Annotated in this window: 44 protein-coding genes and 3 pseudogenes (2 of these 47 running past the window's edge); 25 read left to right on the plus strand and 22 right to left on the minus strand. The window is 57.9% G+C overall.

Annotation, left to right across the window (positions count from 1 at the left end):
* The 3 genes from RHM55_RS23495 to bkdR all read right to left on the minus strand — a co-directional run.
* On the minus strand, positions 1 to 574 hold the 5' portion of the coding sequence (locus RHM55_RS23495) for a HupU protein (RefSeq protein WP_322178552.1). Its footprint begins 434 nt before the window's first position; only the first 574 of its 1,008 coding nucleotides appear in the window; it begins with the start codon at positions 572 to 574; the stop codon falls past the left edge of the window.
* A complete protein-coding gene (locus tag RHM55_RS23500) occupies positions 574 to 2,037 on the minus strand; it encodes a sigma-54 dependent transcriptional regulator (RefSeq protein WP_322178553.1) in 1,464 nt (487 codons plus the stop codon). Before RHM55_RS23500 ends, RHM55_RS23495 begins: the two co-directional genes overlap by 1 nt.
* A 139-nt stretch (positions 2,038 to 2,176) precedes the next feature.
* A complete protein-coding gene (gene bkdR / locus RHM55_RS23505; RefSeq protein WP_322178554.1) occupies positions 2,177 to 2,665 on the minus strand; it encodes a Bkd operon transcriptional regulator BkdR in 489 nt (162 codons plus the stop codon).
* Positions 2,666 to 2,874: 209 nt separating this feature from the next.
* On the opposite strand from bkdR, the gene RHM55_RS23510 reads away from it, so the two are divergent.
* The 4 genes from RHM55_RS23510 to lpdA are packed head-to-tail and all read left to right on the plus strand — an operon-like array spanning position 2,875 to position 7,851.
* A complete protein-coding gene (locus RHM55_RS23510; protein ID WP_322178555.1) occupies positions 2,875 to 4,107 on the plus strand; it encodes a 3-methyl-2-oxobutanoate dehydrogenase (2-methylpropanoyl-transferring) subunit alpha in 1,233 nt (410 codons plus the stop codon).
* Position 4,108: 1 nt separating this feature from the next.
* On the plus strand, positions 4,109 to 5,167 hold the full coding sequence (locus RHM55_RS23515) for an alpha-ketoacid dehydrogenase subunit beta (protein WP_322178556.1): 1,059 nt from the start codon (positions 4,109 to 4,111) through the stop codon (positions 5,165 to 5,167).
* Positions 5,168 to 6,457 carry a dihydrolipoamide acetyltransferase family protein gene (locus RHM55_RS23520; protein WP_322178557.1) on the plus strand — a complete coding sequence of 430 codons (1,290 nt, stop codon included), beginning with the start codon at positions 5,168 to 5,170 and terminating at the stop codon, positions 6,455 to 6,457.
* 2 nt (positions 6,458 to 6,459) lie between these two features.
* Positions 6,460 to 7,851 carry a dihydrolipoyl dehydrogenase gene (lpdA, locus tag RHM55_RS23525; protein WP_322178558.1) on the plus strand — a complete coding sequence of 464 codons (1,392 nt, stop codon included), beginning with the start codon at positions 6,460 to 6,462 and terminating at the stop codon, positions 7,849 to 7,851.
* 97 nt (positions 7,852 to 7,948) lie between these two features.
* Here the strand turns inward: lpdA and RHM55_RS23530 are convergent, their stop codons facing one another.
* Entirely contained in the window at positions 7,949 to 9,166 is a 1,218-nt protein-coding gene (locus RHM55_RS23530) for an MFS transporter (RefSeq protein ID WP_322178559.1), read from the minus strand.
* 324 nt (positions 9,167 to 9,490) lie between these two features.
* Positions 9,491 to 10,393, minus strand: coding sequence for a formate/nitrite transporter family protein (locus RHM55_RS23535; protein ID WP_322178560.1), 903 nt, complete (start codon positions 10,391 to 10,393; stop codon positions 9,491 to 9,493).
* Positions 10,394 to 10,545: 152 nt separating this feature from the next.
* Between RHM55_RS23535 and RHM55_RS23540 the strand changes: the two genes are divergently transcribed.
* Positions 10,546 to 11,028 (plus strand): GNAT family N-acetyltransferase, encoded by a 483-nt coding sequence (locus tag RHM55_RS23540; RefSeq protein ID WP_322178561.1) that lies wholly within the window; start codon positions 10,546 to 10,548, stop codon positions 11,026 to 11,028.
* Between the two features lie 31 nt (positions 11,029 to 11,059).
* Here RHM55_RS23540 and RHM55_RS23545 read toward each other — a convergent pair whose 3' ends face one another.
* Both RHM55_RS23545 and RHM55_RS23550 read right to left on the minus strand, forming a co-directional pair.
* Entirely contained in the window at positions 11,060 to 12,025 is a 966-nt protein-coding gene (locus RHM55_RS23545; RefSeq protein WP_322178562.1) for a D-2-hydroxyacid dehydrogenase family protein, read from the minus strand.
* Positions 12,026 to 12,112: 87 nt separating this feature from the next.
* Positions 12,113 to 12,766: a DUF1345 domain-containing protein gene (locus RHM55_RS23550; protein ID WP_322178563.1), complete on the minus strand. Its 654-nt coding sequence runs from the start codon at positions 12,764 to 12,766 to the stop codon at positions 12,113 to 12,115.
* A gap of 228 nt (positions 12,767 to 12,994) precedes the next feature.
* On the opposite strand from RHM55_RS23550, the gene RHM55_RS23555 reads away from it, so the two are divergent.
* On the plus strand, positions 12,995 to 14,098 hold the full coding sequence (locus tag RHM55_RS23555) for a sugar diacid recognition domain-containing protein (protein ID WP_322178564.1): 1,104 nt from the start codon (positions 12,995 to 12,997) through the stop codon (positions 14,096 to 14,098).
* A 117-nt stretch (positions 14,099 to 14,215) separates the two neighbouring features.
* Positions 14,216 to 15,355 carry a glycerate kinase gene (locus RHM55_RS23560; RefSeq protein ID WP_322178565.1) on the plus strand — a complete coding sequence of 380 codons (1,140 nt, stop codon included), beginning with the start codon at positions 14,216 to 14,218 and terminating at the stop codon, positions 15,353 to 15,355.
* 55 nt (positions 15,356 to 15,410) lie between these two features.
* On the opposite strand, the gene RHM55_RS23565 is transcribed toward RHM55_RS23560, so the two are convergent.
* Complete coding sequence (locus RHM55_RS23565; protein ID WP_322178566.1) at positions 15,411 to 16,940, minus strand: MFS transporter; 1,530 nt, start codon at positions 16,938 to 16,940, stop codon at positions 15,411 to 15,413.
* A 119-nt stretch (positions 16,941 to 17,059) separates the two neighbouring features.
* Here RHM55_RS23565 and RHM55_RS23570 point away from each other — a divergent pair, with 119 nt between their 5' ends.
* The 3 genes from RHM55_RS23570 (at position 17,060) to RHM55_RS23580 (ending at position 18,813) form a co-directional block, all read left to right on the plus strand.
* The gene (locus tag RHM55_RS23570; RefSeq protein WP_322178567.1) at positions 17,060 to 17,944 is read left to right on the plus strand and encodes a LysR family transcriptional regulator; all 885 of its coding nucleotides are present in this window, start codon (positions 17,060 to 17,062) and stop codon (positions 17,942 to 17,944) included.
* 197 nt (positions 17,945 to 18,141) lie between these two features.
* Positions 18,142 to 18,309 (plus strand): Fic family protein, encoded by a 168-nt coding sequence (locus tag RHM55_RS23575; protein WP_407074590.1) that lies wholly within the window; start codon positions 18,142 to 18,144, stop codon positions 18,307 to 18,309.
* A gap of 126 nt (positions 18,310 to 18,435) precedes the next feature.
* Positions 18,436 to 18,813 carry a VOC family protein gene (locus tag RHM55_RS23580; RefSeq protein ID WP_322178569.1) on the plus strand — a complete coding sequence of 126 codons (378 nt, stop codon included), beginning with the start codon at positions 18,436 to 18,438 and terminating at the stop codon, positions 18,811 to 18,813.
* 55 nt (positions 18,814 to 18,868) lie between these two features.
* Here the strand turns inward: RHM55_RS23580 and RHM55_RS23585 are convergent, their stop codons facing one another.
* The 5 genes and pseudogenes from RHM55_RS23585 to RHM55_RS23605 all read right to left on the minus strand — a co-directional run bounded on the left by RHM55_RS23585 (position 18,869) and on the right by RHM55_RS23605 (position 24,039).
* On the minus strand, positions 18,869 to 20,332 hold the full coding sequence (locus RHM55_RS23585; protein ID WP_322178570.1) for a mannose-1-phosphate guanylyltransferase/mannose-6-phosphate isomerase: 1,464 nt from the start codon (positions 20,330 to 20,332) through the stop codon (positions 18,869 to 18,871).
* Positions 20,332 to 20,668 (minus strand): annotated as a pseudogene (locus RHM55_RS23590) (sugar transferase); the annotation flags it as partial. The gene RHM55_RS23585 and the pseudogene RHM55_RS23590, both read right to left, overlap by 1 nt.
* An 842-nt stretch (positions 20,669 to 21,510) precedes the next feature.
* Entirely contained in the window at positions 21,511 to 22,167 is a 657-nt protein-coding gene (locus RHM55_RS23595) for a response regulator transcription factor (RefSeq protein ID WP_322178571.1), read from the minus strand.
* On the minus strand, positions 22,164 to 23,054 hold the full coding sequence (locus tag RHM55_RS23600; RefSeq protein WP_322183088.1) for a sensor histidine kinase: 891 nt from the start codon (positions 23,052 to 23,054) through the stop codon (positions 22,164 to 22,166). Before RHM55_RS23600 ends, RHM55_RS23595 begins: the two co-directional genes overlap by 4 nt.
* Before the next feature lie 481 nt (positions 23,055 to 23,535).
* Entirely contained in the window at positions 23,536 to 24,039 is a 504-nt protein-coding gene (locus RHM55_RS23605; RefSeq protein WP_322178572.1) for a hypothetical protein, read from the minus strand.
* A 574-nt stretch (positions 24,040 to 24,613) separates the two neighbouring features.
* On the opposite strand from RHM55_RS23605, the gene RHM55_RS23610 reads away from it, so the two are divergent.
* Both RHM55_RS23610 and RHM55_RS23615 read left to right on the plus strand, forming a co-directional pair.
* A complete protein-coding gene (locus RHM55_RS23610) occupies positions 24,614 to 25,543 on the plus strand; it encodes a chemotaxis protein CheV (RefSeq protein ID WP_322178573.1) in 930 nt (309 codons plus the stop codon).
* Positions 25,544 to 25,630: 87 nt separating this feature from the next.
* The gene (locus RHM55_RS23615; protein ID WP_322178574.1) at positions 25,631 to 26,440 is read left to right on the plus strand and encodes an MOSC domain-containing protein; all 810 of its coding nucleotides are present in this window, start codon (positions 25,631 to 25,633) and stop codon (positions 26,438 to 26,440) included.
* 103 nt (positions 26,441 to 26,543) lie between these two features.
* On the opposite strand, the gene RHM55_RS23620 is transcribed toward RHM55_RS23615, so the two are convergent.
* Positions 26,544 to 28,472, minus strand: a complete 1,929-nt coding sequence (locus tag RHM55_RS23620; RefSeq protein ID WP_322178575.1) for a transglycosylase SLT domain-containing protein — start codon at positions 28,470 to 28,472, stop codon at positions 26,544 to 26,546.
* A gap of 228 nt (positions 28,473 to 28,700) precedes the next feature.
* On the opposite strand from RHM55_RS23620, the gene RHM55_RS23625 reads away from it, so the two are divergent.
* On the plus strand, positions 28,701 to 30,611 hold the full coding sequence (locus tag RHM55_RS23625) for an ATP-binding cassette domain-containing protein (RefSeq protein WP_322178576.1): 1,911 nt from the start codon (positions 28,701 to 28,703) through the stop codon (positions 30,609 to 30,611).
* A gap of 97 nt (positions 30,612 to 30,708) precedes the next feature.
* On the opposite strand, the gene RHM55_RS23630 is transcribed toward RHM55_RS23625, so the two are convergent.
* Positions 30,709 to 31,149 (minus strand): universal stress protein, encoded by a 441-nt coding sequence (locus RHM55_RS23630; protein ID WP_219063188.1) that lies wholly within the window; start codon positions 31,147 to 31,149, stop codon positions 30,709 to 30,711.
* Positions 31,150 to 31,250: 101 nt separating this feature from the next.
* On the opposite strand from RHM55_RS23630, the gene RHM55_RS23635 reads away from it, so the two are divergent.
* The 7 genes from RHM55_RS23635 to RHM55_RS23665 all read left to right on the plus strand — a co-directional run bounded on the left by RHM55_RS23635 (position 31,251) and on the right by RHM55_RS23665 (position 39,699).
* A complete protein-coding gene (locus RHM55_RS23635) occupies positions 31,251 to 31,688 on the plus strand; it encodes a hypothetical protein (RefSeq protein ID WP_322178577.1) in 438 nt (145 codons plus the stop codon).
* Positions 31,689 to 32,320: 632 nt separating this feature from the next.
* Positions 32,321 to 34,468: a fatty acid oxidation complex subunit alpha FadB gene (fadB, locus tag RHM55_RS23640; protein WP_322178578.1), complete on the plus strand. Its 2,148-nt coding sequence runs from the start codon at positions 32,321 to 32,323 to the stop codon at positions 34,466 to 34,468.
* Positions 34,469 to 34,492: 24 nt separating this feature from the next.
* Positions 34,493 to 35,668 carry an acetyl-CoA C-acyltransferase FadA gene (fadA, locus tag RHM55_RS23645; protein WP_219063185.1) on the plus strand — a complete coding sequence of 392 codons (1,176 nt, stop codon included), beginning with the start codon at positions 34,493 to 34,495 and terminating at the stop codon, positions 35,666 to 35,668.
* Positions 35,669 to 35,771: 103 nt separating this feature from the next.
* Complete coding sequence (locus tag RHM55_RS23650) at positions 35,772 to 36,008, plus strand: DUF1653 domain-containing protein (protein WP_219063249.1); 237 nt, start codon at positions 35,772 to 35,774, stop codon at positions 36,006 to 36,008.
* A gap of 113 nt (positions 36,009 to 36,121) precedes the next feature.
* Positions 36,122 to 38,734, plus strand: coding sequence for a type I DNA topoisomerase (topA, locus tag RHM55_RS23655; protein ID WP_219063184.1), 2,613 nt, complete (start codon positions 36,122 to 36,124; stop codon positions 38,732 to 38,734).
* A gap of 140 nt (positions 38,735 to 38,874) precedes the next feature.
* On the plus strand, positions 38,875 to 39,396 hold the full coding sequence (locus tag RHM55_RS23660; RefSeq protein ID WP_322178579.1) for a DUF6586 family protein: 522 nt from the start codon (positions 38,875 to 38,877) through the stop codon (positions 39,394 to 39,396).
* A gap of 69 nt (positions 39,397 to 39,465) precedes the next feature.
* Positions 39,466 to 39,699, plus strand: coding sequence for a hypothetical protein (locus RHM55_RS23665; protein ID WP_322178580.1), 234 nt, complete (start codon positions 39,466 to 39,468; stop codon positions 39,697 to 39,699).
* A 14-nt stretch (positions 39,700 to 39,713) separates the two neighbouring features.
* On the opposite strand, the gene sulA is transcribed toward RHM55_RS23665, so the two are convergent.
* Positions 39,714 to 40,187 carry an SOS-induced cell division inhibitor SulA gene (gene sulA / locus RHM55_RS23670; RefSeq protein ID WP_322178581.1) on the minus strand — a complete coding sequence of 158 codons (474 nt, stop codon included), beginning with the start codon at positions 40,185 to 40,187 and terminating at the stop codon, positions 39,714 to 39,716.
* 10 nt (positions 40,188 to 40,197) lie between these two features.
* On the minus strand, positions 40,198 to 40,806 hold the full coding sequence (lexA, locus tag RHM55_RS23675; RefSeq protein ID WP_219063180.1) for a transcriptional repressor LexA: 609 nt from the start codon (positions 40,804 to 40,806) through the stop codon (positions 40,198 to 40,200).
* 264 nt (positions 40,807 to 41,070) lie between these two features.
* Here lexA and RHM55_RS23680 point away from each other — a divergent pair, with 264 nt between their 5' ends.
* The 3 genes from RHM55_RS23680 to RHM55_RS23690 all read left to right on the plus strand — a co-directional run bounded on the left by RHM55_RS23680 (position 41,071) and on the right by RHM55_RS23690 (position 43,741).
* The gene (locus RHM55_RS23680; protein WP_219063179.1) at positions 41,071 to 41,778 is read left to right on the plus strand and encodes a TetR/AcrR family transcriptional regulator; all 708 of its coding nucleotides are present in this window, start codon (positions 41,071 to 41,073) and stop codon (positions 41,776 to 41,778) included.
* A 212-nt stretch (positions 41,779 to 41,990) separates the two neighbouring features.
* Positions 41,991 to 42,989: a beta-N-acetylhexosaminidase gene (gene nagZ, locus RHM55_RS23685; RefSeq protein WP_322183090.1), complete on the plus strand. Its 999-nt coding sequence runs from the start codon at positions 41,991 to 41,993 to the stop codon at positions 42,987 to 42,989.
* 11 nt (positions 42,990 to 43,000) lie between these two features.
* Positions 43,001 to 43,741: an S-methyl-5'-thioinosine phosphorylase gene (locus tag RHM55_RS23690; RefSeq protein ID WP_322178582.1), complete on the plus strand. Its 741-nt coding sequence runs from the start codon at positions 43,001 to 43,003 to the stop codon at positions 43,739 to 43,741.
* Positions 43,742 to 43,853: 112 nt separating this feature from the next.
* Here RHM55_RS23690 and RHM55_RS23695 read toward each other — a convergent pair.
* The 4 genes and pseudogenes from RHM55_RS23695 to mfd form a co-directional block, all read right to left on the minus strand.
* A pseudogene (locus tag RHM55_RS23695) lies at positions 43,854 to 46,007 on the minus strand (DEAD/DEAH box helicase); the annotation flags it as partial.
* An 18-nt stretch (positions 46,008 to 46,025) separates the two neighbouring features.
* Positions 46,026 to 46,547, minus strand: a pseudogene (locus tag RHM55_RS26090) (SWIM zinc finger family protein); the annotation flags it as partial.
* A gap of 67 nt (positions 46,548 to 46,614) precedes the next feature.
* Complete coding sequence (locus RHM55_RS23700) at positions 46,615 to 47,139, minus strand: CsiV family protein (protein WP_322178584.1); 525 nt, start codon at positions 47,137 to 47,139, stop codon at positions 46,615 to 46,617.
* A gap of 10 nt (positions 47,140 to 47,149) precedes the next feature.
* Positions 47,150 to 50,602, minus strand: a complete 3,453-nt coding sequence (gene mfd, locus RHM55_RS23705; protein WP_322178585.1) for a transcription-repair coupling factor — start codon at positions 50,600 to 50,602, stop codon at positions 47,150 to 47,152.
* 169 nt (positions 50,603 to 50,771) lie between these two features.
* Here mfd and RHM55_RS23710 point away from each other — a divergent pair, with 169 nt between their 5' ends.
* Together RHM55_RS23710 and RHM55_RS23715 are read left to right on the plus strand one after the other, a co-directional pair.
* A complete protein-coding gene (locus tag RHM55_RS23710; protein ID WP_322178586.1) occupies positions 50,772 to 52,235 on the plus strand; it encodes a glyceraldehyde-3-phosphate dehydrogenase in 1,464 nt (487 codons plus the stop codon).
* Between the two features lie 309 nt (positions 52,236 to 52,544).
* Positions 52,545 to 57,161, plus strand: a complete 4,617-nt coding sequence (locus RHM55_RS23715; RefSeq protein ID WP_322178587.1) for a dermonecrotic toxin domain-containing protein — start codon at positions 52,545 to 52,547, stop codon at positions 57,159 to 57,161.
* A 21-nt stretch (positions 57,162 to 57,182) separates the two neighbouring features.
* On the opposite strand, the gene RHM55_RS23720 is transcribed toward RHM55_RS23715, so the two are convergent.
* Positions 57,183 to 57,671, minus strand: partial view of a chalcone isomerase family protein gene (locus tag RHM55_RS23720; RefSeq protein ID WP_322178588.1) — the 3' portion only. The gene runs 72 nt beyond the window's last position; the window shows 489 of its 561 coding nt (coding positions 73-561); its start codon lies off the right edge, out of view; its stop codon occupies positions 57,183 to 57,185.

Consider the following 57,671-nt stretch of genomic DNA (forward strand, 5'->3'; position numbering starts at 1 on the left):
CCAGGTCGGGCTCGGCGAACAGGCCGGCGGCCAGTGACATGAGGGTGTCGGTGACCCAGCCAGGGTGAGTCGGGCATCCGGCAACGTTGATCACCGGCAGGCCGCGACGTGAACGGTAATCGGCACCCAGCAAGCCGCCCAGGCGATGGCCGTCGTATTGCAAGCCGCAGGCGTCCGTCGGGTTATTACCGGCAGCGGTGATGCCGCCATACGCGGCGCAGGTACCGATGCCCAAGGTGTATTCGGCTACTTCGGCCAGGTCCCGAACCCAGTCGATCATTGCCCGACCCGTGCCGGCCAGCATGTGAAAGCGCCCGGTGCCGTTGGGGCCGCGAAGCATGGAGCCTTCGATACACAGCGCGTCGAGACGGGTACGTCCCTGCAAGCAGTCGTTGAGGATACTGACCATTTCGTCGCCGGTTTCCAGCGACAGCGACGGGTGCCAGAGCAGTTCGATTCCGGCACTGCGCCACATGCCTGCGAAGTCCTGAGTGTCGGCGCACAGCAGCGACATCGTGCAGCCCCCACAGCCACCCGATTGCAGCCAAAGCACGTTGAACGCGTTGTCTTTCATCAGGACTCCTCCAAACCGAAGCGGCGCAGTTTCTGCCGCAAGCCTACGCGGGACAGGCCCAACTCACGGGCCGCGTGGGTCTTGTTCCAGCGATGACGCAACAGCGACTCTTTTAACAGGGTTGCCTCGATGGCGTCGAGTTGCTCTTGCAATGTCCCGCTTGGGCTTGAGGTCGGTGTACTGGTGGACAGGGCAAGTCTGGCCTGGCCTTGCAATACGCGCCAGGAGAAGGCCCGCGCGTTGATTTGCGCGCCATCGGACAAGGCGGCGGCGCGGTAAATCTCGTTGCGCAGTTCGCGGATATTACCGGGCCAGGAATAGCCGATCAGGCTGGCCAAGGCATCGTTGGCGAAGTTCAATTCGGGCAGATCGAGTTCCTGGCGGGCGTCATCCAGCAACTTGTTGGCAATCGGTAATACGTCAGCGCTGCGTTCGCGCAGTGGCGGCAGCGCCAGGCTGACGCCCGCCAGCCGGTAATAAAGATCGCTACGGAAACGTCCGGCGCGCACGTCCTCTTCAAGGTCGCGGTGGGTCGCGGCAATGACCCGAACGTCGACTCGCACTGTGCTGGACGCGCCGACCGGACGCAGCTCGCCTTCTTGCAGAACCCGCAATAACTTGACCTGAAACGCCGGTGAGGTATCACCGATCTCGTCGAGCAGCAGGGTGCCGCCGTTTGCCCTCTGGAACAGGCCGATGTGATCCTGGTGGGCGCCGGTGAAGGCGCCACGCTTGTGACCGAAAAGCTCGGACTCAAGCAGGGTGTCGGGCAGCGCCGCGCAGTTCTCCATGACAAACGCGTTGGCCGCTCGCGGGCTGGCATAGTGAATGCCGCGAGCCAGCAGTTCCTTGCCGGTGCCCGACTCACCCAGCAGCAGCACTGGAAGGTCGTAGCGGGCAACGCGCGCGGCCATTTCACAGAGCGCATCCAGCGGTCCGCCAACGGCGCGCACAATGCGTGAAAAGTCGAAGGTTTCACGGACCCTGGAAAGGGTCTCCTGGTTGCGCCGTCGCAACACTGGCGTGCCGGCGCGCAGCTCCAGATCCAGTCGTTGCATATGATTTTGTAGGGCCTGGCTTTCCACCGCGTTGCGTACGGTGCTCAGCAAGTGCTCCGGTAACCAGGGTTTGAGCAGATACTGATAGATCCCGGCGAGGTTGATGCCGTTGATGATGTCTTCCGAATCGGTGTAGCCGGAAAGAACAATACGCACGACTTCCGGCCAGCGCTCGCGAGCTTCCTGGAGGAACTCGATGCCACTCATGCCGGGCATGCGCTGGTCGCAGATAATCACCGAGACCGGGTGCTCTTCGAGCAGCTTGCGGGCCTCGATCGCCGAGTCGGCCAGGAGCACTTCAAACTCTTGATTCAGCACCCGACACAGCGACTCCCGCGAGCGCAACTCGTCATCGACAACAAGAATTGTCGGCAAGTCGGGTTGGGTATCGGACGTCGAGGTCATGGGCAAAAAAAGAAGAGAAGAGAAGATTTCACGACGATGCCAGACGGCTGCGAATGAGGGGCGATAGTAACACGGCCGTGGCTGACGGGCGGTTCGTTTGCAGCGGGTCAGACGCTGACAAGCGTCCGTACCAGGCTCACTAACGCTCCAGACTCAGCCCATTGGCTGGCAATGGCAACGCCGTTTTGTAGCGCACCTGCTTGAGCGCGAAGTTGGAGCGAATGTTGGCCACTCCTGGCACTTTGGTCAGGAAATCCAGCAAAAAACGCTCCAGTGCCTGAATGGTCGGCACCAGCACCCGGATCAAATAATCTGGGTCGCCCGCCATCAAATAGCACTCCATCACTTCGGGACGATTGGCGATGGCCTCTTCGAACTCGTGCAAGGCTTCCTCAACCTGCTTTTCCAGGCTGACATGGATAAACACGTTGACGTGCAGTCCTAATAGTTCCGGGTCCAGCAGGGTGACTTGTTGCCGGATGAGCCCCAGGTCTTCCATCGCCTTGACCCGATTGAAGCAGGGGGTAGGGGAGAGATTGACGGAGCGTGCGAGGTCGGCATTGGTGATTCTGGCATTCTCTTGAAGACTGTTGAGAATCCCTATGTCAGTACGATCAAGCTTTCTCATGAGACAAATACGCCTGTTTATTCTATTTATTCAGAATAAATATCTTTAAATGGCTCCGCACGCAACGAAGTTGAGAAAAATATTCTCCACGCTCAGGCCTATGATTTGTGTAGGACAAGATTTTCCAAAGGGGATATCGGCGTCCAATGATTGAACAAGCTCCAGCGCCCAACAAAAACACATGACAAAAGCGAGCGTAGAGAAAGCCCATGAACGAATACGAACCCCTGCGCCTGCACGTTCCTGAACCTTCTGGCCGTCCAGGCTGTAAAACCGATTTTTCGTACCTGCATCTGAACGATGCCGGTCTCGTCCGCAAGCCCCCGATTGATGTCGAACCGTCCGATACCGCTGACCTCGCCAAAGGCCTGATTCGGGTGCTCGACGATCAAGGTCAGGCACTCGGCCCATGGGCTGAAGGCGTTTCTGTCGAAATCCTGCGTAAAGGCATGCGTGCCATGCTCAAGACGCGGATTTTCGACAACCGCATGGTCGTTGCCCAGCGCCAGAAGAAAATGTCGTTCTACATGCAGAGTCTTGGCGAAGAGGCCATTGGCAGCGCCCAGGCTTTGGCATTGAACGTAACCGACATGTGTTTTCCAACCTATCGTCAGCAAAGCATCCTGATGGCCCGCGAAGTGCCGTTGGTGGATCTGATTTGCCAACTGCTGTCCAACGAACGCGACCCCCTCAAAGGACGGCAGCTGCCGATCATGTACTCAGTACGTGACTTCGGATTTTTCTCCATCTCCGGCAATCTGGCCACCCAATTCGTCCAGGCGGTTGGCTGGGGCATGGCGTCGGCGATCAAGGGCGATACTAAAATCGCGTCGGCCTGGATCGGCGATGGCGCCACCGCCGAATCGGATTTCCACACCGCCCTCACGTTCGCCCACGTCTACCGTGCGCCAGTAATCCTCAACGTGGTCAACAATCAATGGGCCATCTCTACCTTCCAGGCCATTGCCGGCGGCGAAGCAACGACTTTTGCCGGTCGCGGTGTGGGCTGCGGTATTGCCTCGTTGCGGGTGGATGGCAACGATTTCGTGGCGGTCTACGCGGCCTCGGCCTGGGCGGCTGAACGCGCACGACGCAACCTGGGCCCGACTCTGATCGAGTGGGTGACCTACCGTGCCGGCCCGCACTCGACGTCGGATGATCCGTCCAAATACCGTCCGGCCGATGACTGGAGTCACTTCCCGTTGGGCGACCCGATCATGCGCCTCAAGCAACACCTGATCCGCATCGGCCAATGGTCCGAAGAGGAGCACGCGGCCACCAGCGCCGAGCTCGAAGCCGAAATCATCGCTGCGCAGAAAGAAGCCGAACGCTACGGCACCTTGGCGGGCGGGCAAATGCCCAGCGCCGCGACCATCTTCGAAGACGTCTATAAAGAGATGCCGGAGCACCTACGCCTGCAGCGCCAGCAACTGGGGATCTGACATGAACGATCACAACAATAATATTCAGTTGGAAACCGCCATGACCACAACCACCATGACCATGATCCAGGCCTTGCGCTCGGCCATGGACATCATGCTTGAGCGTGACAATAACGTGGTTGTGTTCGGCCAGGACGTGGGCTATTTCGGCGGCGTTTTTCGCTGCACCGAAGGCCTGCAAGGCAAATATGGCACCTCGCGAGTGTTCGATGCGCCGATCTCCGAAAGCGGGATCGTCGGCGTCGCGGTGGGCATGGGGGCTTACGGATTGCGGCCAGTGGTCGAGATTCAGTTCGCCGATTACGTTTACCCGGCGTCGGATCAGATCATTTCTGAAGCCGCACGTTTGCGCTATCGCTCGGCCGGCGAGTTCACCGCCCCATTGACCCTGCGCATGCCCTGCGGTGGCGGCATTTATGGCGGTCAGACTCACAGCCAAAGCATTGAGGCGATGTTCACCCAAGTCTGCGGTTTGCGCACGGTCATGCCGTCCAACCCCTATGACGCCAAGGGCCTGTTGATCGCCTCCATCGAGAATGATGATCCGGTGATTTTTCTTGAACCCAAACGCCTGTATAACGGCCCGTTCGATGGTCACCACGACCGCCCGGTAACGCCGTGGTCGAAACACCCGGCGAGTGCCGTGCCTGACGGTTATTACAAAGTGCCGCTGGACGTGGCGGCGATTGCCCGCCCCGGCAACGACGTCACCGTGCTGACCTATGGCACCACTGTGTATGTGTCTCAAGTGGCGGCCGAGGAAACCGGCATTGACGCTGAAGTCATCGATCTGCGCAGCCTCTGGCCGCTGGACCTGGAAACCATTGTCAATTCGGTGAAGAAAACCGGTCGCTGTGTGGTGGTTCACGAAGCCACGCGCACCTGCGGCTTTGGCGCTGAACTGGTGGCGTTGGTGCAAGAACACTGCTTCCACTATCTGGAAGCACCTATCGAGCGCGTCACCGGATGGGATACCCCTTATCCTCATGCTCAAGAGTGGGCGTATTTCCCCGGTCCATCCCGAGTGGGTGCGGCTTTGAAACGGGTCATGGAGGTCTGAATGGGCACGCACGTTATTAAAATGCCGGACATTGGTGAAGGCATTGCAGAAGTTGAATTGTCTCAGTGGCACGTCAAGGTCGGCGATATGGTCGTTGAAGACCAGGTGCTGGCCGATGTCATGACCGACAAGGCGATGGTCGATATCCCGTCCCCGGTACATGGCAAGGTGATCGCCCTCGGCGGGCAGCCCGGTGAAGTCATGGCCGTAGGCAGTGAGCTGATTCGGATCGAAGTCGAAGGCGCCGGTAACCTCAAGGAGACCGCCTCGGGTGCCGTGGCCGAATCCGCCCGTGAGCCCGTGCTTGTCGCCCCGCCCAAGGTCGATGTCAGCGTCGTGGCTGAAGCCAAACCTCAAGCCGCGCCTGTCCCCGGTGTAAAACGCTCGCTGGAAGCCCGGTCTACTCGGCAGGCCAATGATCGTCCGTTAGCCTCGCCAGCCGTGCGCAAGCGTGCCCTGGATGCCGGTATTGAATTGCGTTTTGTGCAGGGCAGTGGTCCGGCCGGCATTATTCGGCATGAAGATCTGGACGCGTATATCGAGCAGAGCCAGCAGGCCAGTGCAGCCCCCGCAGCCGCTTACGCCGAGCGCAATGACGAACAGCAGATCCCGGTGATCGGCCTGCGGCGAAAAATCGCCCAACGTATGCAAGACGCCACCCGCCGTGCGGCGCACTTCAGTTATGTCGAAGAAGTGGACGTCACCGCGCTCGAAGAACTGCGTGTCCACCTCAACGAAAAATGGGGCGCCAGTCGCGGCAAACTGACGTTGTTGCCATTTCTTGTACGCGCCATGGTGGTGGCCCTGCGCGACTTCCCGCAGATCAACGCTCGCTACGACGATGAAGCGCAAATCATCACTCGTCACGGCGCGGTGCATGTCGGTGTTGCGACCCAAAGCGATAACGGTCTGATGGTGCCGGTAATCCGTCACGCCGAAGCCCGCAGTCTGTGGGCCAACGCTGAGGAGATCTCCCGGCTCGCCAGCGCTGCACGTACAGGCAAAGCCAGTCGCGACGAGATGTCCGGCTCCACGATTACCTTGACCAGCCTCGGCGCATTGGGCGGCATTGTCAGTACGCCGGTACTTAATCTGCCGGAAGTGGCCATCGTCGGGGTCAATCGCATCGTCGAGCGGCCAATGGTGATTAAAGGCCAGATCGTGATTCGAAAAATGATGAACCTCTCCAGCTCCTTCGACCATCGCGTGGTCGATGGCATGGACGCGGCGCAATTCATCCAGGCCATTCGCGGCTTGCTCGAACAACCCGCCACCCTGTTTGTGGAGTAATCATGCAGCAGACTCTGAGCACCACCTTGCTGATCATCGGCGGCGGCCCCGGCGGTTATGTCGCGGCGATCCGTGCCGGGCAGTTGGGCATACCGACTATTTTGATCGAAGGCCAGACACTGGGTGGCACCTGCCTGAACGTCGGCTGCATACCGTCCAAGGCGCTGATCCACGTCGCGGAACAGTTCCATCAGACCACGCGCTTCAGTCAAGGCTCGGCGCTGGGTATCAGTGTCCAGCCGCCCACCCTGGACATTGGCCAAAGCGTGAACTGGAAGAACGGCATCGTTGACCGCTTGACCTCGGGCGTCGCGGCGTTGCTGAAGAAAAACAAGGTTCAGGTCATTCACGGCTGGGCGCGGATCATTGACGGCAAGACCGTCGAGGTTGAAGGCGCTGGCATGCGTATTCAGTGCGAGCACCTGCTGCTGGCCACCGGATCGACCTCGGTCAATCTGCCGATGCTGCCCCTCGGTGGGCCGATCATTTCGTCCACTGAAGCGCTGACACCCAGCGCCATCCCCAAGCGTTTGATCGTGGTCGGTGCCGGTTATATTGGCCTGGAGTTGGGCATTGCCTACAGCAAGCTGGGCGCGGACGTCAGCGTGGTCGAGGCTCGCGACCGGATCTTGCCGGCTTACGATCAGGAACTGACCCAGCCGATTGCCGAGACCCTGAAAACCCTGGGTGTGAAGCTGTACCTGCAACACAGCGTCGAAGGTTTCGACCCCGTCACGCAGACCTTGCAGGTGCGTAATCCAGAGGGCGAGACCCTCGAGCTGGAAGCTGATCAGGTGTTGGTCGCTGTCGGTCGTCGTCCGCACACCCAAGGCTGGAACCTTGAAGCCCTGGCGTTGGACATGAACGGCGCGGCGATCAAGATCGACGAGCGTTGCCAGACCAGCATGCGTAATGTCTGGGCCATTGGCGACTTGGCGGGGGAGCCGATGCTCGCTCACCGCGCCATGGCTCAAGGCGAAATGGTCGCGGAGCTGGTCGCGGGCAAACACCGAGAGTTCAATCCGCTGGCGATTGCCGCCGTGTGCTTTACCGACCCGGAGCTGGTGGTGGTCGGCAAGACGCCTCAGGAGGCCAAGGCCGAAGGACTGGACGTGCTGGTCGCCAACTTCCCGTTCGCTGCCAACGGCCGGGCGATGACCCTGGAATCGAAAAGCGGTTTCGTGCGGGTGGTCGCGCGAAGTGACAATCACCTGATTCTCGGCTGGCAAGCCGTCGGGGTCGGCGTGTCGGAACTGTCTACGGCCTTTGCCCAATCCCTGGAAATGGGCGCTCGCCTGGAAGACATCGCAGGCACCATCCACGCCCACCCGACACTCGGCGAAGCGGTTCAGGAAGCGGCGCTACGTGCGCTGGGGCATGCGTTGCATCTCTGACGATCTGAACCTGTGGGGCACCCCGGCACGCGCAGTGTAGTGCGCGAAGGCATTCGAGCCGGGCGGCCCTCATGTTCCGGACGGGTCAATGCGCTGATCAGTCAGCGATGACAGCGTCGTGCCGTTCGCCTGCAGCGTCTTTCAGAAAACTGAGCAACGCAACCACCGGGAACGCGCTGCCGGCAACGACGATCCATAGCCAGCCGCCGCGGTCGTACAGCACGCTGGCAATCGCCGAACCGAAGGCCCCTCCGATGAAAATACTGGTCATGTACAGCGCATTCAGGCGGCTGCGGCTGGCGGCATCCAGGGCGTAGACCGCACGCTGCCCCAACACCATGTTCATCTGCACGCAGAAGTCCAGGACCACACCGGTCACGGCCAGTCCGATCACGCTGTAAATCGGGTGAATCAGCGCCGGCAAGAAACTCAACGCAGCCAGAACCAATGCCCCGAGGCTGGCAATGCGGGTGTGTCCGGCATCGGCCAGACGCCCACTGATGGGCGCTGCGATCGCGCCGATGGCACCGACCAGCGCGAACAAGGCGATCTGTGTCTGCGACAGGCCATGGTTGCGTGCCAGCTCCAGCGGTACGGCGGTCCAGAACAAGCTGAACGCAGCAAACATCAGCCCTTGGTAGAACGCCCGCTGACGTAAAACTGGTTGCGTACGCAGCAAGGTCCACAGTGAAAACAGCAGTTGCCCGTACGAGGCGCTATGGTCAGGTTGGCGTTTGGGCATGGTGGTGGCGAGCACCACACTGATGATCATCATTAGTACCGATGCCGAGACAAACACCGCGCGCCAGCCGAAGTGGTCGGCGATTACGCTGGACAGTGGCCGCGCCAGCAGAATCCCCAGCAGTAACCCGCCCATGATCCCGCCAACGACCCGCCCCCGAGATTCCTCAGGTGCTAGATGCGCCGCCAGCGGAATCAGGATTTGCACCGACACTGAACTGAACCCCACCAACAACGACGCGAGCAAAAACACATTCGGTTGTTGACTGAACGCTGCGCCCAACAAGCTGATGATGGCCAACAGGGAGGTCATGATCATCAACCGTCGGTTCTCCAGCAGGTCGCCCAACGGCACCAGGAAGAACAGCCCAAGCGCGTAGCCGATCTGAGTCAGCGACACGATCACGCTGGCCATGGTGCTGGACAGGCCGATGTCGGGCGCAATCAGCTCGATGATTGGTTGGGCGTAATAGATATTGCCGACAATAGCGCCACAGCAAAACGCGAACAGCATTACCATGCCTCGCGTCATAGTGGGGGCCTCGGCGTGGCGGGTTTGGGTCGTGGTACTCATAAGAAAAGCGTTCTCGGGCGGACAAGTGAACCAAACACGCCTGCAACATGCGCGCGAAAGGCTGTCTGGTAATAGATTGCGCGCAGGCTAATTGTTCTGCCGCGAGGTGAGAAGGGGGGTGAGGGTGATAGCGACTATTCCTGAAAATAATGATGGGGTGCTTACCCTTTATTTCCGCCTTCCAACTCAATGTCCAACCGCTTCAACCTTGAAGCCAGGGTTGTAGGTTTAAGCCCCAACAGCTCCGCCGCGCCGCCTTTGCCGAACAGTTTTCCGTTGGCGGCGTTGAGGCGCGACGCTCCGTTTCCAGATAGGCGCGCGCTCTTATCCGCGCTTTATCTCTTCATTCTTGTGTTTGTCAGGCTGACCCAGGTCCTTGCTTCCTCGTTGCTTGGGTGGACCGCTTTCGCTGCGGATTTGGGCATGGCTGATCAGGGCGAAAATAAAACTGCCGCCGATAATGTTGCCAGCCAGGGTCGGCCCGGCAAAGGTCAGCCAGAAGTCTTTCCACGGCAGTTGGCCGGCGAACACCAGGTATGAAACCTCGGCCGAACCGACGACGATGTGGGTGAAATCGCCCAGCGCCATCAGGTAGGTGATGAGGAGGATGATCCAGATTTTTGCGCTCTCCATGGACGGGATCATCCAGACCATGGTGGCGATCATCCAGCCGGAAATGATGCCCTTGGAGAACATCTGGCTGACGTTGTTTTCCATGACCTTACGGCCAATATCGAGAAACGCTGCATCGGTTTTTGCATCGAAAATCGGCAAGTGCAGCATGACGTAGGCCACCAACAGGGTGCCGGTCAGGTTGCCGATCAATACCACGCCCCACAAACGCAAGAGCCGGCCGAAGTTGCCCAGCGTTGGTTTGGTCATCACCGGCAGCACGGCGGTCAGGGTGTTTTCGGTGAACAACTGCTGACGTGCCAGAATTACCGCAAGAAACCCCGCCGAATAACCCAGGCTGGCGATTACTTTGCTGGTATCGCCTTCGGGCAGTCGAGCATCGAGCAGGCCCATGGCCATCAGCGATAAGCCCATGGTCAGACCAGCAGCGAGGGCCGACCACCAAAGAGCGGCGATGCTGCGCTCAAGCTCCTGATCACCCTGGAGGCGAATGGTTTCGTGCAGCACGGCGGCACGTGGGGGCTGGTTTTTGTCGACCTCTCTTTCTTCTTCAGCGGACAGACCAGGGGTCTTGCCATCTTTTTCACTGTCCATAAGCGCCTCGGGTCGAATTTAGTAATGTCGCTAAGTCGTGCATCGAATGCTGCACGGCACTGATGGTTGAGACACAATTCGCTGCTGAGCGTTCGCCCTCCGGGGTGAGAGCATTTCGTTAAGTAAAACCGTTCAAATTCAGGAGCGTGACCGTGAGCATCCATATCCGCGAAGCGACCAGGGCCGATGCCAGGGTTATTCTGGGTTTTATCACCGAACTGGCGATCTACGAAAAGGCCGAGCATGAAGTGTTGGCCAGTGTGGCGGACATCGAGCGCAGCCTGTTTGACGAGCCGTCGCCAGCACGGGCGCTGATCTGCCTGCAGAATGATGAACCGATTGGTTTCGCCGTGTACTTCTTGAGCTATTCCACTTGGCAGGGGCGCAAGGGTTTGTACCTGGAAGACCTGTTCATCTCGGCCAGCCATCGCGGCGGCGGGGCGGGCAAGAAAATGCTCCGGCATCTGGCGAAGCTGGCATACGACAGCGGTTGTGGTCGTTTCGAATGGAGCGTGCTGGACTGGAACACACCGGCTATCGATTTTTATAAAGCCATCGGCGCCGCGCCGCAGGATGAGTGGGTGCGCTACCGGCTGGACGGCGAAACCCTGAAGAGCTTTGCGTTAGGCGAGTAGGTGCTGCGCACGCTTGCCCCGCCGGTCATGATCAGCCAAGCACCCGAATCGGTGTGCCACCGTGCCATGCCTGGATGTCTTCGATCATTTGGCTGAAGAATGTCCGGTAGTTGTTCTCGGTGACATAACCGATGTGTGGTGTCGCCAGCACGTTGTCCATGTGCCGGAATGGATGGTCAGCGGGCAGGGGTTCAGGTTCGTAGACATCCAGAGCCGCTCCGGCGATTCGGCGTTGTTGCAGTGCATTGATCAATGCCGCTTCGTCGATGATCGGGCCGCGTGCGGTGTTGATCAGGTACGCGGAGGGCTTCATCCAGCTCAGTGCCTGTGCATCGACCATCCCGCGACTGCGGTCGCTGAGCACCAGGTGCACCGACAATACATCCGCCTGTTCAAACAGCGCTTGCTTGCTGACGTACGTCACGCCCGATTCCGCGGCACGCTCGGGCGTGAGGTTTTCGCTCCAGGCGATCACCCGCATGCCAAAGGCCTGGCCATAGCGTGCAATCCAATTACCAATGCTGCCCAGACCGAGAATCCCCAAGGTCTTGCCGTATAAATCGCCGCCCAGGCCGATCTGCCAGCCGCCGTCGCGCAATGAGTTGGCTTCGCCCACCAGATTGCGGGTAATTCCCATGATCAAGGCCCAGGTCATTTCCGGGGCGGCATGCTTGTAGCTGTCAGTGCCGCACACCTGAATGCCTAGTCGTGCAGCCGCCGGAAGGTCGATTGCGGCATTGCGCATGCCACCGGTGACCAACAATTTCAGGCGCGGCAACTGGCTCAATAAGGCTTCGTTGAACAGGGTGCGCTCACGCATGACACACACCACGTCAAACGACTCCAGGCGCGCCACCATGCTGGCGGTATCTGCCGGGAACTCGTGCAGAAAACTGACTTCGCCGATCAGGTCGAGAACGGTCCAGTCCACCACGTTACTCGCCACCGACTGCCAGTCATCGAGCACGGCGATCTGTAAGAGGGAATGTTCAGCCATTGTGGTTTTCCTCGCCAAAAACACAGTGAAATTATTCGTGAGACTAACAGTGCCGCCAGGTAGATTGCGATTGAAGCAGGGTCCCGCTCAACCAAACAGCCCCGCAGCGATGTTGATCGAGAACCCCAGGATCGCGGTGTTGAACACAAAACCAATCAGTGATTGGGCCAGTACGGTTTTGCGCAGGTCTCGGCTTGCGACCCCTACGTCTGCTGTCTGTACCGCGACACTGATGGTGAATGAGAAGTAAAGAAAGTCCCAATAGTTCGGGTTCTTCTCGCCATCGGCGAAGCGCAGAGGGGGTTTACTGGTAGTGGCGGTGTAGAACAGGCGAGCGTAATGCAGGCTGAATATTACACCGGTGAGCAGCCAGGAACCGACAATGGTCAGGCCGGTAAAACCGTAATGCAGCAACCTGATGTGGACGCTCAGGTCTTTACTGCCAGCCAGTTCCAGGGTAATCGCTGCAAGGCTGGCAATCGCCGCCACGCATACTGTCGCCAACACCAGTCCGGCATTTTCGTCCTCGATCATAGCGAAGCGTTTGACGTCCTCGGCTTGTGCGCGAAACGTCAGCCAGATCATCAGGATCAGGTAGGTCCACACCCCAACGTTCCAGCCAATCAATATTTGGGTGGTGGGCGCGAGATCGGGAACAACGTAGCTGGAAAGAAAACCACCGACACAACCGAGCAGTGCCGCAGCGGTCAGGCGAGGGTGGGTGTGGGCGAGATGGGGCATTTGAGGGCATCGTGGTCAGAGTCTTGGCGAACCTTAGCACGGCCTCTGCGCCAGAAGAAAAAACGGCGCGGAAGTGATTCCGCGCCGCGCGCCACGTTGGGAATAGCCTTACCGCACTTGCAACTTATAGGCTCTGCAACTTACCGAACCAGGCAGACTCCTCACCATCTAATTTAAAAGTGTTTCTATAAACACCTTCACCGCAACCCACCTTCTCCGGAGTCCACCATGTTTGCTCTTGATCACGACCTTGCGCAGGACATCGTCGACCGTGCCATGGCGATCCTGCCGTGCAACGTCAATGTGATGGACTGTCTGGGCATCATTATTGGTAGTGGCGAGGCTGATCGGTTGTATACCCGGCATGAAGGTGCTCAGTTGGTGTTGGCCAACAGCCGGGTGGTGGAGATTGATTCGCAGACGGCCAAGCATCTGAATGGTGTGCGTCCGGGGGTCAATCTGCCGCTGATGCTTGACCAGAAATTGATGGGCGTACTGGGGATTACCGGTGAGCCGGACGAGGTCCGGGTCTATGGCGAGCTGGTGAAGATGACCGCCGAGATGCTCATGGAGCACCGGCGCCAGCAGGCGGATCAACAGTGGAGGCATCAGCGCAGCGAGGACCTGCTTTCGCGGTTGTTGCTGGTCGACTGCCCCGACAGCCAGGTCGACGAAGCCGAGCATTTGGGGCTGCAACCGCAATTGCCGCGTCAGTCGGTATTGATCGAGCTGCCTGCGCAAACGCCTGCGGCCAGCCAGATTGCCACTTGGTTGAACGCCCGTTATGCCCATAGTTGGTGTGTGGTGCGCGAGCCGACGTTGTTGCACTGGTGCCGCGCCGCAGGCAAGGAACGCGACGATACGCTGCTGCTGGAGCAGTTCGACGAGCAGGGCTGGCCCGTGGTGCGGATGGTCACGGTCGAGCAATCGGCCGATCTGGCGACGTTGCAACAGGCCTGTGCTGCGGGGCGTGATTTGCTCGATTACGCCCGCCATGTCCATCCGCAGCGGCGGCTGTTGCGTCTGGCCGTTCATCGTCCGGCCGTGCTGTTCTGGCGTTATCGCAACGATTGGCTCGCCCAAGGCGTGGCCGCCCCGATCATCCGGCTGCAAGAAAGCAACAGCGGGCAGTTGCTGGAAACCCTGCGCAGCTGGTTCGACTACAGCGGCGAAAGTCAGGCCTGTGCAGACGCGCTGGGCATTCACCGCAACAGCCTGCGTTATCGACTGGAAAAGGTCGCGGAGCTCAGCGGTTGCGACCCCTACAAAACTGACGACTTGTTGCGCCTGTATCTGGGCGTACAAATGACGCCTCGAATCACTGCGGACTAAAATCCAGTATGTTGTTTTGGTCCAATGACCAATAACTGCCTACGTTTCTTGGGCGAAGGTCAGGCGGAAAACGTCGGTTAGGGTGAGAACATCTACTCATTACGGATAGGAGCCCCCATGAAAATCGTCATCGCACCCGACTCTTTCAAGGACAGCCTGAGTGCCCAGGCTGTCGCCAATGCTATTGCCGGGGGCCTGGCCGAAGTCTGGCCTGACGCCGAGTTGGTTCAATGCCCGATGGCCGATGGCGGTGAGGGCACCATCGAAGCGGTTCTGGCCGCCTGTGATGGGCAGTGGATGAGCACCACTGTCAGCGGACCGTTGGGCGTTGCGGTCGAGGCTCAGTGGGGCTGGCTGGAACAGACCCGGACCGCAATCATTGAAATGGCCATGGCCAGCGGCTTGCAGTTACTGACCCTTGAGCAAAGGGACGCTTGCCTGAGTAGCACGCATGGCACGGGCGAGTTGATTCGTGCGGCGCTGGACGCTGGCGCGCAACGTATCATCCTGGCGATTGGCGGCAGCGCGACCAATGATGCGGGCAGTGGCATGCTGTCGGCGTTGGGTGCGCGTTTTCTCGACGGTAATGATCAGCCTCTGATTCCAAGTGGTCAGGCTTTGGCGCAGGTACAACGGATCGAACTGGGCGGTCTTGATGCACGTTTGCGTGACGTGCGCTTTGAGGTTGCGGCGGATGTCGACAACCCATTGTGCGGTCTGCAGGGTGCCTCTCATATTTTTGGCCCACAAAAGGGGGCATCCCCGCAGCAAGTTCTGGAGCTGGACGCCGCGTTGGGGCATTTCGCCGACCATTCGGCTCAGGTTCTGGGTCATGACGTGCGCGACCAACCCGGTTGCGGGGCGGCAGGGGGCATGGGCTTCGCTGCCAAGGCTTACCTGAACGCGACTTTTCGCCCTGGCGTAGAGGTGGTGGCCGACCTTGTGGGCCTGGCCTATGCACTGGACGGTGCCGATTTGGTGATCACCGGCGAAGGCTGTTTTGATGCTCAGACGCTGCGTGGCAAAACGCCGTTCGGTGTCGCCCGCATTGCCCGGCGCAAGGGGGTGCCGGTGATCGTGTTGGCCGGGACGTTGGGTGAGGGCTATGCCGATCTGTACGCGCATGGCATCAGTGCGGCGTTTGCGTTGACCAGTGGCCCAATGACGCTCGGTTATGCCTGTCGCAACGCCGCGAGCTTGTTGCATGATCGAGCTCGTGATCTGGCGCGGGTCTGGCGGCTGGCTGTGTCGCGCTGATGCGTGTTCCTTCCCCGACCGAGTTCGCTGCGCGACAGAGTGGTGTCATGAGGGTTTATGCAGCACTCAACTGAACCGCGGGTATCGGGTTGCGCATAAGGGTGCCCACCAGCAGGGCGCCAAGCAGCGCCATCAATCCGGCCACCCACAGGACCGTGCTGAAGCCTGAAACAAATGCCTGTTGCGCCAGCGGCTGGACGATCAGCCGCGCATTCTCCGTCAGCGGCTGCATCGCCGCGACCATGTCACCGGCTACCACGCGGGACACGATGTGATCAGTCTGAGCCAGCCAACCGGGAGCATTGAGTTGCAGGCTACGGGTCAAGGCCTGTTGTGAGTGGCTGGCCAACAAGGCGCCGAACACACCGATGGCGAGCATGATCGCGCTGAAACGCATCGTGGTGCTCATTCCTGACGCCATGCCTGCGCGGTCACGCGGTACGCACGCCATGATGTTCTTCTGGGTATCGCCATTGAGTAGTCCTGCGCCAGCCCCGGTGACGGCGATGGCGCAGGCAAAGCTCAGGTAGCCGCCCATCGACACCGCCCAGGCGCTTAGCAGGTTGCCGCAACCGACCAGAGTCAGCCCGAGGGCCATCATGCTGGCTGGCGATAACAGGCGAGATAACCGCGTGCCGATCTTCGGGAAGGTGAGCATGGTCAGCGCGAACGGCAACATGCCCAGCCCGGAGGCGATGGCAGTGAACCCTAGGCCATTCTGCAAGTAGAACGGTAATAGCGTCATCATCACTTGGGCACAACCTGCGTAAGCGAACATGCCCAGGAGCGCACCAACGAACCGCGGGTGTTTGAACAATTGCAGATCGACCATAGGCCGAAGCTGTAGCCGCTCAACCACCACGAACAGGACCATCAACAGTACGCCGGCCAGCAAGCGCAGTGTGGTCAATGAAGTGTCCCAGCCAATGCGATTGGCCTCGATCAGGCCCCAGATAAGACACAGCAGACTGCCGCTAAACGCCAGACTGCCCCAAGGGTCGAGCCGCGCTGATTGTTCGTTGCGCGACTCGTCGATGTTGCGCCATACCATGCTCACCAGCAGCAAGCCCAGCGGCAGGTTCAGGTAGAAAATCCAGCGCCAGCCCACGAATGAGGCAATCAGACCACCCACGGTGGGCGCGGCGGTCATGGCTACGCCCATGCAGGCCCCCCAGAACGCCCAGGCTTTGGCCCGTTCGGTCTCGTCATGGAACGCATGGCCGATAGTCGCCAGTGCCGAGGTCAATAACAGCGCGGCCCCTACACCTTTGATCGCTCGAGCAATGTCGAGGAAGAGGATGTTTGGCGCCGCGCCACAGCCCAGTGAGGCCAGAATGAACAGCGCCAGGCCGCAGAGTAGGGTCTTCTTCCTGCCAAAACGATCAGCAATGCTGCCTGCGGGCAATAGCAGTGCGGCGAAGGCCAGCATGTAGGCGCTGACCACCCATTCGATGTCGGCGAAATTGGCCCCCAGGTCACGGGCAATACTGGGCAAGGTCACGGCGACAATATTGGTGTCAAGAACGATAAGCGAGCAGACCGCCGAGGCGGCCAACAGAGTCATGCGCGGGCTGGGCGTTTTCATGTCATTCCTCGCAGATACACGATTGCTTTATGGGTAACGTGCTAGCAAGCTTATTGCAATGCCTTAGGCGCTTTGTTACTTGGGCTTGAGCACTTCATTACCTTTGAGCTAATGCAGTCATGGAAATACGCCACTTTCGTTACTTTCTGGCCGTCGCCAAGCACAGGAATTTCAGCCGTGCCGCAGCACAACTGGGCATTGCTCCGCCGACGCTTACCCGACAGATTCAGGACATGGAAAGCGCCTTGGGCACGCGCTTGTTCCTGCGCCTGCAACGCGAGGTCAGCCTGACGGATGCGGGCAGGGCCTTGCAGGCAGAGGCGGAGCCGACCGTGCGTCAGTTCGAAGCCGCGCAGCTCAATGCGCAACGTGCGGGGCGCGGTGAGACGGGTCACATCGAGCTGGGTTATGTGGCTTCGTCGGTGTTTTCCGGGGTGCTGCAAAAACAGGTCAGCAGCTTTCGCCTGCGTTATCCGGACATTGGCTTCACCATCAGCGAGAACCTGATGTCGGCCTTGCCAGAAATGATCGAGGAGGGGCGGCTGGATGTCGGTTATGTTCGCTCGCCCATGCATTTACCCGAAGCCCTGAGCACCGTCAGTCTGTTGGTAGAAGGCTTTGCGCTGGCGCTGCCAAGCAGCTCATGGCTGTGTCGTCTGAAAGAAATCAATGCGGCGCATTTGCAGAATGAAATCTTCATTCTCCCCGAACAGATCTCTGGCACCTTGCAGGTCGCCGCGCAAGGCGGCTATGCGCCAACGCTTGGGCCTCAACCGGGTGGGTTAGTTGCTGTTGTGGCGCTGGTGTCTCTCGGCCAGGGTGTGGCCGTGGTGCCGGAGTCAATGGTGGACCACATCAAGTTGCCCAATGTGGTGTACCGGCGTATTCAAGACTGCCAACCTTCGTCATTCTTGTCGCTGGTTTATCGCCGTTTTGAAAAGGCTCCGGCGGTGGCGCGCTTCATCGAACACGTAAAGGATTTCAGCGAGAAACCCACTCTGTAACATGAAGATTGATCATGGACTTTAGTAAATGAAGAAATACCAGCCACCGTTGACACTGACTTCACGGATGCTCGCCCTCGTCGCAGATATCAGCGAAGAGGTCGGTCGCTTGTCGTCGTTGCGGGAAACGACAAACCGACCCGGTAAAAAAACTACTCAAGGTTCTCGCAAGCCATCCTTCGTTCAAGTCCGGCGAGCTGATGGATCAATTGGGCCTCGCGCATCGGCAATCATTTCGTCGCACGTACCTCAACCCGGCATTGGCGGCAGGGCTGGTAGAAATGACCGATCCCGACTCGCCCCGCAGCCCTGTGCAGATGTATCGGTTGACTGAGCGTGGCCATTCAATGCTTAAACATCCCTAAAGTCGTCAGTCGACTTCGTCAGCCTCTGCAAGGCATTCGGGATATTGTGCTCGGGCACTCGATTCCCGCCCGCGTCACTGGCATGCACCAGCAAGTGCCTTCGACCCTATTCAAGGAGCTCACCCCATGATCGATCATCTTGACCATTTGGTCCTGACCGCCAGCGATGCCGATGCCACCCGGGATTTCTACACCCGCGTGCTCGGCATGCAACTGGAGACCTTTGGTGCCGGACGTATGGCGTTCACGTTTGGCAACCAGAAAATCAACCTGCACATTCGCGGGCACGAATTCGAGCCCAAGGCGCATCTGCCAGTTCCGGGCGCGCTGGACTTGTGCTTTATTGCGTCGATCCCGCTGGAACAGGTGATTGAGCGCCTGGCTGAGGCCCGCTGGCCAATTGTCGAAGGCCCGATCATGCGCACGGGCGCCACCGGGCCGATTCGCTCGGTATACGTGCGTGACCCGGACCTGAACTTGATCGAGATTTCCGAACAGACCTGAGCGGGTACAGCCGTCGCTACAGGCCTGCTGTTCTCTCGAGGGTGATGTCGACTTTCTAGGTATTGAGCGTTTCCACGGGCACGCGACCATAAACGTCGGTGAAACGAACAATGTCGTCTTCACCCAGGTATTCGCCGCTCTGTACTTCGATCATGACCAAATCGACCACGCCGGGGTTGATCAGACGATGAGTGCGGCCAGGTTTGATAAACGTCGACTCATTGGTATCGAGTAGAAACTCACTGTCGCCGTTGGTCACCCGCGCCATGCCGCTGACCACAATCCAGTGTTCGCTGCGGTGATGGTGCATTTGCAGTGACAACGATGCCTGAGGGCGGACCATGATGCGTTTGATCTTGAAGCGCTTGCCTTCTTCGAGCACGGTGTAGGTCCCCCACGGGCGGGTGACGGTACGGTGCAGGCGATAAGCATCATGTCCCTGGCGCTTGAGCTCCTTGGCAATGATTCTGACGTCCTGGCTACGATTGGCGTCGGCAATCAGCAGCGCGTCGGGGGTATCGATGATGATCAGGTTATCCAGGCCGACGCCGCCCACCAGGCGTCGTGGCGAGTCGATGTAGCAATTGGTCACCTCATGCAAGACGGTCTGGCCGTTGCATTGGTTGCCATCGGTGTCGGCCGGGCTCAGTTCGCGCATGGCCTGCCATGAGCCGATGTCGCTCCAGCCCAGCTGGCATGGCACCACCGCGACTTTTTGCGAGGGTTCCATCACGGCGTAGTCGATGGAAATGTCCGGGGCCAGCGCAAACAGTTCACTGTCCAGTTCCAGCTGCAATTCGTGATTGCCTTCCTTACTCGGGCTTCGCTCCAGGCAAGCTTTGACCGAGGCCAATACCTGCGGCGCGTGCTCTTGCAGCTCGCGCAAGATCGTGTCGGCGCGCATGCAGAACATGCCGCCGTTCCACAGGTGCAATCCACCGTCGAGGTAACCCTGAGCAGTATCAGCGTCTGGTTTTTCGACAAAACGGGCCACTTGATAGGCTGTGGCTGTCGAATTCAAGGACTGACCTTTTTCGATATAACCAAACCCGGTTTCAGCCTTGGTCGGCACGATGCCGAATGTCACCATCCAGCCTTGGTCGGCCAGTTCTCGAGCGGTGCTCACGGCTTGAGCGAACGCCTCCACATCCTTGATCAAATGATCGGCTGGAAGAATCAATAGGTGAGCATCGTCGCCATACAAACGAGCGACATGCAGCGCCGCAGCCGCGATGGCCGGGGCAGTATTGCGCCCGAACGGTTCGAGGATAAAGTCCAGGCTTACGTGGTTCTTATTGAGTTGGCGGTAGTCGTCCACCGTCCGGAAATACACGTCACGGTTGGTCACGGTCAAGATTCGGTCGACGTCGGCCAACCCGACGGCCCGAACGAAGGTTTTTTGCAGCAGGCTTTCTCCATCGGGAAGACGCATGAAGGGCTTGGGCATGGCTTCGCGGGAAACCGGCCACAGTCGGGTGCCAGCGCCGCCAGCGATAATGCAAGGGATGAGAGTGCTCATCAATAGGCCTCACGAGTGAACAGCACTGCAGGAGCAGTGCGGAAAAGGATGTACAAATCGAACCAGACCGACCAGTTTTCTATGTGTTCAAGGTCGAATTCGACGCGCTTTTCGATTTTTTCCAACGTGTCCGTTTCACCACGATAGCCGTTGATTTGCGCTAGGCCAGTAATGCCTGGTTTGACCCGATGGCGAGCCGTGTATTCTTTGACCGCTTCTTCAAAAAGAATGTCCGCAGCTTTGGTTGCCGTGGCGTAAGGCGCGTGCGGCACGACCGGACATACTGTCGGCGAAGACGTTGAGCAGTTGTGGCGGCTCGTCAAGGCTGGTCTTGCGTTAGGCATGCGTCCGATACGGTCGTTGATAAGCTCGGAAAAGCCGGAACGGATGTCCTGATTCTGCGCCAGGTACTCGGCCAGGCGCTGACCGTTTTCAGTTGCACCGGGAATGATCGCGTTCTGCAGGAAAAAGCCTTTTTGCATGAGACGCTGGAACATCAGCACCGTTAAATAGCTCTGCAGTGCAATGGGGCGGTCAGTTTGCCAGAGCGCCAGAATCAATAATCCCGGGAAAATGCAGGTCATACCGTGCACGAGGCGAATATCGAACAAAAAATATTCGACCAAGCTGGAGCGCGTAAGCAGAAGACTGTCAACAGGTTGCAAGCGCATAACTGTCCATTCCTCGAGTCATGAATTCAGTGCCAAATCCCGCGGTACTGAGATGGATATTCATGAGTAAAGTCAATAAAATGACTTGTGTGAATTGATTTTTATAAATAGCCAATATTTTGTCGAATTAAACACAGCCCCTGATTGCATTTCAATGGCAATTTGTATTTAGGCAGTGTTTTTCTACAAAATATTTCAGGCCTCTCTGCTTTACCTCCAGGATCAATTCAACTGGATTGATTTTATGGTTTGAGGCGAGTGAAACGGAGGGTGTCGCTTTGTGATGGCGTTAAGGGATTAACCATTTTTCTGGTCGATGGAGCCTTTTTGCCTGGCGCATGGTCAATAGTCTGCGCAAGCCACATGGGTATTGAGTACCGAGAGGGAGAAGGCAGTAATGACACTGCGCAAGACATTTTGGTTTTGCACGGCAAGCAGGCCCTCAACGAAGAGGTTCGTTCCGCTGTGGGTGCTGCACTCGTCAAGGCTCGGTGCGGCTGAGCCGAATCAGTCGTCGAGGCTGATGATCCGCTCTCGTACGCAGAACAACACCAGGCCGGCGACATCGTAAATGTGCAAGCGCTTCATGATTTGCGAGCGATGAGCCTCCACCGTCTTGATACTCAGGCCCAAACCGCCAGCGATCTCGCGCGTGGATTTACCGCGCACTATCAACCTCAGGATTTCCAGTTGGCGTGCTGTCAGGTTGTGATTTTCAATCCGCTCGGGTCTGTTCGCCTGCACGCTGATAAGGGCTTGATTGATCACGGTGTGGGCGATTGCGGGGCTCAGGTAGCGTTCATTATTGTGTAGCGCATTCAGGGCCTGCTCCAGCTCAGTGCCGGTGGCGTCCTTGAGCAGATAGCCATGAGCGCCCATCTCAAGCGCTCGCATGATCAGTTCGGGGTCTGTGTGCATCGACAGGATAAGCACTTTGCTGTGGGGCAGCTTCAGGAGCAGCGTTTCTAGTGCATCCAGGCCATTGGTCTCCTTCATGGAGATATCCAGAAGAATGATGTCAGGGCGCAGTTGCTGTGCAAGATCGAGCAACTGCGCCCCATCGTTGGCTTCGCCGATCACGGCATAACCAGGGATGTCCGAGACCAGTGCACGTACGCCGGCCCTGATGAGCGCGTGGTCATCGACCAGAAGCAAGTTGATCATAAGCCCTTACTTTTGTTGGCTCGTTCGCGGACACGTGGTGCCCAAGGGAAAAGTGCGTCTATCTGGGTGCCTTGGCCGGGTTCGCTATGGACTGTCAGTGCACCTCCCAGCAAAGCTATCCGTTCGGCCATGCCCGCCATACCGCACTGGCCTTCCTGGCCCGGATTTTCTGCCGGAGTAAAACCAAGGCCATCGTCTGCGATATGCAGCAGCAAGCCCTCGGGCGAGCGTTCCAGGCGCACGAGTACATTATCGGCCTGGGCATGACGCAACATGTTGGTGACGGCTTCCTGGGTGATCCGATACGCGGCGACTGCCATGTCGTCCGGGATACCCGCCAGGCGTTGATGGCATTCCATACTCCAGCTCACTGTTGTGTTCCCCAGTGTGCGCACAAGATGCGCACGCAAGCTGGCTTCCAGCCCCAGGCTGGCCAATTGGCGAGGATTGAGAATGGCAGACACGTCGCGCACTTTGGCCAGGGTTTCATCCAGCGTGCTGCACAGTACCGCGCATTGCTTATGCCACTCGGGCGCCACGCGACGCTGGAGCCAGTCACTTTGCATCTTGGCGGCGGTGAGCATCTGGCCGATGTCGTCGTGCAATTCACGACTGAGCCGATGGCGCTCGGTTTCTTGCACCTCAAGCATGCGTTCGGCCAGCTCTCGAGGCTGGAATTTGATCGAGTTGCCAGATTGTCGCTGAACGTGCCAAACGCTGGCGATGGTTGCAAGGTTCAGTGCAAGCAAGCCGGCTGGTAATGCCATGCCGTTGAAATAGACCGTAAGGTTGCCCGCGACTGAACCCATGCAAAGTAAGGCGGTAAGCCGACGGGCGCTTTTTTTGCTGAGGGGCCAAAGTTTGAATGACTTGATGCTGGCATGCATAGCTGATGGAGCCATTGGATGTTCGCTGCGGATAACCTGTTTCGGCTGCTATCAGGTCAGTGTGAGGGAGCTCGACGGTGCCGACGCATCACCTTCGGATCATCATTCGTCCAGCCAGTGGCTGGTCAGGTGACGATGGAGTTTATGCCTCTCTGGATAAAAAACTTCGACCGTCAATTCGAACGCGTGGAGCTTACCTCAATTGTTTGAATAATTAATTGTTTTGGGTGTTGTCGGCAGAAAAACCCGGTCAATGCATGTCTGGCTGGTCAGTAATATGCCTGTCGAACGCAGTCGCTCAGTTCGTCCTTCAGCGGGAAGACAGGCAATCAGTGCAGCGCTTGAAACATCGTGGTGCACGACGAAGTTGATGCTTTTATGTGGCTAATTGATCCACAGGGTTGTTATTGATACAGGCAACCCTGTGTCGCACCGCAGGGGACCGTACAGTTGACCAGGCGCTTATTTCCAGCTCGCGGCGTCAGGCAATCCTTGAGGCGGCGATGCTTTCTGGTGCTACTTCGGATTTCAGTGTCAGGGCAGTAGGCCAGTGCGTGGGCGATATAGCACTTGCCAATTGATCTTCAAATCCTACGATAGTCGCGAATGTGTTCAGTAGTTCCAATTGTTCGCTGTCGTCGAGTAATAGTATTCCTGTGTCGGTATCGACCAGTTCCAGTTGCCAGGCGAGAAGAGCGAAACAGTCCCTGAGGGTGGACAATGCATCGCCCTGAAGGCTGGTGTGTGGGGAGGCGAGAGCCAGGAGGTGACGAATCTGCCGGGAGAAGTCAGCAATACTCTCAAGGGACAGCGCGTCAGCCTCGTGGGAGAGGGTGAACAGGGTGCTGAGCAGGCATTCGATAGCGTCCTTATCGTTAATGAACAGCTCCAGATGACACAGGCACTCTTCGGACTTGGCGAGAAGCGCCTGCGATGTGATCAAAAAATCAGGGAGCGAATGTTGCCACTCGTTGCCGTTCAACATGTTTTATCTCCACAACTCATGGACAGCGATCGTAGGTCGCGCTCGGCGAGTGGCTTCAAGTTAATGTTGAAAGCAAACAGATGTCTGTAGTCTATTTCCGAATATTGTTTTTTGATCGCGTTCTGCGACACCGCCTCCCGCTTTTGCGAATGCGTTGCAAAGTACCGGGTGAGTTGTTTTTGGCCTGTGACATACCTTGATACGCGATCAAGGAAGGCCGAGACCCTTATGGTGTTGTCTGAACGTGGTCCTGCGATAGCAAACAAGAGCCTGACTCCATTCATGCAATGAGAATGGCGTCACAATAATGGCTATTAGATATTACTCATATCAGGTTGGGCCTGATTGCCACTCAGGGTTTCCCCTAGAGAATGAGTTGGGAGTCAGTTTCCATCGCTGGATAAGCAGCGTCGTGACCGAAAGTTCGATCGTTGGAAATGCAAATTGAGTAAACCATGATATCAATATGACATCAATTGCTTTGCGCCTCATTTTGTTGCAATTAAGGTCCTGCTCACTTCGGCCGATAACGGGTTGAGCGCTCTCAATACGAACTATCCCCCAGGAGTCATTAATGGCTGGCATTCTCGACACGGTAGATCAACGCACGCAGCTGGTGGGTGAGAATCGCCTGGAAATTCTGATGTTTCGTCTGGCCGGGCGACAACTGTTCGCGATCAACGTTTTCAAAGTTCAGGAGGTTTTGCAACTGCCCAAACTGACCTTGATGCCGCAGCGTCATCCCTTTGTCTGTGGTGTGGTCAACCTGCGTGGTCAGACGCTCCCGGTCATCGATCTTTCCCAGGCAATTGGTATGCGTCCGCTGATACCAGGGCCCACCAGTACAATCATCGTCACTGAGTACAATCGGTCGGTGCAGGCGTTTTTGGTCGGGGGGGTGGATCGCATCGTCAACATGAACTGGGAGGCGATCCTGCCACCGCCTGCCAGTGCTGGCCGCCAGCATTACCTGACCGCCATCAGCAAGGTCGATGATCAGTTGGTGGAGATTATCGACGTCGAAAAAGTCCTTGCTGAAATCGTGCCTTACAACGCCAAAGTGTCTCGTGACAAATTGCAGGATCCCGTCCTGGAGCTTGCCCGTGGTCGCGAAGTGCTGTTGGTGGATGATTCGAATGTGGCATTGGCGCAACTGCGTGACACCTTGTCCCAGCTTGGGGTGAAGATGCACATCGCTCGTGATGGTCTGAAGGCGTTGAATATGCTCAAGGCATGGGCTGATACCGGCGAAGTCATGACTGACAAACTGTTGATGGTATTCACCGACGCCGAGATGCCGGAGATGGATGGTTATCGCCTGACCACCGAGATCCGCAACGATCCGCGCTTGCGCGGTCTGTATGTGGTGCTGCACACCTCGTTGTCGGGCAGCTTCAACGAATCAATGGTGAAGAAGGTCGGTTGCGACAATTTCCTCTCCAAGTTCCAGCCGGACAAATTGGTCGACGTGGTGCGTGAGCGTCTGATGCTGGATCAGGCCTGACGGATTTTTGGTTTCGAGGTGGGTTTGGGGTGTCGTACGGGGTGTTAACTCGTATAGATTAACGCTTTGCCCATTACGGAGCTGACCATGTTGCGTCTCAGCGCGCTTTATCGATTTCCACTCAAATCTGGCATGGCCGAACCTCTGCAACAAGCCCGGTTCGATGGGCTGGGCCTGGCTGGGGATCGACGCTGGATGTTGGTGGAAGAGGCTTCTGGGCGCTTCTTTACTCAGCGAGCCATGCCGCACATGTCACAGTTGTCGGTGTTGTGGAATGCCGACGGTGGGGTGACCCTCAATGCTCCTGGCTTCCAGGCCCTTGATGTACCCCTGCCTGAAGACACTGAAGCGTCGCTGCGTGGCGTGACCGTGTGGCGCGACACCCTGCGTGTGCCCGATGCGGGGGATGAGGCGGCCCGCTGGCTCAGCGAGTTCATGGGCAAGCCTACGCGCATGGTTCACGTGCCCGACAACCGGGCTCGCTGGTTGCCCAGCGGTTACGGCACGGTTGAAGACAGGGTGGGTTTTGCCGACGGCTTCCCCTTGCTGCTGATCGGTCAGGCTTCGCTGGATGATTTGTCGACAAAGGTCGGCTGGCCACTGGAGATGCTCCGGTTCAGGCCCAATCTGGTGGTCGAGGGCAGTGAAGCGTTCGCCGAGGATGGCTGGAAGCGCATCCGTATCGGCGACATCGAGTTTCGTCTGCTAAAGGGCTGCTCGCGTTGCATACTCACGACCATCGACCCCAAGACCGGTGAGCGCACCCAGGATCGCGAACCATTGACCACCCTCAAGACCTATCGCGAGCGCGAAGGGGAGGTGTGGTTTGGACAGAACATGGTCAGCGACGGTCTTGGCACTCTCGACGTCGGGATGCCGGTGACAGTGTTGGAGTAGGGCGAAAGCGGGTGCGCATATCTACTGTGTGCCCATCATTCACACGCGCGCGAAGAGAAGATAAGGTGTCAGGCAGCGAAGAGCCGCCTGACACCATCAGTGCTCACTGATCGTCGAAAAACCGCTCATGCCAATCCACTAGAGGCTGCGGGGAGTTGAGTTTTTCGCCGTAGATCACCGAATAAGACAGTACGTTCTGCACATACTGGCGGGTCTCATCGAAGGGGATGCTTTCAACCCACACATCGAATGCCAGGTGGTTCGCGCCCTTGAGCCATTGGCGAACGCGGGCGGGGCCTGCGTTATAGGCGGCCGATGCGAGTACGCGGTTGCCGTTGAACTGGCTGTGTACCTGGCTCAGATAGGCAGCGCCCAGCTGGATGTTTTTATCCGGATCGAGCACTTGCTGGGGCGATGCCAGCGGGATGCTGAACTTGCGAGCGGTCTCCTTGGCAGTGGTTGGCATAAGTTGCATCAGGCCACTGGCGCCGACGCCGGAACGTGCGTCGTCCATGAAGGCGCTTTCCTGACGCGTAATGGCAAACACCCAGCTGGAGTGCAGGCCGCGGACATTGGCTTCACGTACCAACGTGTCGCGGTGGGCCATCGGGAAGCGAATATCCAGATCGTCCCAGTATTGCGCCTGACTGATGGTGCGGATGGCCGGAAAGTACCAGTGCATGTCGTAGGCCAGTTTGGCCTGAGCGACCATTTCATCGCGGCTGAACAGGCGGCTGACGTGGTACCACTCGCGCCGACCGTCGACCACCTGACCACGATCGTGAAACTCCAGTGCCCGACGTACGCCAGGCGTGGTGCGGACCTTGTTGATGAGCTGCTGACTGAGCATCAGCGGCTTGTTGTTCAGCTGATAAGCGGTCTGCGTACGATCGGCGGCAAGGAAGCCATAGAAGTCGCGCTCCTTGGCGACTGCTTTGTAGAGCGTTGGCACCAGCGGGCTAGTCGGTTGTGACAGCTCCAGAGAGCGCGCTTGCCAGTAACGCCAGCGATTGGTGATCGCCAGGTCCTGCGGCAGTTTGCGGGTCAACTGGTACGCATCGTCCCAACGGCCCAGGCGCAGCAGCAGGCGCAAACGCCATTCGGTGACCGTGTTGTCGCGCAAGTCCGGGTCATATTTGGTCATGACCTCGAGCGCCCGGCCATCGAAGCGGCGGGCCAGCGTCAGACCGATCTCCTTGGCGATTTCCACTTGCTCATCGCGTGAGAAATGCATCTTCGCCGAGTAGCTGTCGAGCATGTCCATGGCTTTCTGCGGGTCCAGCTTGGCCAGACGTCGCAGGCCAAGACCGACCACATCGGACATGGCTTCATCGACCGGCATGAAGCGGGAAGGGTCGTTGAGCAGTTCGGGTTTCTGTGCGACCGCGATTAGCAGCTTGCCTTGCGGGGCCAGTGTAACGAGGCTGTCGACCAGGGAATTGGCCAGGTTGTAATTGCGTGCTTGTGCGGCCAGTTTGGCACGCTGCCAGCGTTTCTCTTCGGGTAACTGGCCCTCAGCTGCCCAGCGCGAGAATAACGCATCGCACGCGGCAGGCTGAGTCTTGCCGGTCATCCACAGCTTCTCGGCGTTGGCATAGCCTTCTGCGCGCAGGTTATGGCTCAGTTGGTATTGGCCGTAGAGGCAGTCGAGTTCGGTGAAATTGAGCTTGGGGTCGTAATACTGGGCGAATGTCTGCCAATCTCCACGTTCTGCCAGCCAGCGCAACCAGCGCAGCTTCATCCAGTTGGCCTGAGGCAGGTCGCCGTGAGCCGAGAGAAATCGTTCAATTTCCGGGTTGGTCGCGGTCTTGAGTCGTGCGGTCAGCTCGTCATAGGCCAGATAAGGTTCCAGCGGATAATCGGAGAGCGCCTGGCTGTAACGCACGTAGGGGCCGGAATCACCTTTGGCCAGTGCGCGCTTTGCCTCGTCGTAATACTGACGCTGAAGGGTGAGATCTGCTGCTTGGGCCGACTGCGCAGCGGTCGCAGAGAGAAGCAGGCAGGATAAAAAACTGAACAAACGACTGCGCATGAGACTTCCGTGCAGATGAACCGTGAAAGGTACTACTAGCTTAGCCCTTTGCCAGCTCTAGGTGAAAGCATTGCCGACTACGCGACGTGTGACAGAAATATTCATCCGCGTCTATTCCAGGGCGAAAATCAGGGATTTGCGTTCAGTCGCGGCGGGTTGTTCGTCATTGAGTGCCGACATAGCCTGGGTATCTCAGGTAGAATGCGCGCCCAGTTTTTGGAGAAACTCATGACCCTGCTCAAATTCAGCGATGTGTCCCTTGCTTTCGGCGCTATGCCGTTGTTGGACAAGGTGTCCTGGCAGATCGCCCGTGGTGAGCGGGTGTGCATCATCGGCCGCAATGGCACTGGCAAGTCCAGTATGTTGAAGCTCGTCAAGGGCGTGCAAAAGCCTGACGATGGTTCTGTGTGGCGTGCCCCGGGCCTGAAAATCGGCGAGTTGCCGCAGGAATTGCCGGTGGCCGACGATCGGACAGTATTCGACGTGGTTGCTGAAGGCCTGGATGGTGTCGGCGCATTGCTTGCCGAATACCACCACCTTAGCCAGAACATCGTCACCGCCGAGGATCTGGACAAGCTGATGCATGTCCAGCACGACCTTGAGTCTCGCGACGGCTGGCGTCTGCAGCAATTGGTCGACAGCACCTTGAGCCGCCTGCAATTGCCGGCCGACAAAACCCTGGCTGAGCTGTCCGGTGGCTGGCGTCGTCGGGTCTTGCTGGCACAGGCTTTGGTCTCCGAGCCCGATCTGCTGCTGCTCGACGAACCGACCAACCACCTGGATATCGGCGCGATCGCTTGGCTCGAAGAGGCCTTGATGGGCTTCCAGGGCGCGGTTCTGTTCATTACCCACGACCGGTCCTTTCTGCAGAACCTGGCCACTCGCATTCTTGAGCTGGATCGTGGCGGTCTGATCGACTGGGATGGCGACTACGCCAGCTTCCTGGTCCATAAGGAAGCCCAGTTGTCGGCTGAAGAAACCGCCAACGCGTTGTTCGACAAGCGCCTGGCGCAAGAAGAAGTCTGGATTCGTCAAGGCATCAAGGCTCGTCGTACCCGTAACGAAGGTCGCGTACGCGCCTTGAAAGAGTTGCGTGTGGAACGTGGCGAGCGTCGTGAGCGCACGGGCAAGGCCAACATTCAGCTGGATACATCCGATAAGTCCGGCAAGCAAGTGATGGTTCTGGACAACGTCAGCTTCGCTCACCCGGGCGGTCCGTTCCTGATCAAGGATTTCTCCATGGTCCTGCAGCGCGAGGACCGTATCGGTCTGTTGGGCGCCAACGGTACCGGCAAGACCACCTTGCTGAAGCTGATGCTCGATAACCTGCAACCCTCCAGCGGCACCGTGGAAGTGGGGACGCGTCTGGAAGTGGCCTATTTCGACCAGTTGCGTCACCAGCTCGATCTGGAAAAAACCGTTATCGACAACGTGGCCGAAGGTCGGGATTTCATCGATATCGACGGTCAAAGCCGGCATGTACTGAGCTATCTGGGCGACTTCCTGTTCAGCCCGCAACGTGCCCGTACGCCAGTGAAGGCGTTGTCCGGTGGCGAGCGTGCGCGTCTGTTGCTGGCCAAACTGTTCAGCAAACCAGCCAACCTGCTGGTACTCGACGAACCTACCAACGACCTCGATGTGGAAACCCTCGAGTTGCTTGAAGAAGTACTGTTGACCTTCAAGGGCACCGTGTTGATGGTCAGTCACGACCGGGCATTCCTCGATAACGTCGTGACCAGCACCTTGGTGTTCGAAGGTGAAGGCAAGGTTCGTGAGTACGTCGGTGGTTATCAGGACTGGCTGCGTCAGGGCGGCTCGCCGCGCCTGCTAGGTGTGACCGAGAATAAATCCGGTAAAGCCGAGCTGGCGACTGCGGTTGTTGCTGCAACGCCGGTGGCGGCTCAGGAAATGCCGGTGGCCAAGAAGAAGCTCAGCTATAAGCTGCAACGCGAGCTGGAAGGGCTGCCTGCGCAAATCGACGATGTCGAGGCGCAGATGGCTGCTCTGACGGCTGAAATGGCTCATGCCGGTTTCTATCAGCGTCCAGCCGAGCAGACTGCGGCAGTGCTGGCGCAAATGGAAAACCAGCAAGCGCAACTCGATGCATTGCTGGAGCGCTGGGCCGAGCTGGACGCGTAATGCGTTTTGCTTTGCTGAGCTGAATAAAAAAGCCCGGGCCATTTGGCCCGGGCTTTTTACTGACGGCTGGTCGACCGGCCTTCAATTTACATCCCGGTTACTCAGGGCGCTTCAGGCGCACGGCAAGAACGTCGCACGGCGCACCGTGGAGGACGTCGTTGGCGGTCGAGCCGAGCAGCAACGCCAAGCCATGCCGGCCATGGCTGCCGACAACGATCAGGTCGCAGCCCTGTGCCTTGGCCAACTGATGGATCTCTTGTCGTGGCTGGCCATAGGTGAGATGGCTGTCGCCGATCCGGACTTCCGGGTACTTCAGCTTCAAGGCTTCGAGTTTCTCTTTGGCCTGGTCGAACTGCTGCTGTTGCAGTTGGGAAAGGTCCATCGGTACATCGCCACCAAAGGCCATGGCCATGGGTTCAACGATATGCACCAGGGACAACTTGGCGCCATTGCTGACGGCGAGTTCGCGAGCGCGGCGGATAACAGGATCGCACTCTTCAGTGAGGTCTATAGCGACCAAAATGTGTTCGTATGGCATGAGGAGTTCCTCTTTAAGATTGCGATAGCTGTAAGTATGGCTCTTTTCACCCTGGGCTGGGTGCACGGTTAAATTGATAATTACTTCTGGGAATAAGAAATATGACGGTCTGGATAGTGTTGTCAATCCTTGCGCTGGTCCTGAGCCCTTTGGCGTGGCTGCGACCTTCGCGCCACCAGAGCGGCAAGATGGCCCTGCGCATGGAGGCGCGGCGTATTGGACTTGGCATGCAGCTGGCCCCTCAGGAATGGCCGCACTGGCTGCCAGAAGAGCCGCCAAGCCCCTGCGCGCAATACCACCGACCGCGCCGTAGCGAGCGGGCTGCGTGCTGGGTCTATTGGCAAGCCACGCCGGGCGTCTGGCTCAACCAATGGCGTGAGCCTTGCGAGGATGCGCAACTGATGGCCCAGTTCAGTACGCTTCCAGCCAACGTGTTCAAGGTCGAGGCGGGTCCGCAGATGATCGCCTTGTACTGGGGCGAGCGCGGCGAACCCGAAATACTGCAACGCATTTCCGCCGTGCTTAAGGCGCTGGCTTGATGATTCTGGCGGTATTGGTAATCAGCCACACCTCAAAATTCAGGCAGTAAAAAGCCCGACAACAACATCGGGCTGGGGTGGCCAGGCAGGCCGATAATCTGTCGCTATCCCTGTGGCGAGTCTGGGAAGGTACTGTGCTGCGCGATGTTTCGGCCGGACATGTTTGGCCTGAAACGTTCAGTGCGCTGAATGTAGTCGCTCCCGAAGCGTTTGTCGTTGTCGCTTTCATCATTTTATTCGCAAAAGATGCCCGTCACCTCAAGCGCGCAGGGTTTGCCTGACACTTTGCGTCAGTCTGTTCGTCATAACGGGCATGAATACTTCCCCATCAAGCGTGCATCAAACCTGTGATGGGTGCTGATGAATGATCATGTGCTCCCATAATTCGCCGCTTTTATTGGTGTTTTGTTGATTTGACAATTGCCAGGATTTCCGTGAAGGTGTGTTACCCAAATCAAACGGGCGTATGAATTGAGCGTTTGCATTGTCAGAAGGCTCTTACAGAATCCCGACTAACACGTCGGCGGGTGTGTCTGGCGGTTTGGCGTTAGCATTGACGGAAACGTCGTAGTCACGCCGGCCACCAGTGTCCGACGTGTATTGTTCAGCTTCCATATCGTGGAGATCAGTTGATGATTTACGAAGGTAAAGCCATCACGGTTAAGGCTCTTGAAAGTGGCATCGTCGAATTGAATTTCGATCTCAAGGGTGAGTCCGTCAACAAGTTCAACCGTCTAACCCTCAACGACCTGCGTCAGGCCGTTGACACCATCAAGGCAGATGGTTCGATCAAGGGCGTGATTGTCACCAGCGGCAAGGACGTCTTCATCGTCGGCGCCGACATCACCGAGTTCGTCGACAACTTCAAGTTGCCGGATGCAGAGCTGGTGGCGGGTAACCTCGAAGCCAACAAAATCTTCAGCGATTTTGAAGACCTCAGCGTTCCAACCGTCGTGGCCATCAATGGCATCGCCCTGGGCGGTGGTTTCGAGATGTGCCTGGCAGCGGATTTCCGCGTGATGTCCAGCAGCGCCAAGGTCGGTCTGCCTGAAGTCAAACTGGGCCTCTACCCAGGTTTCGGCGGCACCGTGCGTCTGCCACGCATCATCGGTGCCGACAACGCTATAGAGTGGATCGCGTCGGGCAAGGAAAACCGTGCTGAAGATGCTCTGAAAGTCGGTGCTGTCGATGCGGTGGTTGCCCCTGAAAAACTGCGTGAAGCCGCGCAGGACCTGATCAAACGCGCCATTTCCGGCGAGTTCGATTTCAAGGTCAAGCGTCAGCCGAAACTGGACAAGCTCAAGCTCAATGCCATCGAACAGATGATGGCATTCGAAACTGCCAAGGGCTTCGTTGCAGGCCAGGCTGGCCCGAACTACCCGGCGCCGGTCGAAGCGATCAAGACCATCCAGAAAGCCGCCAACTTTGGCCGGGACAAAGCGCTGGAAATCGAAGCTGCCGGCTTCGTCAAAATGGCCAAAACCTCGGCTGCGCATAGTCTGATCGGTCTGTTCCTGAATGATCAGGAACTGAAGAAAAAAGCCAAGATCTACGATGAAGTCGCAAAAGACGTGAAGCAGGCGGCGGTACTCGGTGCAGGCATCATGGGCGGCGGCATTGCCTATCAGTCGGCGGTAAAAGGCACGCCGATCCTGATGAAGGACATCCGCGAAGACGCCATTCAACTGGGTCTGAACGAAGCGTCCAAGCTGCTGGGCAACCGTGTCGACAAAGGTCGCCTGACCTCGGCGAAGATGGCTGTGGCCCTCAACGCAATTCGTCCAACCCTGTCCTACGGTGATTTCGGCACCGTCGACTTCGTCGTCGAAGCCGTGGTCGAAAACCCTAAGGTCAAGCAAGCTGTACTGGCTGAAGTCGAAGCTCAGGTCAAGGAAGGCACCATTCTGGCGTCTAACACCTCGACCATTTCCATCAGTTTGTTGGCCAAGGCCCTCAAGCGTCCGGAAGACTTCGTCGGTATGCACTTCTTCAACCCGGTGCACATGATGCCGCTGGTCGAAGTGATTCGTGGTGAGAAATCCAGTGAAGTCGCCACAGCGACGGCTGTGGCTTACGCCAAGAAAATCGGCAAGAACCCGATCGTGGTCAATGACTGCCCGGGCTTCCTGGTCAACCGTGTCCTGTTCCCGTACTTCGGCGGTTTTGCCAAATTGGTCAGCGCCGGTGTGGACTTCGTTCGCATCGACAAGGTCATGGAAAAATTCGGTTGGCCAATGGGCCCGGCCTACCTGATGGACGTAGTCGGTATCGACACCGGCCACCACGGCCGCGATGTCATGGCTGAAGGTTTCCCTGATCGCATGAAGGATGATCGTCGTTCGGCTATAGACGTGCTTTACGAAGCCAATCGTCTGGGTCAGAAGAACGGCAAGGGTTTCTACGCCTACGAAATGGACAAGAAGGGCAAGCCGAAGAAAGTCGCCGATGCCGCCGTGCTTGAAGTACTCAAGCCGATTGTCTACGAGCAGCGCGAAGTGTCCGACGACGACATCATCAACTGGTTGATGATTCCGTTGTGCCTGGAAACCGTACGCTGCCTGGAAGACGGCATTGTTGAAACGGCCGCCGAAGCTGATATGGGCTTGATTTACGGCATCGGTTTCCCTCCATTCCGTGGCGGTGCGCTGCGTTACATCGACTCCGTGGGTGTCGCTGAATTCGTCGCGCTGGCTGACAAGTACGCTTATCTGGGCGCCTTGTACCAACCCACCGCGAAGCTGCGTGAGATGGCCAAGAATGGCCAGAGCTTCTTCGGTTAAGCGCCCAACGATTGAGAGGAATTTATGAGCTTGAATCCGAGAGATGTCGTGATTGTTGACTTCGGTCGCACTCCGATGGGCCGCTCCAAGGGTGGCATGCACCGTAATACCCGCGCTGAAGATATGTCCGCGCACCTGATCACCAAGCTGCTGGAACGTAACGTCAAGGTCGATCCTGCGGAAGTCGAAGACGTAATCTGGGGGTGTGTGAACCAGACCCTGGAGCAGGGCTGGAACATCGCTCGCATGGTGTCGCTGCTGACGCCGATCCCGCACACCTCGGCGGCACAGACAGTCAGCCGCCTGTGTGGCTCGTCCATGAGCGCTCTGCACACTGCTGCGCAAGCGATCATGACCGGCAACGGTGATGTGTTCGTGATCGGCGGTGTCGAGCACATGGGCCACGTCAGCATGATGCATGGCGTGGATCCGAACCCGCATATGTCACTGCACGCGGCCAAGGCTTCCGGCATGATGGGCCTGACTGCAGAAATGCTCGGCAAAATGCACGGCATCACCCGCGAAGCGCAAGACGCTTTCGGTGTGCGCTCGCATCAGCTGGCACACAAGGCCACGATTGAAGGCAAGTTCAAGGACGAAATCATCCCGATGCAAGGGTATGACGAGAACGGCTTCCTGAAAATGTTCGACTACGACGAGACCATTCGTCCAGAAACGACATTGGAAAGCCTGGCCGCCTTGAAGCCTGCGTTCAACCCGAAAGGCGGTACCGTGACGGCGGGGACTTCCTCGCAAATCACCGACGGTGCATCGTGCATGATCGTCATGTCCGCACAACGCGCTCAAGACCTTGGCATCCAGCCTATGGCGGTTATCCGCTCGATGGCAGTGGCAGGTGTTGATCCGGCGATCATGGGCTATGGTCCAGTACCGGCAACGCAAAAAGCGTTGAAACGTGCCGGTCTGAGCATTGCCGATATCGACTTCTTCGAGCTCAACGAAGCTTTCGCTGCACAGGCCCTGCCAGTGCTGAAAGATTTGAAAGTTCTCGACAAGATGAACGAGAAGGTTAACCTGCACGGCGGCGCGATCGCTCTGGGTCATCCATTTGGGTGTTCTGGCGCGCGGATCTCCGGCACGTTGCTGAACGTCATGAAGCAAAATGGCGGTAACCTTGGGGTTGCTACCATGTGCATCGGCCTCGGTCAGGGCATTGCCACCGTCTTCGAACGCGTCTAAACGGTTCGAGTGATGGACGCCGGGGCCTTGTGCCCCGGCTTTTGTTTTTCTGAAAAATTGTTTTTGAAATCTTTTATTTCGGATTTTTTACGAGGGCAGCAGCATGCAGTTACAGCCAGGACTCTATCGCCATTACAAGGGCCCTGAGTACCGTGTATTCAGCGTTGCCCGACACTCTGAAACCGAAGAGGAAGTGGTGTTCTACCAAGCACTCTATGGCGATTACGGCCTGTGGGTGCGGCCTTTGAGCATGTTCCTTGAATCCGTCGAAGTTGACGGTGAACAGGTGCCTCGCTTTGCTTTGGTTCAGGTTGAACCCAGTCTGTTTTCAAGGCCTTGAGCTGAGATCGCGCAGTAACCTGTGCTTGACCTCACCTGATTGCCACTATATATAGCGGGCCTCGACAGGCACCAACCGCCTTTCATTTCTAGAATTCAGGAATTTTCTGATCCATGGGCAAATCGCTGGTCATTGTGGAATCCCCGGCTAAGGCCAAGACCATCAACAAGTACTTGGGTAACCAATACGTGGTGAAGTCGAGTATCGGCCATATCCGAGACTTGCCCACTAGCGGTTCCGCTAGCGCCAGCAAAGAGCCCGCTGCCAAGCGTGGCAAGGCTGCCGCTGGTGATGCGCCTGTGCTTACGCCAAAGGAAAAAGCCAAGCGCCAGCTCGTCTCGCGCATGGGTGTCGATCCTGATCATGGCTGGAAAGCCAAGTACGAAATCCTTCCTGGTAAAGAGAAGGTGGTCGAGGAGCTGCGCCGGCTCGCCAAGGATGCTGACATCATCTATCTCGCAACCGACTTGGACCGCGAGGGGGAAGCCATTGCTTGGCACCTGCGCGAAGCCATCGGTGGTGACGACAGCCGCTACAAGCGCGTGGTGTTTAACGAAATCACCAAGAAAGCGATTCAGGAAGCGTTCTCCAAGCCGGGCGAGCTGGATATCAATCGGGTCAATGCCCAGCAGGCACGTCGCTTCCTCGATCGTGTCGTGGGTTACATGGTGTCGCCGCTGCTCTGGCAGAAAGTCGCTCGTGGCTTGTCGGCAGGCCGTGTGCAATCGGTTGCCGTGAAGCTGGTGGTGGAGCGTGAGCGCGAGATTCGTGCGTTCAACCCCGAAGAATATTGGGAAATCCACGCTGATCTGGGCACCACCAAAGGCGCCAACGTACGCTTTGAAGTGGCTCGCGAAAACGGCGAAGCTTTTAAGCCGTTGAATGAAACCCATGCCATGGCTGCGCTGGAGAAGCTTAAAGCGTCCAGCTATAGCATCGTCAAGCGTGAAGACAAGCCGACCAGCAGCAAACCTTCTGCGCCGTTCATCACGTCGACCCTGCAACAGGCGGGGAGCAACCGCCTGGGCTTTGGCGTGAAAAAAACCATGATGATGGCCCAGCGTTTGTATGAAGCGGGCTATATCACGTACATGCGTACCGATTCGACTAACTTGTCAGTCGATGCGGTCACCATGGCGCGCAGCTACATCGAAACCGAGTTCGGCAAGAAGTACCTGCCTGAATCGCCAAACGTCTACAGCAGCAAAGAAGGCGCACAAGAGGCGCACGAAGCGATTCGTCCGTCCGATGTCAACACCCACCCGAGCAAGCTGACGGGTATGGAACGTGACGCTGAGCGCCTCTACGAGCTGATCTGGCGTCAATTCGTCGCGTGCCAGATGCCACCGGCGCAATACCTGTCGACTACCGTCAGCGTCGCTGCTGGCACCTTTGAGCTGCGCGCCAAAGGCCGCATCCTCAAGTTCGACGGTTACACCCGTGTCATGCCGCAGATGGCCAAGCCGGGTGACGACGATGTGTTGCCGGACATGGCTCAGGGCGACAATCTGAAGCTGAACAAGCTCGATCCAAGCCAGCACTTCACCAAGCCGCCTGCGCGCTACTCTGAAGCGAGCCTGGTCAAGGAAATGGAAAAACGCGGTATCGGTCGTCCATCGACGTACGCCGCGATTATTTCGACTATTCAGGATCGTGGTTACGTCGCGTTGCATAACCGCCGTTTCTACTCCGAAAAAATGGGCGATATCGTTACCGGGCGCTTGTCTGAAAGCTTCTCGAACCTGATGGACTACGGCTTCACCGCCGGCATGGAAGAGAACCTCGATGACGTCGCTCAAGGTCAGCGCGACTGGAAAAACGTGCTCGACGAGTTCTACGGTGACTTCAAGAAGAAGCTCGAAGTAGCCGAAGCGCCAGACAGCGGCATGCGTTCCAACCAGCCGGTGATGACGGACATCCCCTGCAAGCTCTGCGGTCGCCCGATGCAGATTCGTACGGCGTCGACCGGAGTGTTTCTCGGTTGCTCCGGGTACAGCCTGCCGCCTAAAGAGCGCTGCAAGGCGACCGTCAACCTCACACCCGGCGACGAAATTGCCGAGGATGACGAGGGTGAGTCCGAGTCGCGCGTATTGCGTGGCAAGCACCGTTGCCATATTTGCAGTACGGCCATGGATGCGTACTTGCTGGACGAGAAGCACAAGCTGCACATCTGCGGCAATAACCCCGATTGCGTGGGTTATGAGATCGAAGAGGGCACCTACCGGATCAAGGGTTATGAAGGCCCGAGCCTGGAGTGCGACAAGTGTGGTTCCGAGATGCAGCTCAAGACGGGTCGTTTCGGCAAGTTCTTCGGTTGCACCAACCCTGACTGCAAGAACACCCGCAAGCTGCTGAAAAGCGGTGAAGCGGCCGGGCCGAAAATGGACCCGGTGAAAATGCCCGAACTCAAATGCGAGAAGGTCACCGACACGTACATTCTGCGTGACGGTGCTTCCGGCCTGTTTCTGGCGGCCAGTCAGTTCCCGAAAAACCGCGAGACCCGCGCTCCGCTGGTGATCGAGATCGTGCCGCACAAGGATGAAATCGATCCGAAGTACCACTTCCTCTGCGAAGCACCGAAGAAAGATCCCGACGGGCACCCTGCGGTGATTCGTTACAGCCGCAAAACCAAAGAGCAATATGTGCAGACCGAAGTGGAAGGCAAGCCGACAGGCTGGCGCGCGTTCTACGATGGCAAGGCCTGGAAGGTCGAAGACAAACGTTGATCTATTGCGCCTGACGCTACGAGTCAGGCGCCCATCGATTGTCTGATGCTGGCTCGCCCGGTGCGCCCAAAGCGTATTGCGCGAGCCAGATTTGCTTTGAGTCGAGCCGTTCTTTTTTGTTTGTGATGGAGAATGCCACCATGGCCCATGAACTCTATACCCGTACCAACCAGAAAATTTACTTTGCAGGGCTCGCTCTTGAGGCGCTGGGCAAGGCCCAGGAGAGCCGGGCTATGAATGCTATCGCGCTGGTTCAGGCTGAGCGTGAGTCCGTACTGTTTCACCTGTATGGCGCGTTGCTCGGTTTGTGCCATGAAATCGCAGGATTTTACCGTTTGCCCCAAGCCAATGCGCCGCGCGCAGAGCTGCTGCTGACCAAGGACGTGCTGGACGCTATCGCGATCCCTGAAATGGCCGAGCTGATCGAGCTGGCACAAAACCGGGAAACCTGGCTTGCGCAGTTGCTAGCAGCCTACAACGCGCTGTTCCTGCCGCCACGTGCGCCAAGGAAAGCCAAGGGTGACGTTACGCAGCCAATGATTATCGCTGTCAGCCTGGATGACGAGCCTGAGCCTGAGTTGGGCCGCGAGGAAATGGAAAGTTGGCGTCAGCAGCTCAAGAGCTTGACGATTCGTTTTCGCGAAGGGCTGAGCGAGTGCTGATTGATCGATGGGCTAGGGGCTGAGTCGACAGGCTGATACAATGCTGGCCTTTCGTGGAGAACAGATCCTATGCCAACGTCCTTTTTAGAAATTGTCGAGTTGCCCGACGGCCGTATCGAACTGCGCCGTGCTGAGGACGAGGGCTCCTTGGTTACCCTGGATTTCTCCGCTGATGCCAAAGCTTTTTTGCAAGGTCAGCACGTAGAAATCGCTAAAGCCATGCTGAGCGTCGGCGTTCAGATGGCTGGGCGCCTTGCGGAAGGCGACCTTGATAAGCACGATGGCCCGCGCGTTCTTCATTGATCACGGGCTGATCTTCAGCCCAGCCGAATATTCAAACTTTGTGCATCACCCGTTCTGGCAGCGCTGACCAGCTGTTGGCGCGCCCCGGTATTAATCGGGTTGAGCCAGCTGACAACCGTGTGGCTGCGACCCAGTCGCAGAGCTTCGCAGGTCAATTGCAACGCGCTTTGTGTGCCGCGTGGTTGCAGTAGAAGAATCCGTTCACGATTAAGCCCCGCATCACGCAGCCAGGTCTGAGTCAGGCTCGCAGGCGGCGCGATCAATGTCAGCCAGCGTGCATCCTGGTCCTGACTCAGCTCCCGCAAAATCGGCGCCAGAAGGTTCAGACAGTTCCCGGCTGCGCCGCGCAATGACAGTTCACTAAAAGCGTCTGGCTCTGTGTTCCAGGGCGTGTCGACCACTTCTTTAAGGAGCGGGGCGATGGGCTGAGCCATGAATGCCTCGAACAGTGGTAGTTGTGCTTGCTGTGGTGTTTGGGGGAACTGCATAACGTCTCCTTTAGCGGCGAATGACGCCGACACTCAAGCCTTCGATCACCAATTCCTGATCTTTGAGGTTCACTTCAATAGGGGCGAAATCCGGGTTCTCGGCGAGTAGCCAGACCTTGCTGCCTTCACGCTTGAAGCGTTTAACCGTCACTTCATCACCAATTCGCGCCACGACGATTTGACCGTTGCGGGCTTCGCGGCAGGTGTGAACGGCAATCAAGTCGCCATCGAGGATGCCGACGTCTTTCATGCTCATGCCATGTACGCGCAACAAATAGTCTGCGCTCGGATGGAAGAAAGACGGGTTGATGTTGCAGGACTCTTCGACATGTTGCTGCGCCAGAATCGGTGCGCCAGCGGCAACGCGACCGATGATTGGCAGGCTGCGCTCTTCGGACTTGGCCTCGAAGCCTGGAATACGAATACCCCGCGAGGCGCCTGGCGTCATTTCGATAGCGCCTTTGCGCGCCAGAGCCTTGAGGTGTTCTTCCGCCGCATTGGGCGACTTGAAGCCCAGTTCCTGAGCGATTTCCGCACGGGTCGGCGGGTAGCCGTTGTCTTCAAGGCAGCGTTTGATGAAACCCAGAATCTCAGCTTGGCGTGGCGTCAGTTTTATCATGATGATCGCTCTGTCTTTTTATACAGTGACTGGGATTATATACAGTGATTGCGTCTTGGCAATCGTCCTTTTTACTCAGGCCGCTGGACGGTGTGCAGAAGGGTGTTGGCAGGTGATCCGAGGCAATAAATCACGCAATGGCTACAGGCCCCGGGTTATATGATTAAATGCATGACTGGTCAGCCAGAAAACGAACGGACAGACTTGACAAATAGCCCGGCTGAAACGTATGTTTCAAACGAGTGTTTGTCAGGCAGAAAAACCATGGCCCAGTCGGAAACAGTTGAACGTATCCTTGATGCTGCTGAGCAGCTGTTCGCGGAAAAAGGCTTTGCCGAAACATCGTTGCGGTTGATCACCAGCAAAGCCTCGGTCAACCTGGCCGCGGTGAATTATCACTTTGGTTCGAAGAAGGCCCTGATTCAGGCGGTTTTCTCGCGCTTCCTCGGTCCGTTCTGTATCAGTCTCGATCGAGAGCTGGAGCGTCGTCAGGCCAAGCCTGAACACAAGCCGACACTTGAAGAGCTGCTGGAAATCCTCGTCGAACAAGCGTTGGTGGTGCAGCCGCGGAGCGGTAACGACCTGTCGATTTTTATGCGCTTGCTGGGCCTGGCCTTTAGTCAGAGCCAAGGGCACCTGCGTCGTTACCTGGAAGACATGTACGGCAAGGTGTTTCGCCGCTACATGCTACTGGTCAATGAAGCCGCCCCGAATATTCCACCGATCGAACTGTTCTGGCGCGTGCATTTCATGCTCGGCGCTGCGGCGTTCAGCATGTCCGGGATCAAAGCGTTGCGAGCGATCGCCGAGACTGATTTCGGGGTCAATACCTCCATTGAACAAGTCATGCGTCTGATGGTGCCGTTCCTGGCAGCCGGCATGCGGGCCGAAACAGGCGTGACCGACGCGGCCATGGTTTCTGCACAACTCAAGCCACGTAGCAAAAGTACGGTCGCCGTCGCCAAGGTTTGACTGTTGATGGGTGGGCGCGGCAGCTTTCATCGGCTAAGCTAGCCGCCCATGCGTACCCTCGATTTATTCATGTCTCCCACGCCACTCCGTATGTGTCCGGCTTCGCCGATGGGCAGCGGTGTGTGCGTCTGGCTGTCTTCACTGCGCTTTGATGCCACGCCCGGATCGGGTGTCGGCTGCGTTGAGTTAAGGAATTGCATATGAGTTCTGGCCTGCAAGGCTCGTTGATGGTGGATGTCGCCGGTACTTGGCTGACCGCTGAGGATCGCCAGTTTTTGCGTCAGCCCGAAGTTGGTGGCCTGATTATTTTCGCGCGCAATATTGAGCATCCACGCCAGGTTCGTGAACTCAGTGCCGCTGTCCGTGCGATACGGCCTGAGTTGTTGTTGGCGGTCGATCAGGAGGGCGGGCGGGTACAGCGCCTGCGTCAGGGATTCGTCCGATTGCCCGCAATGCGGGCGATTGCCGACAACCTGAATGCCGAATCTCTGGCCGAGCATTGCGGATGGCTGATGGCCACTGAAGTGTTGGCGGTCGGGCTGGATTTGAGTTTTGCGCCAGTCCTCGATCTGGATTATCAGCGCAGTGCCGTGGTCGGCAGCCGGGCTTTTGACGGTGATCCTGAACGTGTGGCGTTGCTGGCGGGCGCCTTTATTCGTGGCATGAACGCCGCGGGCATGGCGGCAACCGGGAAACATTTTCCTGGCCATGGCTGGGCTGAAGCCGACTCCCATGTCGCGATTCCAACGGACGAGCGCAGCCTGGATGAAATCCGCGCCAAGGACCTTGTGCCGTTCGCTCGCCTGAGCAAGCAACTGGCTGCCGTGATGCCGGCCCACGTCATTTATCCGCAAGTCGATGCCCAGCCTGCTGGTTTCTCCCGGCGTTGGTTGCAAGATATCCTGCGCGGCGAGTTGCAGTTCGATGGGGTGATTTTCAGCGATGATCTGTCCATGGCCGGCGCACATGTGGTCGGTGATGCTGCAAGTCGTATCGAGGCTGCTTTGAGCGCCGGGTGTGACATGGGCCTGGTCTGCAATGATCGGGCTGCTGCCGAGCTGGCACTCGGTGCTGCGCAACGGCTGAAGGTTAAGCCGTCGCCACGCATTGCGAGGATGCGAGGCCAGGCGTACGCCACTACTGAATATCGTCAGCACCCACGCTGGCTGGCGGCCCTTGATGCACTGCGTGCCGCCCAACTGATCGACTGAAGGATGTATTAATGACTGTTTACGCGATTATCGGCGGCACTGGCCTGACCCAACTTGAGGGCTTGAATATCCGTCAGTCCCTGCCGATGAATACGCCTTATGGTGCGCCGTCGGCCGAGATTCAGATTGGCGAATATGCAGGCCGCGAGGTGCTGTTTCTGGCGCGCCATGGTCACCCCCATCGCCTACCGCCGCATCAGGTCAACTACCGCGCTAATCTGTGGGCATTGAAGCAGGCCGGGGCAGAGGCGATTCTGGCCGTGAATGCTGTGGGCGGGATTCATCCGGCGATGGGCACTGGGCATTTCTGCGTACCGCATCAGTTAATCGACTACACCAGCGGTCGCGAGCACACCTATTTTGCCGATGATCTGGAGCAGGTGACCCACATCGACTTCAGCTACCCCTACAGCGAAGTGCTACGCACGCGACTTATTGCAGCGCTGGCGGCTGAAGGCTGTGCTTACAGCGACCAGGGCGTGTATGCCTGTACTCAGGGCCCGCGCCTTGAAACCGTGGCGGAGATCATCCGCCTGGAGCGTGATGGTTGCGATATCGTCGGTATGACCGGTATGCCTGAAGCGGCACTGGCCCGCGAAATAGAACTGGATTACGCCTGTCTGGCGCTGGTGGTCAACCCTGCGGCAGGCAAGTCGTCGGCAGTGATTACCATGGCCGAAATTGAACAGGCACTGCATGACGGAATGGGCAAGGTGAAGGCAACTTTGGCGCGGGTGCTTGCTGCTGGCTGAAGGCTGCGCTGGGGACGGACATGGGCAAGCCCGCTCCTGCATCTATTGTTACCCCTCGCTTACCCAGTGAACGCTCACTCAGCTTTCACAGGGTAAGTTAGGGGTGGCTGACTCAATGCTTTATCTTTTTGACCGGCGCTGGCAATGGCGCGAACAGGGCGGCGATGTCTTCGCTTCCCAGCTTCCAGTCACCTGCGGTCCTGCCATCCAGTACGCCTGACGCCAGCGCTGATTTTTCCTGCTGTAAACGCTGGATTTTCTCTTCCACGGTGCCGCGCGCGATCATCTTGTAGACGAACACCGGTTTCTCCTGGCCGATGCGGTACGCGCGGTCGGTGGCCTGATTTTCGGCCGCTGGGTTCCACCAGGGATCGTAATGGATCACCGTGTCGGCTGCGGTCAGGTTCAGGCCGGTGCCACCGGCTTTGAGGCTGATCAGGAAAACCGGAAGCTTGCCGCTCTGAAAATCCTGCACCGGTGTGCGACGGTCTCTGGTTGCCCCGGTGAGCAATGCGTATTCGATGCCGCGCTGTTTCAGCTCGGCTTCGATCAGGGTCAGCATTGAGGTGAACTGCGAGAACAACAGGATTTTTCGACCTTCTGCCAGCAACTCTTCAAACATTTCCATCAGACTGTGCAGCTTGGCCGAGCTGCCATGGCGCCCCGTTGCAGGTGCGCTGTTGACCAGCCGTAAATCACAGCAGACCTGGCGCAGTTTGAGCAGCGCCTCAAGTACGATGATCTGACTGCGACCAACGCCTTTGCGGGCGATTTCGTCGCGCACCTTTTTGTCCATGGCCAGGCGCACCGTCTCATACACATCGCGCTGGGCGTCGTTGAGCTCGACCCAATGGATGATTTCGGTCTTGGGCGGCAGTTCGGTTGCGACTTGCTCCTTGGTACGACGCAGCAAAAACGGCTTGATTCGCGCGTTCAAGTGCTGCAAGCGTTCTTCGTTGCCCTGCTTCTCGATGGCGGTGCGGTAGTTGCTGTTGAACTGCTTGCTGTCGCCCAGCCAGCCGGGCATCAGGAAGTGGAACAGCGACCAGAGTTCGCCCAGATGGTTTTCCAGCGGCGTACCACTCAGGCACAGGCGCTGTCGGGCGTTTAGACTGCGCGCGGCCTCAGCGGCCTTGCTGTTGGGGTTCTTGATGTACTGCGCTTCGTCGAGGATCAGCACATGCAGCGGTTGCTGCGCCAACAATTCTACATCGCGCGGCAGCAATGCATAGGTGGTGAGAATCAGGTCGTAATCCTGCAGGTTGGCGAAGTTCTGGCGCCGACCTGGCCCATACAACGCCAATACACGTAGTTGAGGTGTGAAGCGTTCAGCTTCATCCATCCAGTTGGGAATCAGGCTGGTGGGCATCACGGCCAGGGACGGGCGATCAAGGCGACCGGCCTGTTTTTCCACCAGCAGGTGGGCCAGGGTTTGCAGGGTTTTACCCAGGCCCATGTCATCGGCCAGGATGCCGCCCACTTCCAGTTCGCGCAGCGATTGCATCCAGCTCAGGCCTTCGAGCTGATAGGGTCGCAGGGTCGCATTCAAGCCATCGGGGACACTTACTGAAAAATTCTTGATGTCCGCCAGGCGCTCGCCGAATTGGCGCAGGCGTTCACCGCCTTCCCATGTCAGCGGCATATCGTCCAGCTGGGTCAAGCGTGCGGCGTCTGCAGTATTGAGGCGCAGCGCGGTATTGCCGTCTTCGCGCCAATAGAAGTCACCCAGGGTTGCCAGTACTGGTTTTAGACGGCCGTAGGGCAGGGCGACTTGCACCGGGCCGCCACCTCGCTGGGTGAAGTGGTTGAGCTGGACCAAGAGTTGCTCATCATCCCGACGCTTGGCGATCCCGGCCGGGCTCATCAGTTCGGGGTGGCTGCGCAGTAGATTGATCAGAATCGGCAGCAGGCTCAGGCGCTCACCATTGACGATGATGCCCAGCTCCAGGTCGAACCAGTCGTGCTCAGGCTGCTCATCAATGACTGCATACCAGTCGTCTACGGGGGTGACGTCAAACGCGAAATCCTCCGCGACGTCGATCTCCCAGCCTTGCTCACGCAACTGCGGCAGGTCGTGGGTCATGAAATTCAGCCAGGCCTTGTCGCTCGGCAGTTCGAACATGTCCCCAGCGCTATCGGGCAAGGCCTTGCTTTGCCGAGTCGCCAGCCTGAAACCGAGGTCCTGAATAACCTGTCGCCAGTGCTTTTCTGCCTCTGGATAGCGGCGTATGCGCACGGTTTCAGTATCGAAGTGCTCCAGGACGTCGGTGGTTTTGCTTCCCGTCGCGTAATACTCACCGTAGCCAAACGCCAGCGCGGCGCGATGCTGGATATGGCGCTGCATACGGCCATTGCGCGGTTCGTAAGCGCTGAACTCGAAGCTGGCGAGAATCAGCCGAGGCCGAGGCTGGGTGTCGATCAAGCGTTCTGGCAATGCGGGCTTGGGCTCGGCTCGTGCTGGCGCAGGCGCACGGTCTGGCGCACCCAGCGCGGTGAGGATCGAGGCCTTGTTTTCCGGGTCCTGCAGAAAGAAAAGAGCGGCAGCGCAATGTTTGCAATTGTTGCGCACGGGGCAGGTGCATTTACACGCCACGAATTGTTTATGCTCGGCTGGGTCCTTGAGGGTGAGGGTTTGCGTGTAGATTTCCAGGCCCGAGCCTTTGCACACTGTCCTGACCAGCTCGGGACTCAGGTGCTGCAACTTGATGCGTTGCTGCTGGGCGTAGTCGCGCCCTCGCTCAAGGCTTTGAGCTTTGAAGACTTGTGCCCATGAAGAGGCTAGAACTTTTTCAAGAATGGACGACACAGTTCAGTACAGCCCGACGCCGCAGCGATGCTCAAAGGGCAAGGAGCGCAACGCGCTCCCTGGATGCTTAAAGAGGTGAAACCTTGATCAGCATGGCCAGGCTGCCATTGTCCATATAGGTCAATTCGCCATTCTTCACCCGGGTCGTCTGGGTCATTCGCTCGCTGGTGCGCACCACGCCATAGGCATCGAGCTGATTGACCCAAAAGTCTGCCGTGATATCAGTAAACCGCGCCAGGCTCAAGGTGACGGTGCCTTCAATGGGAAAGTGACCAAACTGCTCCTGACCACTGCTGACCGCCATTTTGCTCGGGTCAGCGCTCAGGTTTTGCTGCCAGGCCCGATGCAGCAGCACGTTATAGTTGCCGCTCGCCTCCAGTTTGCTGGCCATTCCGGTCAGCGCCGGGCTGCGTTCATTCTCGGGGCTGATTTTCTGCGCCCCGGCGGCCCAGGCTTCGGGGGAGGGCTGGTTGGTCGTGGCTGGTTGGCCAATCTGCCGGAACAGGATCATTTCGACCTGATACAGGCCGTCGGCAAACGCTGCCGGTGTGACCAGTGTCAGCAGCAGAATCAATGAGTGGAGCACACGCATGGGTGAATCCTTAAGCCGTTTTTGGAGTCAGGCGCTCGAACAGCGCTTCTAAAATATTGAATCGCTCTTCCGGGCGCTCCATCGGCACCATGAACTTGAACAGCGTGGCACCCTCGAACTTGTAGCGGTTGGGCTGGCCCTGAATCAGTTTGATCAGCACCAGCGGATCAACTTGGGTATCGGCGCTGAACTCAATTCGTCCACCCTGCGGTCCGGCGTCGACTTTTTTGATGCCCAGCTGCTCGGCCTGCAATTTGAGCAGCGTCAGGCGTACCAGGTTTTTGGTCGGTTCGGGCAGCAGGCCGAAGCGGTCGATCATCTCGACCTGGAGGTCCTTGAGGCCCTCTTCGTCGGCGGCATTGGCGATGCGTTTGTACAGAATCAGGCGGGTATGAACATCGGGCAGGTAGGCTTCAGGGATCAACGCTGGCAAGCGCAGGTTGATTTCCGGGCCGCCGCCCAGGGGTTGGTCGAGGTTTGGCTGCTCGCCCTTGCGAATGGCCTTGACCGCGCGTTCAAGCATTTCCATGTACAGGGTGAAGCCCACGGCCTGGATCTGTCCGCTCTGCCCGTCGCCCAGCAGTTCGCCAGCACCACGGATCTCCAGATCGTTGGTCGCGAGCACGAAGCCCGCACCGAGGTCCTGGGTGTTGGCGATGGCTTCCAGGCGCTTCTCTGCGTCTGGAGTGATCTGTTTCCGGGGTGGGGTCAGCAGGTAGGCGTAAGCCTGGTGGTGACTGCGGCCGACCCGGCCACGTAATTGGTGCAATTGCGCCAGACCGAATTTGTCGGCACGTTCGATGATGATGGTGTTCGCGCTGGGCACGTCAATACCCGTCTCGATGATGGTCGAGGCGATCAGGACGTTGAAGCGCTTGTGATAGAAGTCGCTCATCACCTGTTCGAGATCGCGTTCGCGCATCTGTCCATGGCCGATGCCGATACGGGCTTCAGGCACCAGTTCGGCCAGGTCGGCGGCGCATTTCTCGATGGTTTTCACGTCGTTGTGCAGGTAGTAAACCTGGCCACCACGCAGCAGTTCACGGAGCAGTGCTTCCTTGACCGTACTTTTGTTCTCTTCCATGACAAAAGTGCGCACGGACAAGCGGCGAGCTGGCGGTGTGGCAATGATCGATAAATCACGCATGCCCGAAACCGCCATATTCAGCGTGCGCGGGATCGGGGTCGCGGTCAGGGTGAGAATGTCGACTTCACTGCGCAGGGCCTTGAGTTGCTCCTTCTGACGCACGCCGAAACGGTGCTCTTCGTCGATGATGACCAGGCCCAGATTCTTGATCTTCACATCGTCCTGCAACAGCTTGTGCGTGCCGATGACGATATCAATCTTGCCTTCTGCCAGGTCCGCGACTGCTGCGTTGATTTCTTTGGCAGACTTGAAGCGGCTCATGACTTCCACGCTTACTGGCCAATCGGCAAAGCGATCGCGGAAACTGTTGTAGTGCTGCTGGGCGAGGAGGGTGGTCGGCACCAGAATGGCCACCTGACGTCCGCCATGTACGGCAATAAAGGCTGCGCGCATTGCCACTTCGGTTTTGCCGAAGCCCACGTCGCCGCACACCAGGCGGTCCATCGGCTTGGGCGCGAGCATGTCGGCACGTACGGCATCAATGGTGGTTTGCTGGTCCGGGGTTTCTTCGAATGGGAAGCCGGCGCTGAACGTCGCGTAGTCGGCTTTTGGGTCGGCGAAGGCATACCCTTCACGGGCGGCCCGTCGCGCGTAGATGTCCAATAGCTCGGCGGCGACATCGCGCACTTGCTCGGCCGCTTTGCGTTTGGCTTTCTGCCAGGTTTCCGAACCCAGTCGGTGCAGCGGCGCAAGGGCGTCATCGCTGCCAGTGTAGCGGGCGATCAGGTGCAGGTTGGCAACCGGGACATATAGCTTGGCGTCTTCGGCATAGGCCAGCATCAGGAATTCGGCGACCTGATTCTCCACTTCCAGCGTGGCCAGGCCCAGGTAGCGGCCAACGCCATGGTCGATATGCACCACCGGTGCGCCTTCGCGCAGTTCAGTGAGGTTTTTGATGACTGCGTCATTGTTGCCGCCGTCGGTGCGTTTTTCCCGGCGCCGGCGCTGCATGACCCGCTGACCGAACAGTGGGCTTTCGGCTACCAGTGCCAGGGAGGGGTGTTCCAGCAGCAGACCCTCATCCAGTGGTGCGATGGTGATCGACAGGCGCTCGCTGCCACTGACGAAGTCCGGCCAGTTGTCCACGGTTTTCGGCCGCAGCTTCAGGCGTTCAAGCAGTTCCAGCAGGACTTCCCGGCGCCCGGCGGATTCAGCAGTGAACAGCACACGGCCCGGGAATCCTTCGAGAAATGTCGACAGCGCCGCCAACGGTTGCGTGGCCTTGGATTGAATCGCCAAGTCCGGCAACGGCAGCGCCGGGAAGCGCTCGCGACCAGCGCTGGGCTCGACGTCCTGCTGGCTGACAACCACGCGTGGCCAGCTTTTCAGGCGAGCAAAGCAGTCTTCCACCGGCAGGAACAATTCATTGGGCGGTAATAAAGGTCGCTCAGGGTCGACGCGACGCTCCTCATAACGGTTGCGGACGTCGTTCCAGAAATTTTCCGCCGCTTGTTCGATGCCGGGCAGGGAGAACACCTGGGTGTCCTGGGGCAGATAATCGAACAGGGTTGAGGTTTCGTCGAAGAACAACGGCAGGTAGTACTCGATACCGGCCGGTGTGATGCCGCTGCTCAGGTCCTGAAAGATCGGGCAGCGACGGAAGTCCACGTCGAAGCGCTCGCGAAAGCGGGCCTTGAAGCGGGTGACAGCATCTTTTTGCAGCGGAAACTCTCGCGCCGGCAGCAGGCGAACCGATTCGACCTTGTCGATGGAGCGCTGGTTTTCCGGGTCGAAGGTGCGCAGGGTTTCGATTTCGTCGTCGAACAGGTCGATCCGGTACGGCAGTTTGCTGCCCATCGGGAACAGATCGATCAGGGCGCCACGGACCGCGAACTCGCCGTGCTCATACACCGTATCGACGCAGCGATAGCCGCGGGCCTCAAGCCGGGTACGCATCTGCTCGACATCAAGCTTCTGGCCGATGTCCAGCACCAGGCTGCTGCCGAGCAGGAATTTGGTGGGTGCCAGTCTGTGTAGCGCCGTCGTGATCGGTACTACCAAAACGCCATGCGCGAGTTCCGGCAACCGATAAAGGCTGGCGATGCGCTGGGAAATAATGTCCTGGTGCGGCGAGAACAAATCGTAGGGCAGGGTTTCCCAATCCGGAAAATGCAGAACCGGCAGCGTGGGCGCAAAGAAGCTAAGCTCTTGCTCAAGACGTTCGGCACTCTGGCTGTCGGCGGTCAACAGCAGCGTGAAGCGCTTGGCGGCGCTGGCAGCCTCGGCGATGGCCAGGCTCAGGGCGGCACCAGGCAAATTGCCCCAGTGTTGTTTACCTGCAGCGGCAGGGAGTAGCGGTAGGCGCAGGACAGGCACGGGAGGTTGAGCTCCAAGCGTTGCAACAGGGGGTGCGATTGTAGCGGGAGGAGGTAGGTGCTGTCAGTTTTCAGCGCGCCGGAAAATGTAGTGCCATGTAATCTGATAGCCGTGCATTGCTCATAAACAAAGGCGGCGGCATAATGTAGCCCCTTTTTTCAGCCCCTACATGTGGAAGGTTCCCGTGACTCAGAAGCCCGACCAGTGTCTTGGTGAATGGATCGATCGTGAAGCCCTCGCCGAGGCGATGATCCCCCTCATCGGTCAGCTCTACCGCAATAACAATGTGGTGAGCTCGATCTATGGCCGCAGTCTGATCAACCGTTCAGTCATCGCGATTCTCAAAGCCCATCGCTTTGCTCGTCATCGCCAGGCCGATGGCAGTGAGCTGTCCGTACACGAAACATTCCCGCTTATAAAAGCGATGAGCGAACTCAAGCTGGGTGCCGCTTCGGTGGACCTGGGCAAGTTGGCCGTGAAATTCAAGGCAGAAGGCCAAGGCCGTACTGCCGAGCAGTTCGTGCGTGCAGAGCTGGCTGACGTCGTCGGTCAACAAAGCGCCACTGCTCGTAAAGGCAAGGACGTCGTGCTGTACGGTTTCGGCCGGATCGGTCGCCTGCTGGCGCGGATTCTGATCGAGAAAACCGGTGGGGGCGATGGCCTGCGTCTGCGCGCCATTGTCGTGCGCAAAGGCGCCGACAATGACTTGGTCAAGCGTGCCAGTCTGCTGCGTCGTGACTCGGTACATGGCCCGTTCAATGGCACCATCACTATCGATGAAGCCAACAGCACCATCACCGCCAACGGCAACATGATCAAGGTGATCTACGCGAAGAACCCGACCGAGGTGGATTACACCCAGTACGGCATCAAGGACGCATTGCTGGTGGATAACACCGGCGTATGGCGTGATGCCGAGGGTCTGGGCCAGCATTTGACCTGCGCAGGCATCGAGCGTGTGGTTCTCACCGCGCCAGGCAAAGGCAAACTGAAGAATATCGTGCATGGCATCAACCATGATCAGATCACGGCTGAAGACCTGATCGTTTCGGCGGCCTCCTGCACCACCAACGCCATCGTGCCGGTGTTGAAAGCCGTCAACGACAAGTTCGGTATCGTCAATGGTCACGTTGAAACAGTTCACTCGTACACCAACGACCAGAACCTGATCGACAACTTCCACAAGGGTGATCGTCGTGGCCGTAGCGCTGCGTTGAACATGGTTATCACTGAAACCGGTGCTGCTACCGCCGCTGCCAAGGCCCTGCCTGAACTGGCTGGCAAACTGACCGGCAACGCGATCCGTGTTCCAACGCCAAACGTGTCCATGGCTATTCTCAACCTGACCCTTGAGAAGCCAACCAGCCGCGACGAAATCAACGAGTACCTGCGCTACATGGCCATGCACTCGGACCTGCACAAGCAGATCGATTTCGTGCATTCGCAGGAGGTGGTTTCCACCGACTTCGTGGGTTCGCGTCACGCCGGTGTAGTGGATGCTGAAGCGACCATCTGCAATGACAACCGTGTTGTTCTGTACGTCTGGTATGACAACGAATTCGGTTACAGCTGCCAGGTTGTTCGCGTGATGGAAGACATGTCCGGGGTCAACCCGCCTGCTTTCCCGCGTTAAGTAACCACTAGGCCAAGTAAAAGGTAGAAAGGTGCCCCGACTCAGTTCGGGGCATTTTTTTGGACGCGATTTGGCTATCAGCCGTTTACCGGCGCCGCCAGAGGTGACTGCCAGTGTGGTGGCGGTCGGTTTCACACCTGCAGAACAATCCATACGACTACCGATATCGAAAGCTTATTCAGGCATCACTACTTATGTATGTCACTCGGCTCAGAGGCGCACCCTTAACTCACTCGGCCGTGCCCCCTCAAACATAGCAATGGCTACGTTTGGGGGCGAACAACCCAACTGAGTGAGTAAACCTGCGAGATGACAATCAAAATCGATGTGGTCGAACAATTTTTGACCCGCCCAACACTGCGTGACGTGGCAACCGCAATGCTCCGTGACGCCCTAAGCGAAAAATACCCTGCGCTGAGCATTGAACCCGAGGTGGCGGTTGTGTCCGAACCGCCATTGAGTCGCGAGTACGCAAACACGGCAGGCCGCCTCATGACACTGACGGACTGTCTGCTGGATAATTTCTCTAGCCAGAGACCGTGGCACTTCACGCAAGGACAGCATGTGCTTGTGGCTCAGCCATCGGCTGGCGAATGGATGCCGCTGGCCGTCGATATGGCAGACATCAGCGCCCTGCTCGACAGGTTGTCGCTGGTGTTGATCGAAGGTTTTGAACAGGCTACTGCGGACTATTGGTGTCAGCCAAGCACCACGGGTATCAGTCGCTGGGAATGGTTGTCCAGCAGGCTGAAGCAGCAGCTCAGCGACAAGGTCATAGCGGGGGCTTTTCCGCAGCAGACTGACGCGCAACGCTCAGCCCTGAGTGCTGTTGCCATGTTTGCGGATAAGGCTCAACGCAACGCCTTGCTCGGTGCGATCCCTGGCAAGGCCGACGATGACCTGCGCGCGTGCATCGCTTACCTCAATATGGGCAAAGAGGGCGAATCCAACGACGAGCCACTGCCTGCGATTGTGTTGGTCGGGCACACGGCTGGAGACGAGATCGTGATGGTGTGCTGGCCTTCGGGGAAGGTCGAATCCTGTTCATCCCAGGATCAGTTAGGCGTAAGCCTGGGTGCGAGGCTCGGCAGAGAGTGGGACGTCGATCAGCTCCAATGGACGCTGTATGAGCCCGAGGGCAATATTTTCGAGGCGTTGACTCAGGTCCTTCTGGAGACGCAGTTGAACACCCTGCAGGCGCTGAAAGGTGCCGATTCGTATGACCTTGAGTCTCTAGAGCAACACCTGGCCTCGGCCACAGACCTGTGCAGCGTGTTCGACGCGCCGGGCCCCGCCAATATTCAGGTTCCGGCACGGGCCCTCGAGACGCTTCCCGAATGGCTTCAGCACGCCACGATAACTGACCGTCTGGATTACAGCTGGTATCTGGCTGCGTTGGCGGTAGAACAGGAACGTTCGAACGGCCAATCGTTTAATGACGATTTGCCGTCGATCACCGATTTTACGCTTCAGACCTTGCGCCTGAATGTGCTGGAAGACCATCCCGGTGCCAGCGACTTGTCGCTGGACGACATCGAGATCGTGATCGACAAAGTGACGGCTGCAGCGTTGCCATCGGGCGGGCAGATCGTGTCGGTAGGCGGGGTTGAACGGGTGCGTATGACACTGAGCGAGTTCGCACTGGAAAACCTGTCGAGTCTGCCCTATGGAAGCATTACCCTGCATCGTGCCGGCGCTCAGCCAATACCCGACTGGTTCTCGGTGGACTACCTTAAAGCGCTGACTGCACGCGCGAACATTGGCCAGGCCTATCCTCATCTGCTTGAGCGGTCTCTGATTACCGATACCGAGGAAGCCGGGCGGCGTCAGGTATTGTTTGCCCGACAATTGCGGATTCAGTTGCCGCTCAAGGCGCTGGAACAGAAGATCAAGGGAGAGGGCGGGTTCAGCGAGGCGGGTTATCGCAATGTCGCCGCGCTCATGAAAGCGTCAGGCGAACGAAAGGTCGGGACTCACGGCATCGTCATCCGGCCCTTGGCATTCTTCTCGCACCCAGGCGCAAGCGCTGACGTGGTCAGCAATATGTTCGTGATTGGCCCTGAAAAAGTGGCTGCCGGGCCGCATGTGCTTTACCGGCCGTTCGCCAGTCAGTCGTTGACTGAATTTGGCTCATGGTCAGCGCTGCTGGCTGCCATACAACAACCGGGCGACATGCAGGAGACCGTTCTGGTTTGGCTGGGTGACCGGGCGCGATTGAACTACGCCAACGGCGGCTTTCAGGAACCGCATAGTGTGCGCTTCGGTCTGGGCTCCGAGTTTGCGCCGCTGGAGCGCCCGCAACCAGCTGTGCTGAGTGTTGACACGGTTGATGGCGACCCATTGCTCGTCCTTTTTGCCGCCAATGCCCGGGCGCTGGTTGATCTGGCTGACCGAAACTCAGTCTCTAACACCGAAAGTCGCTGGGCGAGGCTCAAGCAAGGTGGCTGGTTGCTGCTCAATGTCCTGCTGCCTTTTGTCAGTGGTCCGGTGGCCAATGCCGTGTGGCTTGCACAGTTGATGGTCAGCGTTGATCAGGCGCTGAAGGCTCAAGGCAGCACTGATGCCAGCGTCCAGGCCACCGCGCTGGCCGATTTTTTGCTGAATATTTCTCTGATTCTCATGCACCAAGGTCTCTCTGTCAGCGGGTCAGCCATTCGTACATCAGGGCTGAGCCGCAGAGACGAGGCAGCCCCATCGGTTGTGGCTGAAATGGTTATTCGGCAATCCGAGCCGCTGGCGATGCAGCCGATTGGCGCCGGACGAACTGTGCTCGATTTCACTTGGTCGAATCCGAGGAATCAATTGACCGCGACTCAACGAGGGATTTTGGACACCTTTAAGGTCTCGCTTGCGTCGACCCTGGGGGCTCCTGCGGCTGCCGGTCCTCATGAGGGTTTGTATGAGGTTGAGGGAGCATGGTATGCCAGGGTCGATTCAGACCTTTACCGGGTGATGCTTGAGGAGGACGGCGTCGTCGTTGTCGACTTGAATGATTCACTGCGAACCGGGCCGTGGCTCAAGCATGATGGTCCGGTCTGGGATCTGGACCTGAGGCTGAGATTACGCGGTGGAGGCCCCAAGAAAAAAGCTGGAAAAATGATTGAGGAAAACGCCGCCAAGCTCAAACAAATCACGGAAAGCAGGATGCAGTCACAGTCGCGTTTAGACGCACTGTATAAAAAAATCATGGCTTACGACACGCAGCTCCGGACCGCGACCGGCGAGCTTCGCTCATTGTTTTTCCTGCGTTATGAAAAAGATTTGCAGGAAGTCGTTGAAGTTGTCGAGCAAAAAATCAAGCAGGGCCAAGCGTTGAGGTCCGCAGATCGTCCTTTAGAGCAGGTGACTGCGGCTGATCTTCGGGGCGCTGCCAGGCACGTGTGTTATTTCGAAGGGCTTTTGCTTCAGGATATTCAACGCATGACGCGGCATGACATCGCGATCCTGCAAGAATCATCCTCGGATGGTGTGGTGGTCCCCGCTAATGTCGATGCATACCTGAATTTATTCAGGAAGCTTCTGGTGCAGCAGGAAATGGGCGCGAAATGGGCAGATGCCAGGGAATTACTTTGGCAGCAGTTGCGTGCGGTTCCCAAGGTGGGAGAGTCGCTTTGGCGCGTCGAGGTATTGGAATTGCACAAGAATAATATGTTCACCCGTCTGGAGTGGAAAGTGACGCGCCTGTTCTCTTTGCTTGAACTGTGTTTCAGCAAAGAACAAATGCTCATGGATCAAAGCTTGAAGCAGCTCAAGGCGTTGCGTAACGACGACGGCCTTCACGGTGCACTCAGTTCTCACGCCGAGCTGGACAAGCCTAACGACTACTCGCTGATCGAGCAGATCAACGTGCTTGAAAGTGCATTTCGCGAATATGGCAGGGCCGTTGATATTGCGGTTTATGCGCAGTCCTTTGAAATTGACTCTGTTCAGAGTGAGTACCTGAAGCGATTTTTGGCTGAGATGGTTGCCATACGTGACAGCGCGGAAACCCGTTTGTCTGCGCTGATTCAAGAGGAAACAGACTCGTCTGCACTGCCGTCTGAATATGTACCCAAGGTTGAGCAGCCCAGGAAAAAAATAATCAGGACACGAGGTCAGCGCTCGCTGGTGGGGCAGGTTCGCTCGGAAGAACCGGATTTTCCCGGCGAGGTTGTAGATGTGACCGACCTGATCACCCATCGAGTCATCGGCTCCTATCACCAGCATGCCGACGGGGAATGGGTGGGCATCGAGACTGCTCAGCCACCCACGACCACCCCGAAAGTCAAAAACGTGCCATTGAATGAGTTGCAACGCGATGCGCTTGAGTCGCTCAGTCAAGTGGAGCGAACAGTCAGCAGCGCCTGGCGTCAGTCCAAGAGGGCCAGTGAACCTGAAGATATGCAAGATATTCTGGTGCAAAAGGCCGGAAAGCTGAGCGAGCTTGCGGACCGGCTCGACGTGTACAGCAATGATGCAATGCTGGCTGAATCGGTTTATGCGCAGGTGGTCAGCGTGCTCAAAGACCTTCGGGCGGCAGCGGCCCGATTGACCAAAGAGGGGCGCAGCATTCGTATCAGTATGATCAAGGCTCGGCCGCCGACGGCGGCACGAATCAACTACCTGGATAGGCAAGGGGAGGTCAATATTTCACGCTTCGACGGTAGAAAGAACTTGTCGGGTGCCCGGCGTGACGACTTTCTGCAGGAGTACGCGATTCGCGACAAGGACAACCAGATCTTATGGTGGGCGCATTTTCATTACGCCACAGAAAGCGCCAGTTCCGAGGCCTTCACGGCTGCACATCTGAAGTTACCTGAACAGAGACGTCTGGGTTATAAGGCTTTGCTTAGAGCCGCCAGTGACAATAAAGAAGTCGTGAGCATTTACCGCAGTGTAATTGGCAAGGAGCTGGCGCAACGCTTGTTCCTGGTGTTAGCTCGCTGATACGAAGCACAACAGCCTTGCTCAATTCTGCGTGAGCAAGGCTTCTCGCAAGTCGTCTGAGACCCCCTGAGTCCCCAGCCAGATCGAGAAATATACCTGGGCCAATTCGCTGTCCCGGCTGCTGAAGATGACCTTGCTGTTGCATTCCATCTTCAGTCCCTGGCCAGGCTGCCAGGTCAAGGCGTACCTGTCTCCGCGACGAATACTCTGGATGCTCTGATTGATCTGATCCAGTTGTGGTTGCAGGCGGGCGAGGGTTGCGGTGTTTTGCTGGCGTTCGAGCGTAGCACTGGCGGCTTTGATCACGTCCTGACGATCAATGTCGCGAAAATAATACAATTCGAGGCGCTGCGTTTTTTGGGCGGAAACCGCCTGTTGGGCGCTGGTCGAAGGTTCAGCAAACAGGGCTGCAGCGTATACGTCGACCCATAAATACGTCAGTACCGCCTGGCTCTTGCGTTCAAGCACAGGTGAGTGGTCGCTGAGTTGCGCGGGGAAGTTTGCTTCCTT

It is taken from the genome of Pseudomonas sp. MH9.2, assembly GCF_034353875.1.
Taxonomy (GTDB): Bacteria; Pseudomonadota; Gammaproteobacteria; order Pseudomonadales; family Pseudomonadaceae; genus Aquipseudomonas.

Coding starts and splice junctions, on each gene's coding strand:
- topA (WP_219063184.1), top strand. CDS start 36,122: ATGGGCAAATCGCTGGTCATTGTGGAATCCCCGGCTAAGGCCAAGACC.
- sulA (WP_322178581.1), bottom strand. CDS start 40,187: ATGCAGTTCCCCCAAACACCACAGCAAGCACAACTACCACTGTTCGAG.
- RHM55_RS23565 (WP_322178566.1), bottom strand. CDS start 16,940: ATGAAAACGCCCAGCCCGCGCATGACTCTGTTGGCCGCCTCGGCGGTC.
- RHM55_RS23690 (WP_322178582.1), top strand. CDS start 43,001: ATGACTGTTTACGCGATTATCGGCGGCACTGGCCTGACCCAACTTGAG.
- RHM55_RS23715 (WP_322178587.1), top strand. CDS start 52,545: ATGACAATCAAAATCGATGTGGTCGAACAATTTTTGACCCGCCCAACA.
- RHM55_RS23580 (WP_322178569.1), top strand. CDS start 18,436: ATGATCGATCATCTTGACCATTTGGTCCTGACCGCCAGCGATGCCGAT.
- RHM55_RS23630 (WP_219063188.1), bottom strand. CDS start 31,149: ATGCCATACGAACACATTTTGGTCGCTATAGACCTCACTGAAGAGTGC.
- RHM55_RS23620 (WP_322178575.1), bottom strand. CDS start 28,472: ATGCGCAGTCGTTTGTTCAGTTTTTTATCCTGCCTGCTTCTCTCTGCG.
- RHM55_RS23585 (WP_322178570.1), bottom strand. CDS start 20,332: ATGAGCACTCTCATCCCTTGCATTATCGCTGGCGGCGCTGGCACCCGA.
- RHM55_RS23520 (WP_322178557.1), top strand. CDS start 5,168: ATGGGCACGCACGTTATTAAAATGCCGGACATTGGTGAAGGCATTGCA.
- RHM55_RS23680 (WP_219063179.1), top strand. CDS start 41,071: ATGGCCCAGTCGGAAACAGTTGAACGTATCCTTGATGCTGCTGAGCAG.
- RHM55_RS23570 (WP_322178567.1), top strand. CDS start 17,060: ATGGAAATACGCCACTTTCGTTACTTTCTGGCCGTCGCCAAGCACAGG.
- RHM55_RS23535 (WP_322178560.1), bottom strand. CDS start 10,393: ATGGACAGTGAAAAAGATGGCAAGACCCCTGGTCTGTCCGCTGAAGAA.
- RHM55_RS23625 (WP_322178576.1), top strand. CDS start 28,701: ATGACCCTGCTCAAATTCAGCGATGTGTCCCTTGCTTTCGGCGCTATG.
- RHM55_RS23710 (WP_322178586.1), top strand. CDS start 50,772: ATGTGGAAGGTTCCCGTGACTCAGAAGCCCGACCAGTGTCTTGGTGAA.
- bkdR (WP_322178554.1), bottom strand. CDS start 2,665: ATGAGAAAGCTTGATCGTACTGACATAGGGATTCTCAACAGTCTTCAA.
- RHM55_RS23500 (WP_322178553.1), bottom strand. CDS start 2,037: ATGACCTCGACGTCCGATACCCAACCCGACTTGCCGACAATTCTTGTT.
- fadA (WP_219063185.1), top strand. CDS start 34,493: ATGAGCTTGAATCCGAGAGATGTCGTGATTGTTGACTTCGGTCGCACT.
- RHM55_RS23650 (WP_219063249.1), top strand. CDS start 35,772: ATGCAGTTACAGCCAGGACTCTATCGCCATTACAAGGGCCCTGAGTAC.
- fadB (WP_322178578.1), top strand. CDS start 32,321: ATGATTTACGAAGGTAAAGCCATCACGGTTAAGGCTCTTGAAAGTGGC.
- RHM55_RS23605 (WP_322178572.1), bottom strand. CDS start 24,039: ATGTTGAACGGCAACGAGTGGCAACATTCGCTCCCTGATTTTTTGATC.
- RHM55_RS23545 (WP_322178562.1), bottom strand. CDS start 12,025: ATGGCTGAACATTCCCTCTTACAGATCGCCGTGCTCGATGACTGGCAG.
- RHM55_RS23600 (WP_322183088.1), bottom strand. CDS start 23,054: ATGCATGCCAGCATCAAGTCATTCAAACTTTGGCCCCTCAGCAAAAAA.
- RHM55_RS23635 (WP_322178577.1), top strand. CDS start 31,251: ATGACGGTCTGGATAGTGTTGTCAATCCTTGCGCTGGTCCTGAGCCCT.
- lpdA (WP_322178558.1), top strand. CDS start 6,460: ATGCAGCAGACTCTGAGCACCACCTTGCTGATCATCGGCGGCGGCCCC.
- lexA (WP_219063180.1), bottom strand. CDS start 40,806: ATGATAAAACTGACGCCACGCCAAGCTGAGATTCTGGGTTTCATCAAA.
- RHM55_RS23660 (WP_322178579.1), top strand. CDS start 38,875: ATGGCCCATGAACTCTATACCCGTACCAACCAGAAAATTTACTTTGCA.
- RHM55_RS23515 (WP_322178556.1), top strand. CDS start 4,109: ATGAACGATCACAACAATAATATTCAGTTGGAAACCGCCATGACCACA.
- RHM55_RS23615 (WP_322178574.1), top strand. CDS start 25,631: ATGTTGCGTCTCAGCGCGCTTTATCGATTTCCACTCAAATCTGGCATG.
- RHM55_RS23595 (WP_322178571.1), bottom strand. CDS start 22,167: ATGATCAACTTGCTTCTGGTCGATGACCACGCGCTCATCAGGGCCGGC.
- RHM55_RS23510 (WP_322178555.1), top strand. CDS start 2,875: ATGAACGAATACGAACCCCTGCGCCTGCACGTTCCTGAACCTTCTGGC.
- RHM55_RS23700 (WP_322178584.1), bottom strand. CDS start 47,139: ATGCGTGTGCTCCACTCATTGATTCTGCTGCTGACACTGGTCACACCG.
- RHM55_RS23530 (WP_322178559.1), bottom strand. CDS start 9,166: ATGAGTACCACGACCCAAACCCGCCACGCCGAGGCCCCCACTATGACG.
- RHM55_RS23550 (WP_322178563.1), bottom strand. CDS start 12,766: ATGCCCCATCTCGCCCACACCCACCCTCGCCTGACCGCTGCGGCACTG.
- RHM55_RS23555 (WP_322178564.1), top strand. CDS start 12,995: ATGTTTGCTCTTGATCACGACCTTGCGCAGGACATCGTCGACCGTGCC.
- RHM55_RS23665 (WP_322178580.1), top strand. CDS start 39,466: ATGCCAACGTCCTTTTTAGAAATTGTCGAGTTGCCCGACGGCCGTATC.
- RHM55_RS23560 (WP_322178565.1), top strand. CDS start 14,216: ATGAAAATCGTCATCGCACCCGACTCTTTCAAGGACAGCCTGAGTGCC.
- RHM55_RS23610 (WP_322178573.1), top strand. CDS start 24,614: ATGGCTGGCATTCTCGACACGGTAGATCAACGCACGCAGCTGGTGGGT.